Here is a 57,671-nt window from a genome sequence, read left to right on the forward strand (position 1 = left end):
TGGCGCGCAGCGGCGAGGCGGTGATCTGGGCGCGCTCGCCCTCGTCGGTCGTGTACTGGTCCCAGAACCACTGCATGCCGTCGCGGCGCAGGAAGTAGCCGGTGGCGAACTGGTGGTACGACGGTGTGTCGAAGCTCGCGTCGGTCACCGGGTAGAACAGGACCTGCTGGAGCAGCGGGAGGCCGCCACGCTGCTTGGCCATCAGAGTGAGCGCGGCCGTCATGTTGCCGCCCACCGAGTCCCCGGCCACCGCCAGGCGGGTGCCGTCGAGGCCCTTGGTGGCGCCCTCGTCGACGACCCAGCGGGCGACGGTGTAGTTCTGCTCGACGGCGACCGGGTAACGGGCCTCGGGCGACAGGTCGTACTCGGGGGAAGACCACCGCCGCACCGGCGCCCACGGCGAGTTCGCGCACCAGGCGGTCGTGGGTGTGGGCGTTGCCGAACACCCAGCCGGCGCCGTGGATGTAGAGGATCACCGGCAGGGTGCCGTCGGCCCCTGCGGGCCTGACGATGCGGGCGCGGACGCTGCCGGTGGGGCCGCCCTGGACGGTGATCCACTCCTCGTCGACCGCAGGCTTGGCGATCTCGCCGGACTGCACGTCGTCGACCGCCTTGCGGCCCTCCGCGGGCGGCAGGTCGAAGAGGTAGGGCGGGTTGGCGGTCGCCTCGGCGAACGCGGCGGCCGCGGGTTCCAGTACGGGCTGCAGGGGCTCAACGGGCTGGGGGGCATCGGACATGTGCTTCTCCTGGCTTGCTTGTTTTTCCGGTACGCCGGTGAGCCACGTTAAGAACCCGAGGAAAGGACCGGTTGCCGAAGCGCGCACGGCCCCTGTCCCGACAGCGCACCGCTGCCGGAAGGGCCCGCACATCCGCTTCTCCGTGACCGGCATGCCCGCCTTCCGTAACCGGCAAGCACGCCCCACGGAACCGGCACGCACGCCCTGCGTAACCGGCGCGACCCGCTCCCCGCGACCGGTGCGCACCCCCGTGACCAGGCCGGATTCACATCCCGCCGAATTTATTGCACAGTAGTTGCAATAGCATGAGGGCAGCAGTAAGGCTGACAAGGGATGCGGGGAAGGGCGAGCATGGGCTCATCGATCGTGCTGGGCATCGAGTCGTCCTGCGACGAGACCGGCGCGGGACTCGTCCGCGACGGGCGGCTGCTGGGTCACGCGGTGGCGTCGAGCATGGACGAGCACGCCCGTTACGGCGGCGTGGTGCCGGAGATCGCCGCCCGCGCCCACCTCCACGCACTGCGGCCGGTGGTCCGGCGGGCACTGGAGGAGGCGGGGCTGCGGCTCGCCGACGTGGGCGCTGTCGCCGTCACCACCGGCCCCGGCCTGTCCGGCGCCCTCCAGGTGGGCCTCGCGGGAGCGAAGTCCCTGGCCTACGCGCTGGACGTACCGCTGTACGGCGTGCACCATCTCGCCGGGCACGTCGCCGCCGACACGCTGGAACACGGCCCGCTGCCCGACCCGTGCGTGGTACTGATCGTCTCCGGCGGGCACACCTCGCTCCTCCTCGTCCGCGACCTGGCCCGCGCCCCGATCACGCACCTCGGTGACACCCTGGACGACGCCGCGGGAGAGTGCTTCGACAAGGTGGCGCGGGTCTTCGGGCTGCCGTATCCCGGCGGTCCGGCCATCGACCGGGCAGCGCGCGTGGGGGATCCGCGCGCTGTCCCCCTCCCCCGCCCGCTGCCCGGCTCGTACGACTTCTCCTTCTCGGGGCTGAAGACGGCCGCCGCCCGCTGGGCCGAGGGGCACGCCACAGGCGAGTTGCCCGTGCACGACGGGGCCGCCTCGCTCCAGGAGGCGGTCGCCGACGTACTGACCCGCAAGGCGGTGGCGGCCTGCGCCGAGCACGATGCCGGCACACTGGTCGTGGTCGGCGGGGTGGCCGCGAACTCGCGGGTGCGGTCGCTGGCGGAGGAACGCTGCCGGGCCGCCGGTGTCACCCTGCGGGTGCCGCCGCTGAAGCTGTGCACCGACAACGGCGCCATGATCGCCGCCGTCGGCGACCTCCTCGTACGGGCCGGAGCCCGACCGGCGCCGCTGGACGTGTCGGTCGACCCGTCCGCGCCCCTGGCGTACGCCGCCCTGCACCCCACGCCGCCGACGGCTGCCAGATCGGTGTGCCGGCGCTGACCTCGAAGTCCTCCGCCGGTGCGGGCATGCGCCGCCCGGAGGCCGCCGTCGGCGCCGAGGGCTTCGGCTACGGGGCCCGCGCACGCGACCTCGTGGCCCGCTTCCCGAGGCCCGCTTCCTCCCGCCCCTTACGGCCGACGGCCGACCGAACCCGGCCGGAGCGTGCGGGGGGCTCCCGGCCGTGGGAGTGGCCCCGCGCCCGTACGCCGTCAGTCCCGCGCCACCACGCGCAGTGTCTGGACCGAGGGGTCGGCCGCATCCGGGATCAGGACGCCGTGCTCGACCCCGCTGCGCAGGTAGTCCAGCACCTCGTCGGTGATGACCTCGCCCGGAACGACGACGGGCACCCCCGGCGGGTACGGGCTGACCGTCTCCGCGGCGATGCGTCCCGCGGCGCGCTCGGCGGGTACGTGCTCCACCGCGGCGAAGAACGCCTCACGCGGCAGCATCGCCTGCTCCAGTTCCAGGGCCGAGGGGGCGGGCAGCCGGACCGGCGGCTGCTTCTCGATGGAGCCGGCGCCTCGGGTGAGCGCGCGCAGGGCGTCCAGCAGGACCTTCTCGGTCTCGTCGTCGTCGGCGTGCGTGACGGAGGCGCTGATCCGGCAACTGTCGGAGCCTCCGACGTCCACGTGGCAGTGCGTGCGCAGCCACTCGGCGGCCTGCATGCCGGTGATGCCGAGTTCCCGTACGTCGATGACGATCTTGAGCGGGTCGAGCTCGGCCGCGAAGCCCTCCTTCACGGCCTCCCTGCCCATCGGCCGCAGGCCGGGCAGGTCGCCGGCGGCCGACCGGACGCGTTCCGCGCGGTGCAGCGCGGCGTCCAGGAGGGTGTGCCCCTGTTCGACCATCTGACGGCGCCAGCCGTCGAGGGTGGCATAGACCAGGGACGAGGCGCTGGTGGTGCCCAGCAGGTCCTCGCGCTGCTTGAGCACCTCCGGCGACACCCGGTCGTACTGGAGGTGGAAGACGGAACTCTGCTCGATGGCGCCGCCCATCTTGTGGACGCTGGTGACCACCAGGTCTGCCTGGGCGTCCATCCCCCAGGCCGGCAGCTCCGGGTGGAACGGGAGGTGGGCGCCCCACGCCTCGTCCACGATCAACGGGACGTCGAACTCGTGGCACGCCCGGGCCACGCCCGCGATGTCCGCGCAGGCCCCCCACTCGGTCGGCGTGATCAGCAACATGCCCTTGGCGTCGGGGTGTTCCTGGAGGCGGCGGCGTACGTCGTCCGGCTCCGGCGGGTGCGCGAGGTGCCGTTCGGTGTCGAACTTCGGGTGCACCCAGATCGGCTCGACGCCGTTGACGACGACCGCCGCGATCACTGACTTGTGCGCGTTGCGGGACAGCAGCAGCTTCTCCCCGGGCCCGGCCACCGCGAGCATGGCGGTCTTGACCGACAGCGAGCTGCCGCAGGTGGAGAAGAAGGTCTGTTCGGCCCCGACCGCGTCGGCCATCAGGTCCTGCGCCTGGCTGAGCACCCCCTGGGACTGGCGGCGGTCGTCGAGGCCGTTGAGGGACAGGACGTCGGAGCGGAACACGTCGAGCCCGACGATCTCCGCCACCCGCGGGTCCGCGCCCCGGCCCTGCTTGTGCCCCGGTGGTCCGAAGACCACGTCTCCACGGCGCCGGAATTCCTCCAGCGCCTCCAGTACGGGCACCCGCGAGTGATCCATCGTTCCTCCATGCCGGTTCCGGTTCGCGTTCCCGCATCGCCGTGCGGCCGCCTCCGCGCCCACCACGTACGCGAACACCGCCCCCACCACGTACGGGAACACCGAGTCCACCGCCGTGCGGGAACACCGATCGTGTTGCACCTGTGCCTGGATCGAAACCCGTGGGTGTCGCCGCGCCGGACGGTGGCACCCGGCCTCCGGCGTCCGGCCCAGGGCGCCGGGCAGTGGCACACGTGGTACCCGAAGGCGCCGTCGGGGGGTGCGCCCCGGACCGACGACGACCGTGGACCCCGCACGAAGGAGGCCAGGTGGACGGCACGTCCGACGACGCCGGCGTCGACGCCCGTGACGGGCTCGGCGCCGTGCACGACAAACTGCGCGCGGCGGTCGCCGAGCGGGCGGGGTCCCTGTGGGAGACCGCTCTCGCGCTGCACGCCGATCCGGAGGGCGCGTTCGCCGAGCACCGGGCCGCGGCCCTGCTCACGGGCCGGCTGGAGGAGGCCGGTTTCGCGGTGGAGCGCGGGGTGGCGGGGATGCCCACCGCGTTCACGGCCCGCTCGGGTCAGGGCCGCCCCGTCGTGGCGCTGCCGCTGGAGTACGACGCCCTGCCCGGCCTCGGTCACGCCTGCGGGCACAACCTCATCGCCGCCGCCGGCCTGGGCGCTGCGCTCGCGGTCGACGCCGTGCTCGGCGGCTCGGCCGGCAGCGTGCTGGCGGTCGGCACCCCGGCCGAGGAGGGCGGCGGAGGGAAGGCCGCGGAGGTGGAGGCCGGGGTGTTCGACGGTGTCGACGCCGCGCTGATGTTCCACCCCGGTGTGTACAGCTGGTCGCGGGCGCCGCTGACCGCACAGGTGCAGTACCGGGTCGCGTTCCACGGGCGCGCCGCGCACCCCACCGGCAACCCGACCGAGGGCGTCGACGCGCTCGCGGCGCTGATCGAGCTGTTCAACGTCCTGGCCCAACTGGGCCGGCGCCTGCCCGCGGCCTCGCACGTCCAGGGCATCATCACCGACGGGGGTACGGCCACCAACATCGTGCCGGAGTACGCGCAGGGGCTGTTCGGTCTGCGGGCGGCCACGACCGGGGCGCTGGAGGAACTGACCGGCCGGTTGCGCACCTGCGCCGAGGGCGTGGCGCTGGCCACGGGCACCAGGGCCGAGACCGAGCGCGCCACACCCCGCTACGAGCACTTCCGCGACAGCGGCGTGCTGTCCGACCGGTTCACCGGGCACCTGGCACGGGCCGGGATCACGCTGACCCCGCCCGTGCCGGGTGTCCAGCTGGGCTCGTCGGACATCGGCAACGTGAGCACACGTGTGCCGGCCATCCATCCGTTCGTAGCGATCATGGACGACGGGTCCGACCACACCCCCGAGTTCGCCGCGGCCGCCGCCTCGCCGCGCGCCCGTGACGTGCTCGTCGCCGTGACCGGCGCGCTGGCGTGCACGGCCGCGGACGTGCTGCTCAGCGCGGACCTGCGCGAGCGGGCGTGGGCGCGGCACAGGAACGGGGAAGGCTGACGCGGCACAGGAACGGGGAAGGCTGACGCGGCGCAGGCCCCGAAAGGCTCGCGGAACCGGCGGTCCGTAGTGCGGCGCTCAGGAATCGCCGCGGCGTCGCGGTGGGGTGAAGGCGTACAGGCCGAGGATGTCCGGCCGGGGAGCCACCCCGGGCCCGCCGGCACGCACCCACGCGACGATGTCCTCCGTCGCGTCGGCGTCGTTGACGAGCCCGAGCCAGAGGGGTCGTCCGCCGGCGGCCCGGCCCGCGGCGGACGGCTGGACGACCATGACGTTGGCCTGGTCGCACACGTCGAGGCATGCGGAGATCCGCACCGGCACCCGTGACCGCAGCCGCGCGGTCTGGGCCGCGTGGTCGACTCCGGGAATCCTGGGGCTGCCGCAGCAGCAGTCCCGGCACACGACGACACGGCACGGCGCCGTACCGCCTCCCGTCCCGGCCGTGTCCGATGTGTCCGCCGTCGGCTGTCCCGGCACGTCGCGCCACTCCCCTCCCGGGGAGATCCGCCCCGGTGCTCCGTGAGGGGGCGACCGCGTGAGTCTCCTGGCTCCCGGATCGCCGCTCCTCCCGCCTTCCCACCCCGTGCGGGGGCGGTGGCGCGCCGGAACTCGCTCACCGGTCACAGTGGCGGGACCGCGCCGGATTCGCACCGGCTTCCTCGGACCGCCGTCGCCCAATGTCGCCGGTCATCATCGCACCCCCTCCCCGATTCCGCCTGACTGCGTGTCATCCCCGCCAACCAGCGTAAATGACAAGTCACTTGACTTGACATGACACACGTTGTTGAATCATTGCATCGACAAGTCGGCTCGGAAGGCGGAACAGGCGATGGGGGACGACAGCACAGTCGGCATCATCCTGGCCGGCGGGCGGGGTGAACGGGCGAAGCCCATCACCCTGCAGTCCGCCGACTACATCCGCAGCAAGGCGCTCATCCCGTTCGCCGGCAGGCCGCTCATCGAGTGGATCGTCGAGGCCTGCCGCGACCAGGGCATACGCCGTTTCTACGTAGTGGCGCAAGGCGTGGAGAACCGCAGCCAGATCAAGCTGGTGCTGGGCCACGGCGAGCGGTACGGAGTCGAGATCGACTACTCGCGGGCCCGCTTCGACCCGTACAACGTGGGATCGGGCGCGGCCACCCTGCACAACCTGGAGCAGTGGAACCTGACGGGGACCGCGCTCGTCCTCCCCGTCGACTCGCTGTTCGAGTTCTCGCTGGAGAAGCTGCTCGCCGCCCAGCGGGACACCGACGCGGTGGTCACCGTGGCCGCCGTGCCCCGCACCCCCGAGGAGATCGCCGGCAAGTACGGCGTCATGCGCACCACCGCGCAGCGCCTGGTCTGCGGATTCCTGGAGAAGCCCCGACTGCCCGTCATCGAGCGGGAGTTCCCCGAGATCACCCAGCCGCAGGGGCCGCGCACGCTGGCCACCAACGCCGGGATGTACCTCATCGACTGCGCCCGCCTCAGACTGGCCGCGCGCACCCCCGAGCTCATCCGCCTCGCCCAGCAGCGCCTCGACTGGGGCAACGACCTGCTCCCCCGCCTCGTCGGCCTCGGTCACCCGGTGGCCGTCGAACCCATCGCGCGCCTGGGCGACCTCGGCAACATCCACGACTACCTGGGCACGCTCAGCGACGCGCTCAGCGGCCTGTACCCGCAGATGGACCGCGCCCTGGGCGCCCCGCTCAGCACCGACCCGCGTTACTGGGTCCACGAGTCCAGCCTGCGCTCCAAGGACCACATCACCGGCACCACACTCGCCCAGAAGATCGCCGAGGGCAGCGTCGTCATCGGACCGGGGGTGCGCATCGGCCGGCACGTCGAGATCGGCGCGGGTGTGCGGCTGCGCGCCACCGACGTCGGGGACGGCGTCGACCTGCACGAGGGCGTCCACGTCGAGGGCAGTGTGCTCGGCGACTCCGCCGTCATCGGTGCCTACGCGCACATCAGCGACTCCTACGTGGGCCCGATGGTGCAGGTGCACTCCGACGCCCGCGCCCCGGTGCGGCTCGAAGCCCTGTCCGCCGTGGGCGACGGCGCCCGGTTGTGGTCGGGAACCCGGCTCTCGGGCGTCAGCGTCTACCCGCGACTGCGTGTGCCGGCCGTCTCCGGAGTGCCCAGCGGAACCCAGCTCACCAGCTCGGACGACATCCTGCAGTGGGTGTGATCCACACCCGCCGCACCTCTTCGAGAGAGGCTCACGTGAACACTGCCATCGCCGTGATCGGCGGCACCGGCCGGGTCGGACGGATCGTCACCCGCAAGCTTCTCGACCGTGGTGAGACCGTCCGCGTCATCGGCCGCAGTCAGCAGCGCGCCCGCCGCCATCTGCCGCCGCGTGCCCAGTTCTTCCTCGGTGACGTCCGCGATCCCGAGTCCCTGCTCACCCCGCTGAACGGCTGCTCCGCCGTCGTCTACACCGTGGAGCCCGGCACCGACACAGCGGGGCCCGACAGCCCGCAGAGCACACTGCACGCCGGTGTGCTCCACACGCTGGACGCGCTCTCGCTCCAGGACGGTTTCGGGCGTGCCCAGTTCGTGCTCGTCAGCCAGCGGCACGTGACCCGGCCCGAGCACCCGATGAACGCCTACGGACGGATGCTCGACTGGCGGCTGGCCGGGGAGAACGCGGTCCGCGCCTCCGGGCTGGACTACACGATCGTCCGCCCCGGCTGGCTGACCGACCGGGCCGAACTCGCCGACGACGGCCGCGTCCACCTGGAACAGGGCGACCGCAGGGACGGCTACGTAGCCCTCCAGGACGTGGCCGAGGCCTGTGTGCAGGCCCTGTACTGCCCGTCCGCGAAGGGACTCACCTTCGAGATGCGCAACGGCGCGGGCAGCCCTCCCGGTGACTGGGAGGAACTGTTCGGCGGGCTCAGCGCGGACGAGTCCGTCCCGCTGCACGCCCCGGCCTGAACACCTCGGCCCCTCCTCACCACGGCACGTGCACGCCCCCCTTGACGCGAAACCGGAGACCACCATGACCGAGGCGCCGCAGATCTCGGCGGGACGCCCCCAGCCTCTGGGTTCCACCGTCGTCGACGGCGGAGTCAACTTCTCCGTCTTCTCGGAGCACGCCACCCGTGTCGACCTGCTGCTCTTCGACAAGTGCGACGACCCGCAGCCCTCGCGGACCATCCACCTCCACCCCGACAAGCACCGCAGTTTCCACTTCTGGCACTGCCATGTCGCCGGCATCGGTGCCGGACAGGTCTACGCCTACCGGATGGACGGGCCGCGCGACCCCAAGCGGTCGGGCACCCGCTTCGACCACCGCAAGGTGCTGCTCGACCCGTACGCCCGCGCCAACATCAACTCGCGCTGGAACCGCACGCTCGCGATCGGCCTGCAGGACAACGTCGAGACGTGCATGCGCAGCCTCGTCGTGGACCTGGACGACTACGACTGGGAGGGCGACCAGCCGCTGCGCACGCCGATGGAGGACACGGTCATCTACGAGATGCACGTGCGGGGCCTGACCGCGTCGCCCACGTCGCGGGCGGCGAGCCCGGGGACGTTCTCCGCGGTCGCCGAGAAGATCCCGCACCTCAAGCGGCTCGGCGTCACCGCCGTCGAGCTGCTGCCCGTCTTCGACTTCGACGAGACGCACGTCCTGCGCAACGGACCGGACGGCATCCCGCTGCACAACTACTGGGGCTACGACCCGTACGGCTTCTTCGCGCCGCACACCGGCTACTGCACCTCGCCCCATCTGAACACGCACATAGCGGAGTTCAGGGACATGGTGAAGGAGCTGCACCGGGCCGGCATCGAGGTGATCCTCGACGTCGTCTTCAACCACACCAGCGAGGGCAACGAGTTCGGCCCGACCATCAGCTTCCGCGGCCAGGCCAACGAGGCGTACTACCACCTGTGGCCGCAGGACCGCAGCCACTACATGGACTTCACCGGCTGCGGCAACGCGGTCAACGCCAACCACCCCTTCGTCGCGAAGTTCATCATCGAGTCCCTGGAGTACTGGGTCACCGAGCACCACGTCGACGGCTTCCGCTTCGACCTGGCCTCCGAGCTGTCGCGCGGCGACCAGGGCTACGAGATGCCGGTGCCGCCGGTCCTGTGGGCGATCGAGCTGTCCAAGGTGCTCGCCGAGACCAAGATCATCGCGGAGCCGTGGGACGGCGGCGGCCTCTACCAGGTCGGCCGCTTCCCCGGGAAGCGCTGGGCCCAGTGGAACGGCCCGTTCCGCGACGACGTACGGCGCTTCGTGCGCGGTGACGCCGGCGTGGTCGGCGACCTCGCCAAACGGCTGGGCGGCTCCGAGGACCTGTTCGGGCCGCAGAAGGAACTGCCCACCAACAGCATCAACTTCGTCACCTGCCACGACGGCTTCACCCTCAACGACCTGGTGAGCTACGACCACAAGCACAACTACGCCAACGGGGAGGCCGACACCGACGGGTCGAGCGAGAACTACAGCTGGAACTGCGGCGCCGAGGGCCCCTGCGACGACCCGGAGGTGGAGCGCCTGCGCGTACGGCAGATCAAGAACCTGCTGTCCGTCCTGATGCTGAGCAGGGGCGTGCCGATGCTGCTGGCGGGCGACGAGTTCCGCAACAGCCAGAGCGGCAACAACAACGCGTACTGCCAGGACAACCCGACGTCCTGGCTGGACTGGGACCAGGCCGAGAAGGAGGAGGAGACCTTCGAGTTCGTCCGGCGCCTGATCGCACTGCGCCGGCGCTACCGCACCTTCCGCGCACCCCATTTCTACACCGGGCACCTCAACCCACGGCAGCTGCCGGACATCACCTGGCACGGCACGCGTCTGGAGCAGCCCGGCTGGGAGGACACCAACGCCCGCGTCCTGGCCTGCACGCTCGGCGGGTTCGACGGCGATCCCGACCTGCATCTGATCCTCAACATGTACCACTTGGGCCTCGACTTCGAGCTGCCGCACATCCGCGGCCACCGCTGGCACCGCGTCCTGGACACCGCCCAGGCGGGCCCGCGAGACCTCCTTCCGGCCGGCCACGAGGAGCCGTACGACGACCACACCTTCCACGCCCACGGCCGCAGCGTCGTGCTGCTCGCGGCCCTGTCTGACGCGAAGGACAACCCCCGATGAGTGGATCCGCAGCACGTCGCCGCACGTTCTCCGACACGCTCGCCGGTTACGTCACCTACTTCAGCCCCACCGGACGCCGCTTCGGTCTGCGCACCTCCGACGACCGTGAGTTCACGGTCCACCTGCCCCGGAACGTCTCCTCCCGCATCGTCCGCAACCTCGGCGACGCCTACCGCGACACCACCGGCGCCACCTTGGACATGCTCGCCGAGGGCCGCTACCTCTTCGCGTACGGCATCTGCTACGAGTGGGAGGACGGCGAGCGGTTCGAGGCGAAGGAGATCACCTTCCCCGAGGAGCACCGCGGCGCCTACGTCTTCGAGCACCCGGCCTGGTGGGTCCAGCAGGCAGCCGCCGTCGCCGACTTCTACCTGCGCGGGCACTTCCCCGACGGCAAGTACGACTGGCGCAACTTCCGCACCAACCTGACCCTGCACGGTACCCACCTGCCGGACTTCGACGGCGCGGACGTGCGCCAGGAGACCGACACCATCTCGCGGCTCGTGTACGGCCTGTCCACCGCCTACCTGCTGACCGGCGAGGACCGCTTCCTGGACGCGGCCCAGTCGGGCACGGAGTACCTGCGCGAGCACATGCGGGTCGCCGACGACCAGGACGGGTTCGCCTACTGGTACCACGGCATCGACGTCACCGCCACCGGCCAGCGCAAGGTGTACGCCTCGGAGTTCGGCGACGACGTCGACGCGATCCCGATGTACGAGCAGATCTACGCGCTCGCCGGCCCCACCCAGACGTACCGGATCACCGGTGATCCCCGGATCCTGGAGGACATCGACCGCACGGTCGCCCTGTTCGAGCAGTTCTTCAGGGACCGCGAGCACGGCGGGTTCTTCTCCCACATCGACCCGATCACCCTCGACCCGCACGCCGACTCGCTCGGCCCCAACCGGTCGCGCAAGAACTGGAACTCGATCGGCGACCACGCGCCGGCGTACCTGATCAACGCGTATCTGGCCACCGGGCGCGAGGACTTCGCGGCGCTCCTGGAGGAGACCGCGGACACCATCGTCGAGCGCTTTCCCGACGAGCCGGACAGCCCGTTCGTGCAGGAGCGCTTCCACGCCGACTGGTCGCCCGACCGCACCTGGGGCTGGCAGCAGGACCGGGCCGTCGTCGGCCACAACCTGAAGATCGCCTGGAACCTGACCCGCATCAAGTCCCTCGTCGACAAGGGCGGTTACGGCACGCTCGCCGAACGCATCGGTGAGATCATGCCCGCCGTCGGCAGCGACCAGCTGCGCGGGGGCTGGTACGACGTGGTGGAGCGCAGGGCCGACCCGGACAGCGGCATGCACCGCATGGTGTGGCACGACCGCAAGGCCTGGTGGCAGCAGGAGCAGGCGATCCTCGCCTATCTGATCCTCGCGGGCACCACGAACGACCCGGAGCACCTGCGCCTCGCCCGGGAGGCGGCCTCCTTCCACAACGCCTTCTTCCTCGACTACGACGACGGCGGCGTGTACTTCAACGTGCAGGCCAACGGCATCCCGTACCTGCTGGGCACCGAACGGCTCAAGGGCAGCCACTCCATGGCCGGCTACCACTCCCTGGAGCTGTGCTACCTGGCCGCCGCCTACACCGGCCTGCTCATCAGCAACGACACCCTCGCCCTGCACTTCCGGCCGCGCCCGAACGACCTGCCCGACCGTGTCCTGCGCGTCGCGCCCGACCTGCTGCCCGCCGGTTCGGTGGAGCTGACCGGGGTGTGGGTGGACGGCGCCCCGTACCACAACTTCGACGCCAAGGAGCTGACGGTCCGGCTGCCCGAGGGCGGCGAACCGATTCGGGTGCGCGTCGAGTTGGAGGCCGCGCAGATGCGGCTGCGGATGCGCACCGAGTTCGACGGCGACACCGCGCACGTGCGCTGCGCCGGCGTCATCGACACCTCGGAGCTGGAGAAGTTCCGGCGGATCCTGGCCGAGGTGATGGCTGCCGAGCCGCTGCGCGTGGAGTTCCACCTGTGCGAGGTCACCGCGATGAGCCGGCCCGCCATCAACGAACTCCTCTTCCAGCGCACCAAGGCCGGGCTCGACGTCGACTTCGTCATCGTCGGCTGCGCCCTGCCCGACGTCGCGGACGCCCTGCTCGCCACCGACGCCTTCCTCCTGGAAGGCGGGGACGCGTGCGCCCATGACTGAATCCCTCTTCCCGCCGAACGTTCCGCACCGCCTTGGGAGCACTGTGTCCTCTCCGACTCCCCTCTTCCCGCCCCTGCCCCTCTCCTTCCAGGCCTACTGCGGCGACCTGTTCCGCGCACTGGCACGCTCCGACCAGCGGCGCTGGGGCGAGGTCTATCTGCGCGGCCTGCTGTCCGTACCGGGCCGCAAGACACCGACCCGGATCTCCGAGCACGTCCTCGGACGGCCCGCGGTGCAGCAGCTCCAGCAGTTCGTGCACCAGAGCCCGTGGGAGTGCGGGCCGGTGCGGCGGCAGACGGCGCTGCGCTTCGCCGAGGCCTTCGCCGTCGAGGCCTGGTCGGTGGACGAGGCCGTCTTCGTCAAGAACGGCGACCGGTCGGTGGGCGTGGCCCGTCAGTACGCCCCGTCCCAGGAGCGCACCGTCAACTGCCAGCTCGCCTGCGCGGTCTCCCTGGTGGGCGCCGGCGGCGGCCTGCCGGTGAACTGGAGGCTGCTGCTCCCGCCCCACTGGGACCGTGACGAGCAGCTGCGGCAGGCCGCGCACCTGCCCGCGGACGAGCAGTCGCGGCCCCGCTGGCGCTACGTCCTGGAGGCCGTCGACGAGATGACGGAGGAGTGGCTGCTCGACCCGCGTCCCGTGCTCGCGGACTGGCGCAACGAGTCCGAGACCGATCCGCTGCTGTGCGGTCTGGAGGCGCGGGGTCTCGGCTACCTCGTCCAGGTCTCCCCGCGCACCGCCGTCACCATGCCCCGGCCGCACTCGGCGCTACCGGCGGTGCGCGGCACGGTCGCCGACCTCGCCGCGCACGTGGCCCGGCGCACCGAGCGCACGCCGGTCAGCTGGCACGACCGGGTGACCGAGCGCAGGCACCGGTCGCAGTTCCTGTCGACGCCCGCGCTGCTGTGCGCGCAGCCGACGGCGGGCCGGGCCGCGCCCGCGCACCGGCCCACCCCGCGGCACCTGGTCGCGGACTGGCCGTTCGGGCGGCCCGAGCCGCGCGCGTACTGGCTGACGAACCTGCCGGCCCGGCGGCTCGCCGAGGCGTTACCCCTGGCCCACCTGCGGTCGCTGGCCGGTGCGGGCCTGCACCGGCTGCACGGGGACTTCGGGCTCGGTGACTTCGAGGGCCGCTCCTTCCGCGGCTGGCACCACCACGTCACCCTCGCCTCTGCCGCGCTCGGCTACGCGGCGCTGCGGGCAGCGGCGCCCCGGCCAGAACGGGTGCTCAGCGGCTCCGCCGTCTGACCCGTCGTGCGGTGCCTGTCCGGTGGCGGTCCCTCCGCCACCGGACAGGCGCACTCGTGCGCCCGCGTCGGCCGCGCCGTCACCGCGTGCGCTCCGCCTCCTCCGACTTGGCCCCCGTCCGGGTCCGCGTCCTGGCCCTGCTCTTCGTCCAGCCGACCTTCGTCCAGTCGATGTCGCCGAGCCCGGGTATCCCGTAGTTGGCGAGCCCTTCGCGGACCGCCATGACCTGGGGGCGCTGGTACAGCTCGATGTCGTGCCCAAGGCGCCAGATCTCGGTGTCCGCCCGGTTGTAGAGGGCGGTGGCGCGTCGGGTGTCGAGGGTGCCCGCGGCCTGGCGCAGCAGCTTGTCGACGGTGGCGTCGCCGACCCTGCCGTAGTTGAGGAACGACTGGGTGCCGCGCGGCCGTTGGTAGATCGACAGGACGTCGCTGGGGTAGGTGAGGTCGGTGAAGCGGAAGATGGCCAGGTCGAAGTCGCCGTGGTTGAGGTACTTCGCGGTGTAGTCGTTCGTGGGCACCTTCACGATGTCGACCTCGATGCCGGCCCGGCCGAGCATGGACTGCACGAGCTGCGACAGGTCGAGGCCGAGGCGGTTGGTCGCCGTGCTGACGACGAACCGGAGCCGCAGTTTCCGGCCGTCCTTGGTGCGCGTCGTCCCGTCCCCCTGCCGCTTCCAGCCGGCCTTGTCCAGGAGGCGGCAGGCCTCGGTGAGGTCGTACGTGCCCCAGGGGGCGGAGTGGTCGGCGTAGCCGGGCTGGTTGGTCATGAAGATGTGGTTGCCGAGCAGCGGCACGCCGACGGGCAGCCCCTTGGCGGCGACGTCCGCCAGCGCCTCCCGGTCGACGGCGCGCTGGACGGCGTGCCGCACGTCGATGTCCGCCAGCGGTCCCCCGGCGCCGTTGAGCGCGACGTGCACCTCGTCCCAGGCGGAGCCGGTCCGTATCTCGCTGTCCTCGGCGTCCCTCAGCTGCGCGTAGTCCTCGGTGTTGCCCGCGTTGACGGCGTCGATCTCGCCGTTGCGGTAGGCCTGCAGCGCGGCGGGGGGCAGCAGGGTGCGCAGCACGATCTTGTCGAGGCGGGGCCGGGCTCCCCACCAGCGGGGGTCGCGGACGACGGTGGCGGTCTCGGTGGTGGCGTCGAGCGAGCCGACCTCGAACGGGCCTGCTGTTACGGGGATCTGGTTGATCCAGCCCGTGTTGAACTGGGCGGGGGTGGAGATCGCGGAGGCCGGGTACAGCGGCGTGAACAGCCGCTGCCAGTCGGTGTACGGGGCGCGGAAGACGACCTTCACCTCGTGGGCGCCGGTCCCCTCGCCCACCGAGGCGATCTGGTCGTAGCCCGTGGGGTCGGCGACGTGGTAGCGGTCGTCGCCCCGGCCGATGGCCCGCCACTGGGCGGCGAAGTCCGCCGCGCCGACGGGCCGTCCGTCGGACCAGCGGGCCCTGGGGTTGAGCCGGTAGACCACGGTCTGCGGTGCGGTGCCGGTGACCTTCGCCGACAGGAGGTAGTCGGTGTCGGGGTGCGGGACGCCGCGGGCGTCGCGCCGGAAGAGGCGGGGTTCCACCAGCTGCGCGAGCTGGTCGACGCCGTCGGTGGCGCCGTCGACCTGGTGGAAGTTGAGCTGGGTGGGCCAGGCCGAGATGCCGAGGGTGAGCGTCCCGCCGTCGCGGAGCCGGCCGGCGGAGGCGGCGCCGATGCCCTGGGACCCGTACTGGGCCGCCGCGGTGGACCGTTGCGCGTCCGGTGGGGCGCCGGAACCGCTGCATCCGACGAGCACCGTCGTCATCAGCAATCCGATGGCGGCTCCGACACGACGTAATCGGCTCACAGGTCCTCCTGGTCAATGCAAAAGATCACCAAAAGATGCGAACTGACCTACGAATTCGGTCGGTTGAACTTACCATTGACCGGATCGCGCTCATGCGGTCCGCCTGTTGCTTGACACCGAGGAGGGCCATGGCCGGCCGTGCGCTCGCGCGCCTCGCGCGCAGCGGCGCCCTCCTTCTCGTCTCGGTCCTCGTCTCCTACGTGATCGCCTCCGTCGCGCTCAGTCCGCGCGCCCACTTCGAGGAGCGCGCCCCCCGCCCGCCCGCCGCGGCGGTCGACCACGAACTGGCCGCGCTCGGCCTGGACGACCGCTCTCCGGTCCTCGCCCGGTTCGGCCACTGGTCCTGGCGTGCGCTCCACGGCGACCTGGGGCGCACGATCGACGGGGAGCCGGTGAACGCGGAGTTCGCCCGGCGTGTCGGTGTCTCGGTGCGGTTGCTGCTGGTGGGAACGGTGGTGGGGACGGGGCTCGGGGTGCTCGCGGGCGTGTGGGCGGCGCTCGGCGCGGGCCGCCTGCCTGACCATGTGACGACGGTCCTCTCCTTCCTAATCCTGTCCGTCCCCACGTTCGTGCTGGCGCTGCTGCTCAAGGACGGCGCGCTCTCCTTCAACCACAGCGTCGGTCACACGGTGATCCGTTACACCGGCGAGTCGACGCCGGGGCGCCGGGGCGCCTGGCCGTCCCTGCTGGCCGACCGGGCCTCCCATCTGGTGCTGCCGGCCGCCACGGTGGCGCTGGGGGCGATCGCCTCCTACAGCCGCTACCAGCGTGCCGCGACCCTCGACGTGCTCGCGGCCGACCATCTGCGCACCGCGCAGGCCAAGGGCCTCACGCCCGGCCGTGCGCTGCTCCGCCACGGGCTGCGCGTGTCGCTCGTCCCGATGGCGACGTTCTTCTCCTTCGGCTTCCTGGCCCTGTTCACCGGTTCGGTCTTCGCCGAGCAGATCTTCGGCTGGCCCGGTGTGGGCTGCTGGTTCCTGGACGCGGCGCGGGAGGGCGACGTCAACTCCGTCGTCGCGGTCTGCCTGTTCGCGGCCGTGGCGGTGCTGCTCGCGGGGCTGCTCGCCGACGTGCTGCTGGTGGTGCTGGATCCCCGGGTGCGCCGGTGAGACAGGCCCTGCCGCGTGCGCCGGGCGCGCTCCTGGGCCTCGTACTGATCGTCCTGCTGTGCCTGTACGCGGGCGTCGGCCCGTACATGTCCCCGTGGTCGCCCACCGACGTGGACTACGGCTCGCTCAGCGCGCCGCCGGGAGCGGGGCACTGGTTCGGCACCAACCGGATCGGCCAGGACGTGTTCGCGCAGACCGCGCGCGGACTGCAGAAGTCGCTGCTGATCGGCCTGTTCGTGGCGCTGGCGGGCACGGCGTTCGCCGCGCTGGTCGGGACCTGCGCGGGCTACTTCGGCGGCTGGACCGACCGGGCCCTGACGTTCCTGGTGGACGTGTTCCTCGTGGTCCCGGGGTTCCTCGTGCTCGTCGTGGTGGCACCCGCGCTGCGCGGGGCGGGCTGGGCGGCGTACGCGGGCGCCCTCGCCGCGCTCGGCTGGATGCTCACGGCACGGGCGGTCCGCGCGACGGCGCTCTCCCTGCGCGAGCGCCCGTACGTGACGGCGGCCCGGCACATGGGCGTGCCGCCCCTGCGCATCGTCCGCCGCCACATCCTGCCCCACATGACCTCCTTCCTGATCACCCACGCGACGCTCGCCACGGCCGGCGCGGTGATCAGTGAGGCGGGCCTGTCGTACTTCGGCTTCGGTGTGCAGCCGCCCGACGTGTCCCTGGGCACGCTGATCGCGGACAGCACGGAGGCGGCGCTGACCTATCCGTGGATGTTCTTCTTCCCCACCGGCATGCTGCTCTGCTTCGTCCTCGCGGTGAACCTGGTCGGCGAGGCGCTGCGCCGCGCGCTCGACTTCTCGGCCGCCCGGACGGAGGTCCCCGCATGAGCACGGTCCTCGAACTACGGGACCTGCGCGTGGAGTTCGGCGACGGTGTCACCCCCGTGCGCGGGGTCGACCTCTCCCTGCGCCGCGGTGAGGTGCTCGGTCTCGTCGGGGAGTCGGGCGCGGGCAAGACCCTCACCGCGCTCGCGGCGCTCGGGCTGCTGCCGCGCGGGGCGCGGGCGCGCGGCTCGGTACGGCTGCTCGGCACCGAGCTGGTCGGCCTGCGCGTGCGCGACCTCGCGCGGTTGCGCGGCAGCCGCATCGCCATGGTCTTCCAGGACCCGCTGGCCGCGTTCACGCCGGTGCACCGGATCGGAGACCAGATCGGCGAGGTGCTGCGCATCCACGAACGGCCGCGCCCCGCACGGCGGTCGGCGCGGCAGCGTGCGGTGGAACTCCTCACCGAGCTGCGCGTCCCCGACCCGGAGCGGGTCGCCCGCGCCTACCCGCACGAACTCTCCGGTGGTCTGCGCCAGCGCGCCATGATCGCGATGGCGGTCGCGGGCCGGCCCGATGTCATCGTCGCCGACGAACCCACCAGCTCCCTCGACGTCAGCGTGCAGGCGGAGATCCTCGCCGCCCTGGAGGAGGCGCGGGCGGCGACCGGCGCGGCGCTGCTGCTCGTCAGCCACGACCTCGGCGTGGTCGCGGGCGCGGCGGACCGGGTGGCGGTGATGTACGCGGGCCGGGTCGTGGAGACGGCTCCGACGGACCTCCTGTTCGCGGGCCCCCGGATGCCGTACACGATGGGCCTGCTCGCCGCGGCGCCCCGGCTGGACGCGGCCCACGCGCTGATCCAGATCCCGGGGGCGCCACCGGCCCCCGGGGAACGGCCCGAGGGCTGCGCCTTCGCACCGCGCTGCCCGGTAGCCGGGCCCGAGTGCGAGCGCACCGCCCCCGTGCTGAGGGCGCACCCCGTTGCGGCACGAGAGGGTACGCGGGCCTCCACCGCGCGCCCGCAGCCGCCGGCACCCACCGGGCCGCCGACCGCCTCCGGGCCCCCGGCGGCGGGCGGTCACCAGGTGGCCTGCCTGCGCCCCGAGGTCACGGCCACCCGCACGGCGGCGGACCTGTATCCCGCCTCGCCGCGGCCCGAGCCCCGCTCCAGCCCCCACTCCCCCGTCCCGGCCCTGCGGGTCACGGCCCTCCAGGCGGCCTACGGCGACCACCGCGCCGTCCTGCACGCCGACCTCGAAATCCGGCGCGGCGAGACCGTCGCGCTGGTCGGCGAGTCCGGCGCGGGCAAGTCGACGACGCTGTCCAGGATCATCGCGCTCACCGCGCCGGCCGGCGGCCGCGTCGAGGTCCTGGGACAGGACACGGCCCTCCTCACGCGGTCCGCGCAGCGGAGTCTGCGCGGGCGCGTCCAGATCGTGCTCCAGGACCCCTCGGCGAGCCTGGACCCCCGGATGACGGTCGCGCGGATCGTCGCGGAGCCGATGGAGGCCCGGCGCACACCGCCGGAGCACATCACCGCCCGCGTCCGTGAACTGCTGGCCCAGGTGGAGCTGGACCCGCGGGCGGCCGGGCGGCGCCCGCACCAGCTCTCCGGCGGCCAGCGCCAGCGCGTCGCCCTGGCGCGCGCCCTCGCGGTCCGCCCCGAGCTGCTCCTGCTCGACGAGCCCGTCTCGGCGCTCGACGTGTCCGTACAGGCCGGGATCATCGCGCTGCTGCGCCGCCTGACGTCCGCTCCGGGGAGCCCGGCCTGCCTGCTGGTCTCGCACGACCTGGCGGTCGTCCGGCAGCTCGCGGACCGGGTCGTGGTGATGCACGGCGGACGCACCGTGGAATCCGGCACCGTCGACGCGGTGCTCGGCCGGCCCCGGCATCCGTACACGCGCGCGCTGCTGTCCGCCGTACCGGTCCCCCGTCCGGACGCGCGGCGGCCCCGGCCCGTTCCGCCGCCGGTCGCCCCGGAGGACGTCGACACGTCCGCGGGCTGCGCCTTCCGCGGGCGCTGCCCCGTCTACCGCCGCCTTGCGGCGGAGCACCGCCTGCTGTGCGAGCGCGACCTTCCCGCGCCCGCCGCGCCGGCCGGCGCGGCCTGCCACTTCCCCCACCCGGACGAGGGGGCGCCCCTTCGTGGCCGTCCGGCCTCGAAGGGGCGCCCCCCTGCCGCGCAGTGACCTTCCCGGGCGCTCAGCGTGCCGCCACGGCCTCCGCGTAGACCTCCAGGGTCCGCTCGGCGGCCCGGTCCCACGAGAAGTGCGTCACGGCCCGCTCCCGGCCCGCGGCGCCGAGCCGCCGCGCACGTGCCGGGTCACCGATCAGCTCACTGACGGCTCGGCCGAGCTGCTCGGCGTACTCGCCGGGGTCGGCCGGCTCGCCCGAGGCGTCGGGCCGTGGCTCGAACCCGACCAGCGTGCCGGTCTCCCCGTCGGCGACGACCTCGGGGATGCCCCCGACGGCGGCGGCCACGACGGCCGTGCCGCACGCCATCGCCTCCAGGTTCACGATGCCCATCGGCTCGTACACCGAAGGGCACACGAACACGGTGGCGTGGGTGAGCAGTTGACGTACGGACGTGGTGTCCAGCATCCCGTCGATGCGGAACACGCCGTCGCGCACGGTGCGCAGCTCCTCGACGAAGGCGGCCGTCTCGGCGGCGATCCGCGGGGTGTCCGGCTGCCCGCAGCACAGCACGAGCTGCGCCTCGGGCGGCAGGCCGAACGCCGCCCGCAGCAGGTGCGTCAGCCCCTTCTGGCGGGTGACGCGGCCGACGAACAGCACGTAGGGCCGGTCCGGGTCGATGCCGTGGCGGCGCAGGGCGTCGGTCCGGGGATCGGGCCGGTACGCGTCCGCGTCGATGCCGTTGTGGATCACCCGCACCTTTTCCGGCGCGACCTGCGGGTAGACGCGCAGGACGTCCTCGCGCATCGCCGCGGAGACGGCGACGACCCGGTCCGCCGCGCAGACGGCCGCGCGTTCCATCCAGCTCGACAGCGCGTAACCCCCTCCCAGTTGCTCGGCCTTCCACGGCCGCAGCGGCTCCAGGCTGTGCATCGTCATGACGTGGGCCGCCCCGTGCAGGGTGCGGGCGAGGTGGCCGGCCATGTTGGCGTACCAGGTGTGGCTGTGCACGACGTCCGCGCCCGCGCAGTCGCGTGCCATGGCCAGGTCCGCGCCGAGGAACCCCAGCGCGGCGTCGGCCGCGGCGAGTTCGGCGTCGGCGCGGTAGGCCGTGACGTCGTCCTCCTGCCTGGGGCCGCCCAGGCAGCGCACTCGTACGTCCGTGAGCCGCCGCAGGCTGCGCGACAGCTCGGCCACGTGGACTCCCGCGCCGCCGTAGACCTCGGGCGGGTACTCGCGGGTGAGCAGGTCCACTCGGGGAGGTGTCCCGCGGTCAGCAGCAGGCTCCACCGATCGCCTCCTCCTTGCTGACCGGTACGGGCCGGCCGGGTCCGGACGATTCGACACGCCAGCCGAGGACCACGCCTCCCCCGACACACAGCACCAGGAGGAGTACCAGCAGGCTGTTCCTCATCTTCGAGCCCCCCAATCGTCACGCTCTCATGCGAGTTGACAAGATGAGTCAATCCTCAGTCACTTTTAGAGTCAAGTAATAGTCCGGCAAAGCCCGCTGGCCGATACGGGTATCTACCGACTCGCGCCAAATAAGCGAGACTTGGCACAGACCCCTAGGCTTCGCAGAGTCACGCTGGTAACTTTGAGTTGTCACACAACTAGTCATGAACTCCGGAAGGAGTCCCCATGGATCACGCCAAGGTGGAAGAGGCAGAGGGCCTTGGGGGCCGCATAAGGACCCTTCGGATACGGCGGGGACTGAAGCAGCAGGACCTCTCCTCGGCGGAGGCCTCCACGAGTTACATCTCCCTGATCGAGTCGGGCAAGCGCGTCCCGTCCTCGTCGGTGCTGGCCACCATCGCGGAGAAGCTCGGCACCTCCCCCGACTACCTGATGACCGGCATCGACGACCGCCGCGCCGAGGAGAACCGGCTGAAGCTGGCCTTCGCCGAGATGGCGCTGCGCAACGGGGACAACGGCGAGGCACTGCAGTCCTTCGGCGAACTCCTCTCCAACCGTTCGGCACTGGACGCGGCGATGATCCGGCGCGCACTCATCGGGCAGGCCACCGCGCTGGAGAAGACCGGCCGCCTCGAAGCGGCCATCTCCGTCCTCGACGGCCTGCACCGCGATGCGACCCTCGCCGTCGGCTCCGACGAATGGTGCCGCATCGCGGTCGCCCTGTGCCGCTGCTACCGCGACGCCGGCGACGTCGCGCTCAGCATCGACATCGGCGAACGCGCGGTGGCGCAGCTGGACGGGCTCGGCCTGGAGACGACGATGGACCACATCCAGCTGGGGGTCACCCTCATGGGCTCCTACCACATGCGCGGCGACCTGACCCGCGCCCAGCTCCTCGGGGAGCGCCTGCTGCCCGCGGCCGAGACCCAGGGCTCCCACGGGGCCCGCGGCGCCGTCTACTGGAACGCGGGGCTCGTCGCCGGCTCCCAGGGGCGGTTGAGCGAGGCGATCGCCCTGACCGAACGGGCGCTCGCGATGATGGCCGAGGGCGACAACGCGCGCCATTCGGCCATGCTCAGGATGAACTACGGCTCGATGCTCCTGCAAATGGACCCGCCCCGCCCCGAGCGCGCCCTGGAACTGCTGGAGTCCGCCCAGGGGACGCTGGCCGAGGTCGGCAGCGCCAGCGAGCTGTCCCGGTGCGAGCTGAACCTGGCCAACGCGGAGAAGCACCTCGGCCGCTGGGACGCCGCCGCCGCCCACGCGGAGCGGGCGCTGGGGCTGCTCGGCGCCGACTCCCGGGTGCTGTCGGCGCTGGCACGGACCTACCTCGCCGAGATCTGCCTGCTGCGCAACGCCGCGGAGGAGGCCGTGCAGCACCTCCACTCGGCGGCACGGCAACTGCGCCAGCTGCCGCCCTCGCCGGACTCCGCGCACACCTGGCGCCGCATCGGCGACCTCTGGCGCCGCCACGGCAACCCCGACGAGGCGCTCAACGCCTACGACGTGGCGCTCAGCGCCGCCGGCCTGGCCCGCACCCGCGCTCCGGAGGCCGCCCTCAACGACCGGCGCTGACCACCACCTCCACCACCCGGTCCCGCAGCCGCCCCATCGCCGCCACCGTCCCCGCCTCCACGTTCACGCGGACGACGGGGCCGGTCCCGGGGGCGCGCACGTTGAACCAGGCCCCGTCGGCCAGTTCGCCGGTGACCCCGTCGAGGTGGTCGAGGGCCGTTCCCTCGGCGGCGAAGTGGCGCACCACGCGCTGGAGGGCGGCCGGCGGGTCCGGCACGCGGACGTCGATCGTGCCGGAGGAGGCGTACCGGTCGTGCCGGGCGGCCAGCTCCGACAGCTCACGGCCGCAGTCGCCGAGTTCGGCCAGCAGGTGCAGCGCGGCCAGCATGCCCGTGTCGGCGTACCAGAAGTCGCGGAAGTAGTAGTGGCCGCAGTGCGCGCCGCCGAACGCCGCGTCCTGCTCGGCCATCAGCGCCTTGATGGCCGCCGGGCCGGTCCGGGACCGCACGGGGATGCCGCCCGCCTCCTTGATCGCGTCGATGGCCGAGGTGGCCGTGAGCAGGTCGTGGACCACGGCGGCGCCCGGCCTGCGGGCCAGCTCGCGCCCGGCGACCAGCGCGATCACCGTGGCGGGCGGGACGACGGCGCCGCGCTCGTCGACGGCGAGCACGCGGCCGCCGTCGCCGTCGAAGGCCAGGCCGACGTCGGCCGCGGACTCCCGTACCGCCTCCCGCAGCCCGCTCACGTCGGCCAGGTCCGGCGCCCCGCTGGGAAACGTCCCCGTCAACTCGCAGCGCACGGCGACCAGTTCGATCGACGGGTGGGCCAGGACGAGCGGGGCCGTCAGGCCCGCCATGCCGTTGCCCGCGTCCACGACGACCTTCAGGGGACGGATGCCCGAGAGGTCCACCAGCGTGCGCAGGTGCGCGGCGTAGTCGTGCAGGACGCGGGTGGGCAGGACCGAGCCGGGACGGTCGGTCAGCGGCGGGCGGGGGGCGCGCAGACGGCGGCGGAGCAGTTCCATGCCGGTGCCCTCGGCGACGTCGACGGCGCCCGCGCGGCACAGCCGGATCCCGTTGTACGCGGCCGGCGCCCGGCCCGCCGTGATCATGGCGCCGGGGACGTCCAGGCGGCCCGAGACGTAGGACAGGTAGTCGGTGGAGCCCAGGCCCGCGTCGAGGACGTCGGCGCCCTGGTCGAGGACGCCCTGGGCAAAGGCGTCGGCGAGACAGGGCGAGGACTGGCGCACGTCGTGGGCGACCGCGATCGCGCCCGCGCCGGTCAGCTCGGTGAACGCGGCCCCGGCGCGGTAGGCGAGGCCGGGGTCCACCTCGGCCCGGAACAGGCCCCTGATGTCGTGCGGGGTCACGATCCGGTCGTACAGGTCGTCCTCGGGTTCAGTGGTCATCGAGGTCGTCCTCCTCCAGGTCGGGAGCCGGGTCCCCGGCCGGCTCCAGCCACACCACCGCGAGCGGGGGCAGGGTGAGGGCGGCACTGTGCGCGCGCCCGTGCCAGGGGACCGGCTCGGACCGGACCGCCTTCTCGTTGCGTACGTCACCGCCGCCGTATTCCGCCGCGTCGGTGTTCAGCACCTCACGCCAGGCGGCGGCGTCCGGCAGGCCCACGCGGTAGCCGGTACGGACGACCGGCGAGAAGTTGGCGACCACGACGAGGGGGCGCCCGGCCGCGTCGTGCCGTACGAAGGACAGGACGTTCGCCTCGGCGTGCGAGGCGTCGATCCAGGAGAAGCCGGCCGGGTCCGCGTCCAGCTCCCACAGGGCCGCGGTGGCGCGGTAGCGGATGTTGAGGTCGCGGACCAGGGCGCGGACGCCGCGGTGGTCGGCGTTGCCCGGCCACGCCTCGTCGAGCACCCACCACTGCGGCCCCGCGTCGGGGTCGAACTCCTCCGGCTGGCCGAACTCCTGTCCCATGAACAGCAGTTGCTTGCCCGGATGGGACCACATGAAGGCGAACAGCGCCCGCAAGGTCGCGCGGCGCTGCCACCAGTCACCCGGCATCTTCGCCACCAGCGCGCCCTTGCCGTGCACGACCTCGTCGTGGGAGAGCGGCAGCAGGTAGCGCTCGTCGTAGGCGTAGACCATGGCGAAGGTCATCTCGTCCTGGTGCCAGGCACGGTGGACCGGGTCGCGGGCGAGGTGGCCCAGCGTGTCGTGCATCCAGCCCAGGTTCCACTTGAGGTCGAAGCCGAGGCCGCCGAAGCCGTCGTCGCCGACCTCGTAGGTGGGCCGCGTCACGCCGGGCCAGGCCGTGGACTCCTCGGCGATGGTCAGGGCACCGGGCGCGGCGCGGCGGACCGTGTCGGTCAGCTCCTGGAGGAAGGCGACCGCGTCGAGGTTCTGGTGGCCGCCGTGCTCGTTGGGGCTCCAGGCGCCGTCCGGACGGGAGTAGTCGAGGTAGAGCAGGGAGGCGACGGCGTCCACGCGCAGCGCGTCCGCGTGGAACTCCGTGCACCAGTAGACGGCGCAGGCGACGAGGAAGTTGCGGACCTCGCGGCGCCCGTGGTCGAACTCCAGGGTGCCCCAGTCGGGGTGGTGCGCGCGGCGGGGGTCGGAGGGCTCGTAGAGCGGCTCTCCGTCGAAACGGGCCAGCGCGAAGCCGTCCTCGGGGAAGTGCGCGGGAACCCAGTCCAGGATGACGCCGATGCCCGCCGCGTGCAGCGAGTCGATCAGGTGCTTCAGGTCGTCGGGGTCTCCCAGGCGGGAGGTGGGCGCGTAGAAGCCGGTGACCTGGTAACCCCAGGAGCCGCCGAAGGGGTGCTCCATGACGGGCATGAACTCCACGTGGGTGAAGCCGAGTTCGCTGACGTACGCCGGCAGTTCGGCGGCGAGGTCGCGGTAGGTGAGTCCGGGCCGCCAGGACGGCAGGTGCACCTCGTACACCGACAGGGGGCGGCTGTGGCAGTCGGCGCCGCCGCGGCTCGCCATCCAGGCGGCGTCTTCCCACGCATAGGCCGAGGTGTGCACGACGGAGGCGGTGGCGGGCGGGACCTCGGTGGCGCGGGCCAGCGGGTCGGCCTTCTGCAGCAGGCGGCCGTCGCGGGTGTGGATCTCGTACTTGTAGCGGGTGCCCGCGCCGGCGCCCGGCACGAACAGCTCCCACACACCGCTGGAACCGAGCGAGCGCATCGGGTGGGCGGTGCCCCAGCCGTTGAAGTCGCCGATGACGCGCACGCCCTGGGCGTTCGGCGCCCAGACGGCGAAGGACGTTCCCGTCACGCCGTCGAGGGTGCGGACGTGGGAGCCGAGGACCCGCCACAGGAGTTCGTGGCGGCCCTCGGAGACGAGGTGCAGGTCGATGTCGCCGAGCGTGGGCGGGAAGCGGTACCCGTCGTGGTGGAGCCGCTCGACGCCGTCGTCGTAGGTGACCAGGAAGCGGTGGTCCGTGCCCGCGCCGGGGAGTGTGCCGGTGAACAACCCGTCCCGCTCGTGCGTCAGCGTGGCCCGCTCGCCCGTGGGGCGCACCGCGACGACGCTGCGGGCCAGGGGCTTCAGGGCGCGTACGACGGTGTGCCCGTCGCCGGTGGGGTGGGCGCCGAGGAAGCTGTGGGGGTCGTGGTGGGCGCCGCCGAGGATGCGGTCCAGGTCGACATCCGGGTGGGGGGTGGTCACGGGCAACGTCGCGGTCCTCTCGGGCTCGGTCCCGCCCCTCACCGTGGGGGGCGGTCCGCCGTGGGCGAAATGCGGTGGGTCGGTGGTCGCCGGCGCGGCTGCCCGCGTCCTCGCGGGCGCGGGGGCCGGACCGGCCTTCAGGTGCGGGCCAGCCGGTGCACCGCCTCCAGCGGGATCGGCAGCCAGTCCGGGCGGTGGCGGGACTCGTAGACGGCCTCGTAGACCGCCTTGTCCGCCTCGAAGGCCCGCAGGGGAAGGGGGTGGCAGTGCGGGTCCGTGCCGCCGGCGTCCGCGTAGCCGGCGAGGAACGCGCGCCGGTTGCGGATCGCCCACGCGTGCGCGCGGCGGGTGCGGCGCAGGCGGGCGCCCGGGGTGTCGTCCAGGTCGCGGGCGCGCAGGGAGCGCAGGCCCGCGCGGGCGGCGTAGTCGAAGGAGCGGAGCATGCCCGCCACGTCCTTGAGCACGGGTTGCGCCCCGGCGCGTTCCGCGGCCGGCCGGGCCGGTTCGCCCTCGAAGTCGATCAGCTGCCAGCCGGCCGGGGTGGGCAGCGCCTGCCCCAGGTGCAGGTCGCCGTGGACCCGCTGGGCGAGCACCGCGCAGCCGCGCGCGCCCGCCCGTGCGTAGGCGTCGTAGAGCCGGGCGATCCCGGCGCGGTGCCGGGCCAGCGCCGGTACCTCCCGCAGCGCGCGGTCCAGGCGTTCGGTCATCCCGGCCGCCTGCCGTGCGATGTCGTCCGGGGTGAGGCGCACGCGCGGGAACACGTCGGCCAGCGTCGTGTGCACCTCGGCTACGGCCGCGCCCAGTGCACGGGCGTGTGCGGTGAAGCCGCCGGTCGCCGGGACGGTGGAGCAGGTGCCGTCCACGCAGTCGGCGACCTGCCGCACGGCGATCTGCCAGCCGTCGCCGTCGGCCGGCAGCAGGTCCTCCATGAGGCCGAGGACCAGGCCGGTGCCGCCGGTGAGCAGGGTGCCGTGCAGCCGGGGGGTGCGCGGGCAGCGCGCCTGGGTGAGCGCGTGCAGCGTCTCGACCTCCAGGTGCGGGCCGGGCTCGGGGCGCCGGTAGATCTTCAGCAGCAGCCGGTCGCCGTAGACGACGGCGCTGTTGCTCTGTTCGGCGGTCAGCGGCCGGGGCACGAGGCCCACCGGCAGCGGCATCCGGGTGGTGCGCTGCATGCGCAGCCCGCCGTCCGTGCCGCGGGCGAGGTGGCGCAGGAGTACGCCCATGAGGGCGGCGTCCTGCGTGGCCTCGTACAGGGTCCAGCCGCGCCAGTCCCCTTCGGTCACCTGTCCGATGGCAGCGCCCGCGAGCCGCGGGGGCAGTTCGGGGCGCAGGCCGAGCAGGCACTGGTACAGCTGCCCGTCTCCGGTACGCAGCACCGTGTGCAGCAGGGCGGGCGCCTGCTCCCGTACGACGTCGGCCACGACCGGGGTGAGCCCGTCGGCGGAGCCGGCCCCGGCCGCGTACCAGCGGCGGGTCCGCAGCCAGGGGTCGAGCAGCGGCAGCAGCGGGGCGACGGGCTGCCGCTGCCCGACGAGGGGGGCGAGGGTCATGCCGACTCCCCGGCGGGGACCAGGAGGTGGGCCGGGGAGCGGCCCGGTTCCAGGTGGAAGTACGTCTCCCGGCGCCAGGCGTGGATCTCGCCGGTGAGTTCGTCACGCATCTTCAGGGAGCCGTCGTCGGGCAGGCCGAGCGCGGTCAGGTCGAAGGTGACGGTGCCCTCGGCCGGCAGGTGCGGGTCGAGGTTGACGACGGCGAGGACGGTGTCGAGCGAGCCGTCGGGCAGTCTCACCTGCTTGGAGTAGGCGATGACCTGCGGGTGCGGCACGCTGTGGAAGCGGAGGTTGCGCAGCTCCTGGAGGGCCGGGTGGGCGCGGCGCAGCTCGTTGAGGCGGGTGATCAGGGGGGCGATGGAGCGGCCTTCGGCGTCGGCGGCGGCCCAGTCGCGCGGGCGCAGCTCGTACTTCTCGGAGTTCTTGTAGTCCTCGGTGCCCGGCTGGAGGACCTCGTTCTCACACAGTTCGTACCCGGCGTACACGCCCCACGTCGGGGCGAGGGTCGCGGCCAGCACGGCGCGCGTCTCGAAGGCGGGGCGGTCGCCGCCCTGGAGGTAGGCGTGCAGGATGTCCGGGGTGTTGACGAAGAGGTTGGGGCGCAGGAAGTCGGCGCTGTCGTGCGCGAGTTCATGCGCGTACTCGGTCAGCTCCTCCTTCTCGTTCTTCCAGGTGAAGTACGTGTACGACTGCTGGAAGCCGGCCTGCGCGAGGGCGTGGACCATGGCGCGCCGGGTGAAGGCCTCGGCGAGGAAGACCACGTCGGGGTCGCGGCCGTTGATCTCCGCGATCACCCGCTTCCAGAAGCCGACGGGTTTGGTGTGCGGGTTGTCGACGCGGAAGATCCGTACGCCCTGGTCCGTCCAGAAGCGCAGCAGCCGCACGCTCTCGGCGACGAGCCCTTCGAAGTCCCGGTCGAAGGCGAGGGGGTGGATGTCCTCGTACTTCTTGGGCGGGTTCTCGGCGGGGGCGACCGAGCCGTCGAGCCGCTGGGTGAACCACTCGGGGTGCTCGGTGAGCCACGGGTGGTCGGGCGAGCACTGGAGGGCGAAGTCGAGCGCGACCTCCAGGCCCAGCTCGCCGGCCCTGGTGACGAACCGGCGGAAGTCGTCGAGGGTGCCCAGGTCCGGGTGGACGGCGTCGTGGCCGCCCTCGGCCGAGCCGATGGCCCACGGCGAGCCCACGTCGTGCTCGCCGGCGACGAGGGCGTTGTCCCGGCCCTTGCGGTGGGTGCGCCCGATGGGGTGGATCGGCGGCAGGTACACCACGTCGAAGCCCATCGCGGCGATCGCGGGCAGCCGCAGCGCCGCCGTCGCGAACGTGCCGCTGACCGGCGGGCCGCCGTCGGTCAGCCGGGCGCCCTCCGAGCGCGGGAACATCTCGTACCAGGCGCCGACGAGGGCCCTGCGCCGCTCCACGAGCAGCGGCAACGGCCAGGTGGGGGTGACCAGTTCGCGCAGCGGGTGCCGCCGCAGCGCGGCGGCCGCCTCCGGGGCTGCGCTCGCGGCGAGCCGCCGGGAGACGGGGCTCGTGCCGTCGCCCAGGGCACGGGCCACCGCCCTGACCGCCTCGCGGCGGCCGGTGTCCGGGATCCCGTGGGCGGCCCGCTCGTACAGCAGCGCGCCCTCGGCGAGCATCAGCTCGACGTCGACGCCGGCCGGGATCTTCACCTCGGCGTCGCGGCGCCAGGTGGCGACGGGGTCGGCCCACGCCTCGACGCCGTAGGTCCATCTGCCGGGCTCCGGGACCACGACGGTGGCCTCCCACCGGTCGGCGTCCGGGTCGACGGGGGTCATCGGGATCCAGCCCGCGGCCAGCCCCCGCGCGTCCCGCAGCACGACGTTGGCGCCGATCTCGCCCGGGCCCTCGCGGAACACGGTGGCGCTGACGGTGAGGGTCTCCCCCGCGACCGCCTTCACGGGCACGGCGCCGCCGCGCACCTGGGGACGGACGTCGCGCACGGGGATGCGGTCGCTGACGGGGACGCGGGCGCCGGGGTCCATGACGGCGGTCATCGCGCACCTCCCAGGGCCGTGGCCCGGCCCGCGCCCCGCGCCCGCGCGGCCCGGTCCCCCTCGCGGGCGGCGATCAGGTCGATGATCGTCCGGGCGAAGAGGTGGCAGTGCGCCCCGGTGCGCCCGGTGACCAGGTCGTCGTCGACGACCACGTCCTCGTCGACGTACAGGCCGCCCATGTTCCGCAGGTCGCCGAGCAGGTTGTTGTGGACGACGGCGCGGCGCCCGCGCACGAGGTGCGGCACCGGGGCGGTCAGCCACATGCCGTGGCAGATGATGCCCTTGACGATGGCCGGGTCCTGGAAGGCGCGTCGCAAGAACCGAGCGGCGGGTGGGAGTTCGTCCGGGTCCTCGGTGTAGCGCAGGCGGTCGGAGACCATCCCGGAGGGGACGATCACCGCCGAGAACTCCTTGAGCGCGAACTCGTCGACGTCCTCGAAGGACTCGCGCACGACGAACGGCATCCGGTGCTCGTGCCCCTGGAAGGTGATCTCGTCCTGGCCCCACATCCGGGACAGGAAGTGCACCTCGGCGCCTTCCTCGGGGAAGCGGTGCTGATAGTAGAGGATCTCGGGTTCGTAGAAGTCGCTCTCCAGCAGGATCGCGATCTTGTGTCCGTTCAGTCGCACGGCTCACTCCTGCCTTCCGCGTCCGGTGACCAGGTCGACCAGGAACGGGCCGGGGGTGCCGAGCGCCTGCTCGACGGCCGCGGCGGCCTGGTCGGGTTTCCCGACCCGGACGCCCGGGACGCCCAGGGAGCGGGCGAGGCCCACGAAGTCGATGGCCGGCGTGGACAGGTCGAACATCTCCGGCTGTGCGTGCGCGGCGATGTCCACGCTCTTCCAGTACTCCTCGATGTTGAGTTCGAGGAGCCGGTAGCTGCTGTTGTTGCAGATGACGAACTTGGCCCCGATGCCGTAGCGGGCCGCCGTCCACAGGGCCTGGATCGTGTACAGGGAACCGCCGTCGCCGGTGAAACCGACCACCGTCCGCTCCGGGTGGGCGAGCTGGGCGGCGATGGCGCCGGGGATGCCCACCCCGAGGGAGCCGCCCCTGGTCTGGTGCCAGTGGCCGGGGCGGGTCGGCGGCAGGTGGCGGGTGAGGTCGGGGGACGCGGTGAGCGCCTCGTCGAAGACGACGGCGTCCTCGGGGAGCCTGCGTGCCAGTTCCTGGAGGAAGGCTTGCGTCGGCAGGGCGTCCGGGTCGAGCTCGGTGCCGTCCTGGCGGCGGGCGGCGGCCCGTTCGCGCGAGCGCGCCGCCGACCGCTGTGCGAACCACTCGTCCGCCCGCGCCCGGCTGCGCGGGCTCATCCGCCGCTCCAGCGCGTGGGTGAGCCCGTCGAGGGCGCGCCGCGGGTCGGCGGCGATGCCCAGGTCGACGGGGAAGTTCTTGGCGATGGCGTCGGTGTCCAGGTCGATGTGGACGACGGGGGCGCCGTCGGCGAAGACGCCGTCGAGGGCCGGGAAGACCTCGGGGAGCGCGTACGTGCCGACGAGGAGGACGGCGTCGGCCGCTGCGGTGACCTTCCGGCTGCTCTCGCCGAACATGTGGCCCAACTGTCCTGCGTAGGCGGGGTGTTCGACGGACAGGTTCACCTCGGCCCAGTCCGCTCCCCACACCTGGGCGCCCCACGTCCGCGCGAGCCGCCCCAGTTCCTCCTGCGCGCCCGCGAAGTGCACGCCGTCGCCCGCGATCACGATCGGCCGCTCGGCTCCCGCGAGGAGACCGGCCGCCCGGTCGAGCACCTCGGGGCCGGCGGTGGCCGTGACGTCGACGTAGGAGGTGGGCACGGCCGGCTCGGCGGTGTCCCGGTCCATGACGTCGGCGGGCAGGACGACGAGCACCGGGCCGTACGGCGGGGTCGCCGCCACCTTGAAGGCGCGGCGCAGCACCCGCAGCGCCGAGCCGGGGTCGACCACGCGCGTCGCCCACTTGGTGACGGGCTCGGCCATCGCGACCAGGTCGACCGCCATCTGGGCGTCCATGGCGTCGTAGCGCAGGCCCGCCTCGCCGGCGATGGCCACCAGCGGGGCGTGCCCGCGCCTTGCCTGGTAGAGCATGCCGACCGCGTTGCCGACTCCGACACCGGTGTGCAACTGCATCACGGCCGGGGTGCGCGTGGCCCGCGCGTAGCCGTCGGCGAGGCCGACGACACTGGATTCCTGGAGCGCGAGGACGTACTCGATGTCCGGGAAGTTGCGCAATTCGTCGAGGAAGCCCTGCTCGACCGTGCCGGGGTTGCCGAACATGTACCGCACCCCGTCGGCTCGCAGCTGTTCGAGGATCGCGACCCGCGCGGGCCTGCTGACCATGACGTGGACCTTTCTGCGAAGGTTTACATGGCTGCCGTGCGGGTGGGTCAGTCGTCGGCCCGGAAGCCCCACTGGCGCAGGCCGTCCTCCAGGACCTCGACGAGCTTCTGGCCCGTCAGGTAGGAGTCGGGGGTCGAGCGGCCGGTGATGAAGGGGTAGTCGACGATGACCGACGTCTCCTTGCCGAAGTTGCCGTGGAAGGCGCCGCCGGGAGCGGTCGCGTCGCGCAGGATGTACTCCAGCGGGTACGGCGGCGGGCCGATCACGAAGTCGGTGCCCATGAAGCCGGTGCCGTCCTTGTAGTCGTACTCGATGCAGTGCCCGGTGACGTGCTTGCCCCGGATGATCGAGACGCGGTCCTCCTGGTCGCGGGCGAAGGCCAGCGGCGCGACGCCGTAGCACTCGGCGGCGATCGGCCGGTTTAGGGCGTGGAACGCGAGGATCAGGTCGTGCACCCGCCAGTTGTTGGCGAGGTCGACGATGGGCCCGGAGCCGCCGACGATGAGCAGGGCGTCGTAGCGGTCGGCGATCTGGTCGCGGATCTGCTCCAGGCGGGTGTTGTACGCCTCCCAGTCACGCAGGAAGTACGGCTTGGAGCGGTAGGGGCGGTCGGGCAGCCAGGACGACAGGTCGAGCGGGCCGTCCAGCCGCGGCGAGCTGTCGACGGCCCGGACCTTGGCGGCCATCTCGGGGGTGGTGACGGAGCGGCCGAGCGGCGGGTCCACGTAGTCGGGGTCCATGCTCGGCGGCAGGGCGACCGGGCGCTTGCCGGTGGGCGTGGCGAACGCGACCTGGTAGCCGGCCTTGTCGAAGGTCTCCAGCGGGCCGATCAACTCCTCGCCCCAGTAACCGTATTCGGACAGGACGACGAGGATGCGCTTGCTCATGGGGTGTCCTCTCGTGCGACGCGGGTCGGATGGGACCGGTCGAACTCATGTCTACGTTTCGCGGGCCGGGCCCGGCGGCTCCGGCCGTCCCGATCGCGCCACATCCCCAAGTGGGCGCGCGTACTACGCCATTTCGCCCCGCGACGTCGGCAAGCCCGCGGTCCGACCTCACGCAATGCCCCGGCCGGCCCCCCGGTGCCGGGCCCGGGTCCGCGCCGCCGTGGCCCAATCGACCGGGACACATCCGGAAGACACCGGACACTCCTTCAGCGAGAGGGACTTGGCATGACGACCGCACAGAGCCCGCGGACGGAGCCCGGCCAGGACGTCGCCGCGTTCGTCCAGCACTGGTACGACATCCTGAGCAGCCACGAGCCCGTCGAGGACCTGCTGGCGTACGTGATCGACGACGGCCTGGAGATGGCGTTCCCCGAGCGCACCCTGCGCGGCCACGCCGACTTCCGCGACTGGTACGCGGCGGTGGGCGCGAGCTTCGGCCCGCAGAGCCACATCGTGGAGAAGCTGCGCACGCACGAGCACGACGGTCTCGTCGACGTCCAGGTGACCGTCGTGTGGACCGCGAAGAACCTCTCCGACGGCAGCGTGTCGGCCCTGCGCATCGACCAGGACTGGCAGCTGGTGCGCGATGGTGCGGACGGGGCGTTGCGCATCCGCACCTACCACGTCGGCGCCCTGAACCCGGCCTGAGCCGGCGATGCGAGAGGTTCCCATGTCGTACGACTACGTCGTCGTCGGCGCCGGCAGCGCGGGCTGCGCCGTGGCGAGCCGGCTCAGCGAGGACCCGGACGTCAGCGTGCTGCTCCTGGAAGCCGGCGGCTGGGACGAGCGGCCGGAGATCCACCGCACCGACGCCGCCTCCCTCCTCGCCCTGCTGACCAGCGAGTGGAGCCCCACGATCGACTGGGGGTACGCGACCGAGCCGGAGGCCGGCCTCGGCGGTCGCCGCGTCCCGGTGGCCCGCGGCAAGGTGGCGGGCGGCTGCAGTTCCGTGAACGCCCTGATGTGGGTGCGCGGCAGCCGCCACGACTACGACGGCTGGGCGGCGGCGGGCAACCCCGGCTGGTCGTACGCGGACGTGCTGCCCGCCTTCCGCCGCGCCGAGGACTACGACCGCGGCGGCGACGCGCTGCGCGGCAAGGGCGGCGCCGTGCGGGTGCGCGACCACACCGATCCGACGCCGGTCGCGAAGGCGTTCGTCGCGGCCGCCCGCCACCTCGGATTCGACGCGCCCGGCGACGACTACAACGGCGAACGGCAGGACGGCTACGGCTTCCTGTACCAGACGACCCGTACCGACGACGGCGCCCGTGCCTCGACGGCGACCGCCTATCTGCGTCCCGCGCTCGACCGACCGAACCTGACCGTGGCCACCGGCGCGCACGCCACCCGGCTGCTGCTCGACGGCACCCGCGTCACCGGCGTCGCCTACGTCCAGGACGGGCAGGGCCGGCAGGCGTGGGCGGACGGGGAGGTCGTGGTCAGCGCGGGCGCCTTCGAGACGCCGAAGCTGCTGATGCTCTCCGGGATCGGCCCGGCCGCGCACCTGCGCGCGCACGGCATCACCGTCGTGCAGCACCTGCCCGGCGTCGGCGGCAACCTGCAGGACCACCTGTTCGTGCCGGTGTGCTACCGGTCCCGCGAGGAGCACCCCGAGGGGGCGCTGCTGTCCGAGGCGGGCCTGTTCACGCACGCCCGGGGCGGCGGCGAGGACCGGTCGCCCGATCTGCAGTTCACGTTCGGGCCGGTCAAGTTCCTCGCCCCCGACGCGCCCGCCGAACAGCACGCGGGGCCCGGCTTCACGTTCGCGCCGATCGCGCTGCTGCCCGTAAGCCGCGGCCGCGTCCGGCTGCGCTCCACCGACCCGGCGGCCCCCGCCGTCGTGCAGGCCGGCTACCTGACGGCAGGAGCCGACGTGGACGTCCTGGTCCACGGGGTGCTGCTGGCCCGGGAGCTGGCGCACACCGCGGCCTTCGACCGGCTGCGCGGCGAGGAACTGGGGCCCGGCGCGGGCGTGCGTGACCCCGGCGAGCTGCGTGCCTACGTCGCCGCGCGCGCGACCACCCTGTGGCACCCGGCCGGCACCTGCCGCATGGGCACGGGAGGGGACGCGGTCACCGACCACGAGCTGCGCGTGCACGGCGTCGCCGGGCTCCGCGTCGCCGACGCCTCCGTGATGCCGACGATCGTCGCGGGCAACACCAACGCGCCCAGCGTGATGATCGGCGAGCGCGCGGCCGATCTGATCAAGGACTCCCACCACCGACGGACCGAGGAGACCCACCATGCCCACCTCTGAGAACACCGCCGAGAACTCCGCGAGCGTCGCGCTGTACCGGCGCTTCCTCGACGCCTTCAACGCGGCGGACTACGACGCCGTGGCCCAGGTCGTCGGCGCGGACTTCACCGACCACCACCCCGGCTTCGAGATCAAGGGCCTGGACGACTACCTGGCCGCGCTGCGCGCCGCCCACGCGACGTACGGCCTCAAGGGGGAGCTCCAGGAGGCGCTGCCCGTCGGCGGCCCGGAGGGCGACGACAAGGTCGTCACGCGGGTGAAGCTGACCGGGACGCACGGCGGCACGGTCTTCGGCTTCCCGGCGACCGGCCGCGCGGTGGAGTGGACCACCACGGAGATCTGGCGGGTCGAGGACGGCCGGTTCGTGGAGCGCTGGGCCCAGGACGACCTGCTCGGCCTGCGTGAGCAGGTCTCCACGGACGCGGCGAACCTGGCGACCGTGCAGGCGGTCAGCGACGCCGTGAACGAGCGCCGCTACGACGACCTCGACGCGCTGTTCGGCCCGACGTTCCGGGACAACAACCCGGCCTGGGACGTGTCGAGCCTGGACGAGCTGAAGGTCATCATCAAGGCCGCGCACGACGCCCTCGACTTCACCGTGCGCCTCGACGCCCTGTACCCGGCCTCCCCGGACAAGGTGATCATGCACATCACCTTCCACGGCAAGCACGTCGCCCCGTTCTTCGGCCAGGAGCCCGACGGACGCGAGGTCTCTTGGACCAGCCTGGAGGTGTACCGCCTGGAGGACGCCAAGGTCGTCGAGCGCTGGGTGCAGGCCGACACCGCGGGCCTGATGCGCCAGCTGGACGTGCCGCTTCCGTGACACCCGCAACCCAGCCGATCCCGTACGCCGAGGAGGCCGCGATGAACACCCGAGAGATCGTCGACACCTACTACCGGCTCGCCAACCTGGGCGACTGGGACCCCTGGTGCGACCTGTTCGCCGTCGACCAGACGATGGACGAGCAGCTCGCCGGACACGTCGAGGGACGCGAGACGCTGCGGGACATGATGAAGGGGTTCCCGCAGATGTACGCGTCCTTCTCCAACGTCCCCGTGCACATCGTCGTCGACGGCGAGCAGGCCGCCGTCGTCTCGCACATCTCCGCCCGCACCCCGCGGGGCGAGTCCGTCGAGGCCGACGTGTGCAACTACTTCAGGATCGCCGGCGGCGAGATCGTCTACATGACGAACGTGCACGACACGGTGCCCTTCGCCGCCGTCACCGGTGGGGCGTGAGGCCCGTGTCCGCACCCGCGAACGCCCGCTGGTCGCACGTCGGCCTCAACTGCCGTGACCAGAGGGCCACGGAGGAGTTCTACCGGCGCTGGTTCGGCTTCGAGCGGGCCCGCGTCGTGGAGGCCGACGGGAGCCGGGTCGTCTTCCTCAAGGCCGGCCCCGTCTACCTCGAACTCTTCCCCACCGAGTCCGAGGCCGCCTTCCCCACCGCGAAGGACGGCCCGGACAACCCCGGTGCCGCCCGCCACCTGGCCTTCCAGGTCGACGACGTGGACGCGTTCATGGAGGCGGCCGGCGGGGAGCTGGAGGTGCTGCTCGGGCCGCTGGCCTTCGACGCGTTCATCCCCGGCTGGAAGACGGTCTGGGTGGCCGACCCCGACGGGGTCGTCATCGAGGTGAGCCAGGGCTACACCGACCAGACCCCCGCAGAACTGCGGTCCTACGCGTGAGCACGTGATCCGCGTACGCCCGCACCGGGCGCGGCCGGTCGACCTCGGCCGGCCGTGCCTTCCATCATGTTCCGACGCGCACGAGGAAACACCGGGAAAATGGAGACCATGAGCCCTGTCAGCGAACAGACGATCCTCATCACCGGCGCGACCGACGGACTCGGCCGCGCCCTGGCCCTCGAACTCGCCGATCAGGGCGCCACGCTGATCCTGCACGGCCGCAGCGCCCGCAAGGGGCAGGAGCTGCTGGAGGAGCTGCGGGAGCGGACCGGCGCCGACCGGTTCCACTACGAGCTGGCCGACTTCTCCTCCCTGGAGGAGATCCGCAAGCTCGCCGACCGCGTCCTGGCCACCTGCGACCGGCTCGACGTGCTCGTCAACAACGCCGGGATCGGCGTCGAGCTGGCCCGCCAGGAGAGCCAGGACGGTCACGAACTCACCTTCCAGGTCGACTACCTGGCCGGCTACATGCTCAGCTGCACCCTGGCCCCGCTGCTGGTGCGCTCGGCCCCGGCCCGGATCGTCAACGTCACCTCGGCCGGGCAGGCCCCGCTCGACTTCGACGACGTCATGCTGGAGCGCGGCTGGGACGGCGGGCAGGCCTACTGCCAGGCGAAGCTGGCCCAGATCAGCCTCACCAAGGACCTGGCCGAGCAGCTGGCCGGCACGGGGGTCACGGTCAACGCCCTGCACCCGGCCTCGTACATGCCGACGAAGATCGTGGTGAACCTCTTCACCCCGCAGAGCACCCTGGAGGAGGGCATGCGCAACACCGCCCGCCTCGTCACCGACCCGGCGCTCGCGCAGGTGAGCGGCGAGTACTTCAACCGGGCCACCCCGGCGCGGGCCGGTGCCCAGGCGTACGACCCGGCGGCGCGGGCGCGGCTGCGGGAACTGAGCGAGTCGCTGACCGGCGTCGTCCTGCCGCCGCTCGGCTGACACACGGGACAGCGCGCGACCCCCGCCCCTCGGCCGAGGGGCGGGGGTCGCGGTGTCTCACCGGCAGGCCGTGACGGACAGCGCGTGGTGGAAGACGTCGCGCGGGTCCCACTGCTTCTTCACCGCCTGCAGGCGCGGGTAGTTGCCCTTCCAGTACAGCGTCTGCCAGGGCACCCCCGAGGTGTTCCACCGCGGGTCGGTCAGGTCGGGGTCGGGGTAGTTGATGTACGACCCGTCGGCGTCGCCGTCCGGCAGCGGCACGCCCCCGGTGGCGGCGTAGAAGTCCCGGTACAGGGCGCGCAGCCAGGCCACGTGGCGGTCGTCCTCGGCCGGGTCGGTCCAGTACGTGAGGAAGTTGGCCTTCAGCATGGAGTCGCGCTGGGCCAGGGCGGTGGCGTCGGGGGCGACCGTGGTGACCTGGGCCCCGTAGGAGAAGAGGATCGCGCCGCCGTGTCCCGTGTACGTCCGGTCGCTGAGATTGCGGTACAGGACCGCGAGCTGCGCGTCGGACCAGCCCTTGCGCAGGTAGGCCCCCTTGAACTTGCCGCGGTTGTACAGCCCGGTGTCGTAGTGGTCCTTGAGGGACTCCTTGAGCCACGGCGTGCTGTGCGCCGTCGTGGTGTGCGGGGCGCCGACCCCCTCGGCGATCGCCGCGATGTAACTGTCGAGCAGCTGCCGGGAGTCCGGCAGGGAACCGTCGAGCTGGGCGGTGAGGGAGACGGCGCCCTGGACGTAGTTGTAGAGCAGGAGTGCGCTGTTGAGGGTGTCGTAGTCGGTGCCCGGTGTGTTGTGGGCGGCGTGCCAGGCGTTGTGGTTGCGGACGATGCGGGTGAAGTCCGCCTCGGTCAGATCCGTCCACTTCCAGCTGGTGGAGGTCTTGAGCAGGCTGTGCGGCGGCTTGGGCAGCAGGCCCGCCGGGTCGGTGCCGGTGGCGTCCGGGGAGCGGAACCAGAAGGTGGTCACGATCCCGAACTGGCCGCCGCCACCGCCGGTGTGGGCCCACCACAGCTCACGGTGCGGGTCGTCGGCCTCGCGGGTGGCGACCACGGAGCGGGCGGTGCCGGTGGAGTCGACGTACACCACCTCCACGGCGTAGAGGTGGTCGACGACCGCGCCGTACTTGCGGTTGAGCGGGCCGTAGCCGCCGCCGGTGACATGGCCTCCGACACCCACGGTGGGGCAGTCACCGGCCGGTATGGTCACGCCCCACTCCAGGTAGAGGGTGCGGTAGACCTGGCCGAGGGTGGCGCCGCCCTGGACGGAGAAGGCCCGCCGGGACGCGTCGTAGCCGATGGCGTTCATCTCGGACAGGTCGATGAGGACGCGTACGCCCGGGTCGTCGAGGAGGCCGTCGAGGCAGTGCCCGCCACTGCGCACCGCGATCCGGGCCCCGGCCGTGACCGCCTCCTGCACGGCGGCGACGACCTGGCCGGTGGAGTGCGCGAGCCGTATCGTGTCCGGCTCGGCGGTGAACCGGGCGTTGTAGCCACGCTGGGTGAGGTCCAGGTAGCGCGGGTCCGACGCGGTCACGGTCACCGTGTCGACGAGGGCGCGGCCGGCCTCGTCACCGGCCGCCCGGGGCGCCGCCTCCTCGGCCTGCGCGGCCTGCGCGCCCGGGGTGCCGAGGGCGACGGCACCGCCCACACCGCCGGCGGTGCCGAGGAATCCACGGCGGGTCAGTCGAGCCATTTCCGCTCCTTCGGGGAAGCTCTTGGGTGAGCTGTGTGTGGTGTATTGCGTGAGGTGGTGAACCGCGTGAGGTCGATCGCGTCACGTGGAGCGCGTCAGACGCATCGCGTCAGGCGAATCGCGTCAGGCGAGCAGCGTGCGGCGCCTCGCGGCCGGCCGGCCGGGCCGAAAAGGGCTGCCGCCCCTGGAGCGGACTCCGGGAACGGCAGCGGGGCGGGTGCGGACGTCAGCCGGTGGCGCGCGCCGGGTTCTCCGCCGCGACGGCCGCCCGGGTGCCGCCCGCCACGGGGGCCGGCGACGACGTCTTCCGCGCCACGAGCAGCCCGGCGGCCACGGCCGCCACCAGGCCGATCAGCGGCACCACGGCGAGCACCCCGATCGCGGTGGACAGGCTCATCGCGCCGACCATGCCGCCGACCGCGGCGGAGCCGAGCGAACCGCCGGTGATGAACACGAGCTGGAACACACCCGCGGCCACCCCGTGCACGGAGCTGTCGACCAGGTGCGGCACCGCGGCCATCAGGGCGACCTGACCGGCGCTGAACCCCGACACACAGGCGGCCACCGCGATGACCAGGGCGACGGGCTGGCGCCCCGCGAGCGCGGCGAGCAGCAGTCCCGCGGCGCTGAGCACGGTGAGGGCGGTGACCAGGCGCAGCGGGCCCACCTTGTGGGCGAGTCCACCGGCCGTGCGGGACAGGACCGCGCTGACCACACCGGTCGGCAGCAGGATCAGACCGATCTGGGTGACGCTCAGGTCGTGGTCCATGAGGATCAGCCGGGGCGCCGCGAACTGGATGATGAGGTAGCCGGCGAAGAGCGTGAAACCGGCCGCCGCGGCGAGCACGAAGCGGGCGTTGCTGACGACCAGGCGCGGCAGGAACCCGTCGGGCACCCGGCGCACGTGCCACACGGTGGCCGCTGCCAGCGCGATCGCGAGCACCGCGAGCACCAGGACGAGGGTCTCCTTCAGGTGGGTGGTGCGGGCCTGGAGGAGGACCGCCAGGGCCGCGGCGAGGGCGAGGCAGAGCACGGCGCCGCGCGCGTCCAGGCGTTCGGGGCGGGGCTGGGTGGCGGGTGCGATGCGCAGCACCCGGATCGCGGCGATCGCCGAGAGACCGGGCAGCGCGAGCGCCGCCTGCCAGCCGATCAGGTCGGTCAGGGCGCCCCCGAGCAGGGCGCCGCCGCCGGAGACGATCCCGACGACCGCGCCCATGGTGCCGATGGTGCGGCCGCGTTCGCCGGGTTCGGTGAAGAGCCGGTTGGCGACGCCGAAGGAGAGCACGGCGGCGACGCCACCGCCGATGCCCTGGAGCATCCGGCCCGCGATGACGGCCGGGAACCAGGGGACGGCGACGACGAGGACGGTGCCGGCGAGCAGCAGCACCATGCCGGTGACGATGGGCATGCGCAGACCGCGGATGTCGGCGAGACGGCCGGCGAGGGCGGAGGCGACGGAGAGGGTCAGCGTGTAGCCCGCCAGCACCCAGGCCGTCGCCCCTGAGGCCACCGAGAGGCTGTCGCCGAGCGCGGGCAGTGCGATGGGCGTCGCGGACATTCCGAGCGCGCTGGGCGCCAGGAACGCGCCCAGCACGAGCCCGGCGGAGAGGGCGCCGGGGCGGGTTTGGTCGGACATTTCCACCTCAATCGACATTGACGTACACGGTCTTGTACTGCAGGTACTCCTCGATGCCCTCGGGGCCCAGCTCGCGGCCGTAGCCGGAGGACTTGTAGCCGCCGAAGGACGTGGAGTTCTCGAACGCCGCCCAGGTGTTGACCCAGACGATCCCCGCCTGCAGCCGGGCGGCCACGGTGTGCGCGCGGCGCACGTCGCGGGTGTGCAGACCCGCGGCGAGTCCGTACGGCGTGCCGTTGGCGATCTCGACGGCCTCCTCGTCGGTGTCGAACGGCAGCACCGTCACGACCGGGCCGAAGATCTCCTCCTGCGCGATGCGCATCTGCGGGTGCGCGCCGGTGAAGAGCGTGGGCTGGTGGAAGTAGCCGGGCCCGTCGTGTCCGCGTTCGCCGCCGAAGGCGACGGTGGCGCCCTCCCGGCGGCCGATGCCGACGTACTCGACGACCTTGTCGAGTTGCTGCCGGTGCGCCAGCGGACCGAGCACCGTGTTCTCGTCCAGCGGGTCACCGACCGGTATCGCGCCCAGTACGCCGGTCAGCGCGTCCACCACCTGGTCGTGCACGGAACGGTGCACCAGCAGCCGGGACCCGCTCATGCAGAACTGGCCGGTGTTGAAGAACCCGGCCTGGAAGGCGGCCTGCACGGCCGCTTCGATGTCCGCGTCGGCGAAGACGATGTTGGCGCCCTTGCCGCCGAGTTCGACGGTGACCTTCTTCAGCGTGCCGGCCGCGGCGGCGATCAGGCGCTTGCCGGTGGCCGTGGAGCCGGTGAAGGAGATCTTGTCGACGCCGGGGTGCTCGACGAGCGCGGCGCCGACACTGGCGCCGCCGCCGGTGACCACGTTGTGCACGCCCTCGGGCAGTCCGGCCTCGGCCATGACGCGGGCGAGCGCCAGGGCGGTCAGCGGCGTCTGCTCGGCGGGCTTGTGGACGATGGTGTTGCCCGCGGCGAGCGCCGGGGCGATCTTGTTGACCGTGAGGTTCAGCGGGAAGTTGAACGGCGTGATGGCGCCGACCACGCCGAGGGGCTCGCGCCGCGTGTACTGCAGGGAGCGGGCGCCCGCCGGGCGGGCGGCGCCCTCCAGTTGCTCGACCATGCCGGCGTAGTAGCGGAAGATCTCGGCTGCGGCCCGGACGTCGAATCCCCGCGTGAACGTGATCGGCTTGCCGACGTCCAGGGTCTCCAGCCGGGCCAGCTCCTCCCCCGCGGCCTCGATGCCGTCGGCCACGCGCAGCATCAGCCGGCCGCGTTCCTTGGCGGGCATCCCGGGCCAGGGGCCCACGTCGAAGGCGCGCCGCGCCGCCTGCACCGCGCGGTCGAGGTCGCTGGTCCCGGCCCAGGCCACCTCGCATATGGGTTCCTCGGTGGCCGGGTTGATGTCCTGGACGGTTTCTCCGGAGTCAGCCGGCTGGAACTTGCCGTCGATGAACAGGGAGCCGTCGCCGACGGCCTGGGGCAGGGGGATCGTCATCGGACCACTCCTTCGCGAACGGATGCTCGGTCTGTCGCACGCCGCGCGCCGCGGCTGGGCACCCGAGAAAGTTAGGTCCGGGTGGGAGGCGGGGGCCGGGCAGCGGAGCGAGGTCGGCACACTGCGTCAAGTCACGCCGGGGACCTGGCCACTTGACGGTGTCCCGGGTGCCGCGCGCCCCCGTCGGGCTCAGCGTCTGACGAAGATCAGGGGGACGTGCCGGCCGCCGGTCAGCAGCCAGTGCTCCAGGCCGTTGACGGCGACGAGCACGAACGCCACGGCGCCGAGCGTGACCAGGCCCGGCACCAGCGGCGCGGCGAGCGCGAGACCCAGCAGCGCGAGCCCGCCGGCGAAGCGGGTCACGGAGGCGGCACCGAACATCCGGCGGCGCGTGTAGCAGAACGTCAGCGTGAACAGGGCGGCGCCGACGGGCAGCAGTCCCGCGGCCATCCGGTACGGCGTCGCGGTGGGCGCCGCGACGATCCGCTCGGCGCCCACCGCGACCAGCAACAGCCCGGACACCAGGGCGAGATGGCCGTAGCTGAGCACGTCGCGCACGACGACGGCGGGCGTCGGATGGGAGCGCAGGGCGTGGGCGACGGCGGACGCGGCGAGGTGGAAGTACAGCCACCACAGGCCGCAGCCGGTGAGGAACGCGAGGGCGACGGCCGCCAGCTCCGTCGGCCCGAGGTGGCGCCCGCCCACCCAGGCGCCGACGGAGACGACGTTCTCGCCGAGGGCGATGATGATGAACAGGCCGAACCGCTCCGGCAGGTGGTTGACGCCGAACGCCAGCTGTCGCAGGTGGCCGCTCAGGACGAGCGGCGCGAGGATCTCGGCGACCACGGCGATCGCCCACCCCGCGGTGCGCATCTGGTCCGGCAGGGCGGTCACCCCGAACAGGGCCAGCGCGAAGGCGAGGCCCGCCCGGTAGGGGTGGATGGTGTAGACGGCGCACTCCCGCCGTATCGCCTCGCCTATGAGCAGCCGCAGGGCGAGATAACTGCCCGCGTACAGCAGCGCCTCCGACCTGGTCTCCAACGCGTGCTGCGCGGACATGCACATCCCGTAGGTGGCGAGCCCCGCCAGCAGCAGGAAGACGCGCTGCATGTTGGTCTCGTGCACGGCGTTCATCGCCATCACGACATCCACCCACGCCCACCACAGCGGCACCAGGACGAGCAGGCAACTGCCCAGCTGCGACCAGCCCGGGTGCAGCGCGAGCACGTGGGCGACCTGGCTGACTCCGAAGGCGAGCACCAGGTCGTAGAAGAGTTCCGTCCATGTGGCCCGGTCGCGTACGTCCACGCGCGTCCGGGCAGTGACTTCGGCCACCGCTGCACCAGCTTCCTCTCGGGGTACGGACCTGCGACAGGAATCGCGGATTGCAGCACTGACTGTGTACAGCGGACACGCGTACGGCGGAGCGGCGGGCGGCGCGCACCGGGCATGTCGGCAAGTCGGCGGACGGTCTGTCCCAACTCGCCGCGCCCCGCGATCCAGGACGGGCATGAAGGCCCTTTCAGGTACGGCGGCTCCACCACGCGCACGGCGGCGAGCGTGCGTAGGAGACCGGCGAGCCGGGCCTGGATCAGGGCGATGCGCCGGGTGCCGGCCACCAGCAGCGCAGGAGCTGGAAGCGTAGGTGCGCGGGCAGGTGGCCCGAGGCGGCCGGGCCGGGTCGTGCCGGGTGGGGCGGTCGCCGACGCTCGGGTGGTCGTCGGTGACCTGGTGCCGAGCGGCAGCCCGGCCGGCAACGGCGTGCACGTGGCGGCGGCTGCGCGACGGCGAGGTGATGGACGGCTCCGTCACCGACCTCGGCATTCAGTGTCAGGGGGCACCAGAGCGGCACCTTCGTGCCGGGAACCGCGCCGGTTCCCCGGCCGGCCGGCCGGCGCCGCAGCCGGGAACGGCCGTGAGCGATCCGGCTCCCAGCGGCTCCGGCGGGCTCGCCGCCGGCGTTTCCCGCACTCCGCCCCGTCCCGCTGCCGGGGCCGCTACCGGGGCATCCGTACGGAGAACTCGTTGCCGTCGGGGTCGAGCATCAGCGCCCGGCCGGCGTCGCCCTCGCCGGTGCCGGTGCGCGTCGCGCCGAGCGAGACCAGGCGGTCCGCCTCCGCCCGCCAGTCGGCGTCGGCGGGGAGCGCCAGCTCGAAGGCCGGCCTGTTCGGCCCGGTCTTCGGGGCCACCGGCGGACCACCCCACGTGATCTTCGTACCTCCGTGGGGCGATTGGATCGCGGTCTCCTGGTCCTGGTCCCAGACCAGCGGCCACCGCAGCGCCTCGCTCCAGAAGTAGCCGACCTCCTGCGTACCGTCGCAGGCCAGCGCTCCGATGAAGCCGGTGCCGGCGAGGAACGCGTTGCCCGCCTCGATGACACAGAACTCGTTGCCGTCCGGATCGGCGAGCACCACATGCCCCTCTTCGGGGAGTTGGCCGACGTCGATGTGTCTCCCGCCGAGCTCCAGCGCCCTGGCCACCGTGCGCCGCTGACCCTCCGGGGATACGCTCGTCAGGTCGAAGTGCGCCCGGTTCTGGCCGGTCTTCGGCTCCTGGCCCGGCAGGAATCGGATGCGGAACCCGGTATCCGCAGGGGGCAGGAGCACTATGCCGTCGTCCGGGCCGTCGGCCGGCTCCCAGCCCAGGAGCCCGGACCAGAAGCGCGCCAGGTCCGCGGGCCGGGTCGTGTGGAAGCAGATGGCGAACAGTTGGCTGGTCATGTCCCGTGCATCTCCGCTCCGCCGACGGCGGTACGGCGCCACGCCCTCCCGCGAGCGCAGCCTAGGCGGGCCGCCGCGGCACGCGCATCCGAGTTTCCGTCGCCCGCCCGCTTGCCCTGGTCAATGGGTCACGATGCTCAGGGTCACCCGCGAGGGTGACCACCGCTGCAAGCTCCCACCGCGCCAGGGCGCCCTGCCGCGCGCCCCTGCGCGGCCGGCAGCCTTCATCAACCTGCGGGTCCTCGACCCGGAGCACGGGCACTGGCGGCGCGGTGTGAGGTCCGTCGCCATCACAACCGGCTGCACCCCGCTGCAGGTGGCGGGCGGCCACGCACCCTCCGGCGCGCCGCGACGGACCCTCGTGGCGGAGGCCCTGGCCTCGGGATCCATCACCAAGAGGCCCCCAGCACCGTCCTCGCCGGCGCAGCCGATCTCACGACGAAGCCGCACCGAGAGCTCCGGCGCGTCTTCGTCGTCTCACGATCCGCCCGACGCCATGGTGGGGGTTTCCCGAGTCGGCATGGTCAGAAGCCGGCCGGGCCCGCGGCAGCTGTCGCCGGGGCCTTCGGCCCCCGTGCCGTACTCACGTCAGCACACACCGGCTCCGCCGGGAGACCGACGAGATAGCGGGAGCGTTCGGCAACGGTGAAGCCACGCCCGAGGGCACCGCAGATTCTTCGGACAGCCTCGTCCGGACCGGGAAGTGCTGCATCCCATATGTGTATTTCGCTCGAGCCACCCGTGCCGTCGAGAGCGCCCTCGCCGACAGGTGCCGCGCTCACCAGCGTGTCGCCGTCCGGGCTGAACACCACCTCCGACGGCGTTCCCACCTCGCTGGAGAAATAGGCGCGTTGCTGATGAGTGGTCACGTCCCACAGGCGGATCCCGCTGCCTGCCGTCTGCGGGAGAGAGCCGTCGTCCGGGTTGGCCATGGAACCGACACTCGCGAGTGTGTCTCCGTCCGGACTGAACACCACTGCCCACATCAGTCCGTCGTCGCGGGAGAGGTCGGCTTGTTGCCGGCCTGTCCCCACGTCCCAGAGCTGGACCTTCCCCCCGGTGGCGTCCGTGGTCGCGCCGGCGAGCAGCTTGCTGTCCGGACTGAAGGCCACCGACCGTACCTCCCCGTCCACGGTGATGGCGGAGCCTCGCTGTCTGCCCGAGGCCACGTCCCACAACCGCAGAGTGCCGGTGCCGACGCTGACCAGCGTCCTGCCGTCGGGGCTGAACGCCACCGACTCGACTTCCGTCCACGGCGGTTCTCCGTGGACGAGTGGGGCGCCTCGCGGCCTGGCCTCCGCCACGTCCCAAAGCCGTACCCTGCCGTCCTCGCCGCCATAGGCCAGCGTCCTGCCGTCCGGGCTGAACGCGAACGCGCACAAGTAGTCCTGGCCATCGGCCGGGAGCCCGGCCCGGATCCGTCCTGAGGCCACGTCCCACAGGCGTGCCGTGCCGTTCTGGTCACCTCCCGCGAGCACCTTGCCGTCCGGGCTGAACGCCCCGGCGCACAGAGGAGAGCCACCGAGGTCACGGAGAACGCCCTTGCGCTCGATGTGTGCGGCCATGTCCAACTGCAGCAGATCGCCGTAGCCGCCGGCGCTCAGCAGCGTTCGCCCGTCCCCGCCGAACGTCATCGCGACGACATGACCGTGAACGGGTCGAGTCCGACCCGTCGACTCACCACTGTCCGTGTCCCACGTCCGTACCGAGTCTCCGCCACCGCTGGCGAGTGTTCTCCCGTCAGGACTGAACGCGACCGACCACACCTCGCCACCGTGTACGAGCGCGGCGTTCGGCTGTCGGCCGGAAGCCGTGTCCCAGAGGCGGATCCTGCCGTCCTCACCGCCGCTGGCAAGTGTTCTCCCATCGGGACTGAACGCGACCGACCACACCTCGCCACCATGAACCAGGGGGTCGCTCCGCTGCCGGCCGGAGGCTGGGTCCCAGAGGCGGATCCTGCCGTCCTCACCGCCGCCGGCGAGTGTCTTCCCGTCCGGGCTGAACGCGATCGCCCCCACCTGGCTACCGGGGTCGGTGATGGCGCTGCCGCGCTGCCGACCGGTGGTGACGTCCCACAGCCGTATCTCACCGTTGTCGGGGTCGCTCGTGCTCGTGGCCGCGAGTGTTCTGCCGTCCGGGCTGAACGCCACGGACCGCACCTCGCCGGCGTGGGTGGCGTCGGAGCCGCTCCAGTGCTTACCTGAACGTACGTCCCAGAACCACACCTTCCCGTCGTGTCCTCCGCCGGCAAGCGTCCTGCCGTCAGGGCTGAACGCCACTGACCAGACCCATCCGTCGTGTACGTCGAGTTCACCTCGCGACCGGTTTCCCGGCAGGTCCCACAACCGAAGTGTGCCGTCGTCACCGCCGCTCGCGAGCGTCCTGCCGTCCGGGCTGAAAGCCAAGGACCGCACCTTGCTGCCATGATGAGTGACGAGGACTCTTTCCTGTCGTCCCGAAGAGACGTCCCACAGGCGGATCAGGCCGTCCTTTCCGCCACCGGCGAGGGTCCTGCCGTCCGCGCTGAACGCCACCGACTGGATGTCGCCGTCCTGTGCGCCAAGAAGGTGGGCAAGCCCCAGGTCGGCCGCACGGAGGAGGCCCGCGCGCGCTTCTCGGGTGGCCGAGGTCTGATACGCCTGGACCGCCATCAGCGATGCCAGGTCAGGATCGCTGTCCAGAAGGGCCTGGGACTGTGCGGCAAGCTGCCGGGACTGTGCCTGGTGCTGCGCGTCGAGAGCTTCTTGGCGCAGCCGGAAGGCAGCGCCGGTGACGACCAGGGCGAGGGCCAGGAGAGACGCCAGGAGAGCATTGAGGCGTCGCGTGCGGCGGAGGCCTGCTTGCTGGCGGCGCTCGCTGGCGGTGAGGAAAGCCGCGATCTCGGCAGGAAGGGCACGTTGGCGGGCCCACTCCAGTCCCTCCGCGAGGGCGGTGCCGACAAGCAGGTCGGCGGGAAGGCCGGTACTGGCGTAGCGGCTGTACAGGTCGGTGACCTGGTGCAGCCATGTCTGGAAACGGTGGTCCCTCGCGATCCACAGGCGCAGGTCGCTCCAGTCACGTATCAGCGCGTCATGGATGAGCTCGGTGACCGGCTCACCCGGCCGGCCGTCGGACTGTGATGTCCTGCTGGTGATGATGACCCGGTCGCGGCTCAACGCCGCGATGACCTCTTCGAAGACGGCATCCGGGGCGGAACGCGCGTCCTTGACGTCACGCGCGAGAACCCGCAGCCGGGCAAGGGGCACCTGCTGGCGGGTGGCCGGTGTGCCGTGGGCGTCGTCGGAGGGGCGGACCAGCGCGGTCAGGATGCGTTGCGCGGTGGGACGGTGACCGGCGGGCAGCGCGTTCAGGGAGTTGTTGCACCAGGTGGTCAGGCTGCCGGTGACCTCTCCGATGCGCTGGTAGGAGTCGTGGGTGATGCGACCCTCAGCACGGCGTTCCCACAGCTGGGACAGGGCGAGTTGGAGAGGTGGCAGAAGCGTTGCCGGCGTACGGCCCAGGGAATCGGCGGCTCGTAGGTCTTCGACGATCCGGTCCGCCAGACCTTCCTCGAAGCGCGCACCGGCGTCCCGCGCGGGCTGCACGATGATCTCGCGCAGTTCGGGGAGCGTGAGCTCGGCGAACACGTCCAGCGCGCCGGGCCTGGCGGCGTTCAGCAAATCAGGGCACAGGTCGGCCAGGCGCGGGTAGAAGTCGTTGCGCATGATCAGGATCACGCTGAGTCCCACGTGGGCGTCGATCGCCGCGACGAGATCCTGAACCGCTGCCGAGGGCGCTGGGGAACACCGACTGTCGTCCCACGGCTGGGTGAGGAGCTCCTCGAACTGGTCGATGACCAGAAGCAGCCGGTCCGCTGGTTGTTCCGCGAGGTGACGCTCCACCGCCCGGCCGATGCCCTGTTCCGCCGCCTCGGACAGCCCCGAACGCTCCAACTCGTCGAGGAGGTTCTGCCCGGGCCGCGTCAGGAGATGCGCCCAGCGATCGCTGCCCGGCAGCGCGCCGTCGGACAGCGCGGAAATCACCCCGGCCCGCACGACGGAGGACTTTCCCGCGCCGGAGGGCCCCAGCAGCAGTACGAGCCGGTGCCTGCGCAGGCACTCCAGCACACGGTGCACCACGGCCTGCCGACCATGGAACCATCTGGCGTCCTTCTCGGTGAACGGCGCGAGTCCCCGGTAGGGGCGCACCTTCCGCTCCACCAGTCCAGGCACCACCGTCCGCAGCGTCTCCACCGGCGTCGCGTAGGCGATCCCGAGTCCTCTGTGCAGCGGGTCCGGCTTCACCACCGCCGAGACCATGCCGATGACGAGGCCGGTCACCTCGTCGAACACCGGTCCGCCGCTGAAGCCCCTCGTCAGGTCGTTCGCGTCCGTCAGTTGCAGGAGTGGGCCCGTCACGTCACCGGGCAGCAGATCACCTGCCGCGCCGTAACCGAAGTGGCCGCCGCCGGGTGCTTGACCTGGAAATCCGAAGGAGGAGACCCGGTGCCCCGAACTTCCGGCGGTCGACCCCAGCGGCACCGCCCGGGCCCCGGCAGGCACCCCTGCCAGACGCACGGCGGCGACATCTTCCGCGTCCGGCTCACGCCACGCCCCGGCCAGGACGGTTCCCTCGACCGACGGCCCGGCGGCAAGGTGCCGGAAACGCAGCCGCAGTCGGCCTCCCGGGCCACTACCGGCCGCACGCACCACGTGAGCGCAGGTGATGACCACGTCCCCGCTCCCCAGGAAACCCGCGCCTGCCACACTGCCGTCCGGAGTGAGGATCTGCACCACAGCGGTGGAAACCCAGGAGGTCCGAGTCGCTGCCGGGTCGTCCGTGCCATTTCCTTCCAGACACTCTGCCGGCCCGGAGTCGGGATCTCCCTCTCGCGCTGACACCCTTCAGCTCACACTTCGTCGCCTGCGTCCGCGGCCTTGCGCCAGAGCATCTTGATCTTCAGGTGAGCGGCTGCTTCCCCTTTGTTGACGATCACGCCGACTTGGCCTGACAGATTCAGACCGAACTCGATCTCGACTTCCTCCGGACCCACTTCACGCAGTTGGTCCACCACCGTACGTGTCATCTCCCGAACCGGCTCCAGGGCGTTCTGCAGCGTCTGCGGCATTCTCCGGACCGCGTCCCCCACCCTCCCGGCCTTCACCGGCCCTTCGCCGACGGGGAGTTCGGCTTCCGTCGCCACCTCGAACGCGATCTCTCCGCCGCCCGGCAACACCATCGTGCTGATAGATTCCATCAACTCTCCTTCAGTGACACGCTGTTGGTCATCGCTCACACTGTTGTAGCCTCTTGAACGCCCCGGTGACAGCGAAGTGTGGGATTCAGTTCCCCGAGCCTGCCTGGCTGTCAGCCACAGCCACGCCCCTGAGGTGCGGGCCCTCCGCAGCACCCGGCGAGGACGACAGGCAGGGGCGCGTTCCTACGCAGTGACCAACTTTGTCCGTAGCCCGAGGAAGCGGCCACTTCTATGCGCGGTACGCGGTCGGTACAGCTCTCGCCCCACGACGTCACGACGGGGCGCGGACCGAAGACGAGGTACCGCCCGACCAGCACGACGGGATGGGCCGCCTTGGCCGTCATCCTGCTGCTCACAGGCTGCACGAACTCACGAGAGCAACCGGATCCCTCCCCTCCGTCCGCACAGCACTCCACGCCGGACCGTCGGTCGAACCCACCGGCTGAGGTCCGGTCCTGCAAGGTGAACGCCTTCTTCAGCGTGCCGGCCGGCGACCCGGTACCGAGAACCGTACGTCTGCCGGACCCACTCACACTGCCGTCCGGAGCAGTCGTCGCCGGAGTACGCCTGGGCCGTGGTGAAGCCGCCCACTACATCCTGGGACCTGAGGGAACCTGCAACGCCTACCTCGGCGCCGACGGCGCCGCCCGTATCGGACTCGGGCCCGCTGACGGAAGTGCAGGGATCTGGGAAGTCTTCTCCCCCGGCGGAGCCGCCCTGTGGGCGAAGTACGGCTGCGCGTACATCCCTGAGGTGGCACGTCTCGTTCCGGGAGAGGACTGTTCGAAACCTCAGGGCACCGAGGTCCGGCCCGTACCGACGGGCGTCCGCGGCCTCTACGCGTCGCTCGCCTGGGCCCAGCCTCCCGACTCCGGGGAACTGTGGGGTCGAGGGAATGCGGAGAACGACAGCGAGGCGACGGCACGCTATGGCACCGTGGCCCTGTTCATGGCCCATGTATCGACCTACTCAGGGCATCGGTATTCGGAGGGACTGTCGATCTCCTGCAGTCTGCCGGACCGACAGGACGACATCTGCGCCGCAAGCCTGGGCATGTTCCTCACACAGATGGAGGGAGCTGCCTCCATGGGGGCAAGTGATCGCAGACGCCTGGTTCGGGTCATCCACATGTTCGTCGAACAACATCGGTCCTGAGGCGCGCTCACCAACTGGTCATGAAGGGTCAGCAAGAGTCCTGCCACGGCCATCCGCAGACGGGCACACCGTGGAACGGTGCAGCACCGCGCTTCGCATGTACCGAACGCTCAGCCGCCCTCTCGCACGCGACGGACCACGGGAGGCGGAGCGCACCGGCGAGTCGCCGACCCGTCGCCGACGCATCATCCGTTTCCGCAGGTCAGCGCACCCGTGCACGTGGCTTCAGCGGCACCGCCGGCACCTCGGGAGCCGGCAGCGGAGCACCGTCGTACCCCTTGACCTCCCCGAAGCGTGTCCCTTCCGTCCAGTCCCGGCGGGCCTGCACGATCTCCTCCTGCGACCGTCCGATCCAGTTCCAGAACATGATCAGTTCCTCCTCGAACGGCTCGCCGCCCAAGAGCATGACGGAGGCGTCCGAGTCGGCGCGCAGGGGGAGTCCGGGGCGGCCGCAGCCGAGATAGAGCATCGAGCCGGGCAGGACGGGCACGCCGTCCACGTGGACCTCGCCGGACATGGACAGTACGGCGTACTCGAAGTCCGGTTCCAGGGGGAGGCGTACGTCCGTGTCCCGGGTGAGGGACACGTCGGCGCCGACGATCGGGGTGTACGCCGTGCCGGGCGAGGTCGTGCCGTCGAGGGTGCCGAGGATCAGGGTGGCCTCCAGGCCGGGGGCCGTGACGGTCGGCAGGCCGGCGTGGTGTTCGAAGCGGGGGTCCGTGTCGCGGTGGGCCTCCGGGAGGGCGACCCACAGTTGGGCGCCGTGCAGGAAGCGGGCGTGCGGCCGGGGGCTCTCCTCGGAGTGGCTGACGGCCCGGCCCGAGGTCATGAGGCCCAGTTCGCGGGGGCGGATCAGCTGACGGCTGCCGGTCGAGTCGCGGTGCAGTACCTCGCCCTGGTGCAGCCAGCTCACCGTCTGCAGGCCCATGTGCGGGTGCGGTGGCACCTGCATGCCGGGTTCCTCGGCGATGTCGTCGGGGCCGTAGTGGTCGACGAAGCACCAGGCGCCGACCATGCGGCGGCCCAGGTTGGGCAGCAGGCGGCGGACCTCGGTGGACTCGCCGAGTGCGGCCCGGCGAGGGCTGAGGAGTTCCCGTACGGGCTCCGCCACCACGAATGCCCGGCCGCCGCACACCGCGGGGACCGCCTGGCGATCCAGGTTGCTCATGCCGCCCGACCTAGTGCGGGCGGGCGGTTCCGTCAGCGCGTCCGGCGCGCTCCGACCGTGGTGGCGCGACCGGCCTCGGAAAGTAATGGAATTTTCAACCAGTGTGCCGGGTTGACGGCGTCGAAGGAGGTCACGAGTGAACACCACGTATTACGGCCACGGGGCCCCGGCGGAGCGCTGGGACCGCGCGCGGATGTTCTTCGACGCCAGGGACTACGCCGGTGCCGCGCGCGTCCTGACCGGGCTCGTCGAGGAGGCGCCCGAGCAGACCGGGCCGCGCCTGATGCTGGCGCGCGCCTACTACCACTCGGCCCAACTGCGCCGAGCCGAGGACGAGTTGCGCATCGTCGTCGAGCAGGACCCGGTGGAGCACTACGCCCGCCTGATGCTCGGCCGTACCCTCCAGCGTCAGGGACGGGACGCGGAGGCAGCCACCCAGCTGCGGATCGCCTCGGCCCTCGCGGGCGAGTTCCACGAGTCGGACGAGTCGGACGAGTCGCAGGAGTTCCAGGGGCCGGAGCGCTGACACCCCTGCGGGGTCCGCATCCGCCTCGGGCGCTACAGCGGGGTCGCCGCCTGGAGGACCAGGAAGAGAGTGACGGCGGAGTTCGCCGAGGACATCGCCGACACCACCGCGCCGACGGCGGCCCCCCACGCCGCGGCGCCGGCCGCCGTGAACACCGACGGCCAGTCCCGTACGGCGGGCGCGGGCGCCAGCAGCGCCGCCACCCGGCGCGGGACCGGCCCGGTGGTGGCCAGGGCGGCGAGCGTGGGCGCGGGTGCGGCGGCCGACAGCAGCGCCGCCCGGCCGATGGCCCGTGCCACCGTGCGCCGGTCGCCGACCGCGCGGGCCGCCTCCTCGTCGGCCCAGCGCTCGGCGGTGTAGGCGACCGCGGAGCGCAGCGGGCGCAGGAACGGGTTGGCGCGTGCCGCCAGGTGGACGGCGAGCAGATGGCGGTGGTGCCGGGCCGCCAGGTGGGCGCGCTCGTGCGCGAAGAGGGCGCGCCGTTCGGCCGGCGCGAGCCCGTCGAGCAGGGCCGTGGTGACGACGATCCGTCCGGGGGCGCCGGGCAGCGCGTACGCGTACGGCGTGTCGTCGGGGAGCACGGCGACCGTGGAGCCGCGCAGGCCGGCCAGGGCCCGCCGTGCGCGCCGGGTGACCCGTCGGTGGCGCCCGAGGGTGCGGGCGCAGGCCGCCGTCACCGCTCCCAGCGCGGGGATCGCCGCGCGGCCCGCGAACCCGTCGTGCGGGACCGCGGCTCTGACCTCGGGGTCGGACCAGCCGTCCGGGAGCGGGTTGCCGGGAAGTTGCGCGGTGCCGACGACCATGAGGAGCACGAGGCAGAGCGTGCTGCACGCCGCCATCACGACGGCGACGGCGGTCAGGAGCCGGGTGGCGGTGCGCGGGTGCAGGTGCAGTTCGGCCAGCCGGGCGACCGGCCAGGCGGTCAGCGGCAGTACGAGCGGCAGGAAGACGAAGACCCCCATGAGGTGTCAGTCCTTTCTGCCGCTTCCGCCCTCTCCGCCCTCTCCCCTGTCTCCGTCCTCTCCCCTGTCTCCGCCCGCGTCGCTCTTTCCGTCCCCCTCGTCCTCGTCCGCCGTCTCCAGCAGCGCGCGCAGGACCTGCTCGTCGCCGGGCGGCAGTGCGGTGACGAAGCTGGCGAGGACGGCCTCGCGGTCCCGTTCGCCGTCCAGGAGCCGGCGCATCCTGAGGGCCGCGAGCCGGGCCACGTCCGCCGTCGGCGTCCAGACGAACGAGCGGCCACGGCGCTCCCGGGCGACCACGTCCTTGGCGAGCAGCCGGGTCAGGATGGTGACGACGGTGGTGTAGGCGAGGTCGCCGCCGAGGCGCTCCTGCACCCAGGCCGCGGTCACCGGGCCGTCCGCCTCGCGCAGCGCGCCGAGGACCTGGCCCTCCAGTTCCCCCTGTCCGCGCCGGGTTCGCCGGTCTTGCGGCGCCATGTCCGTCTCCCTCCGGCGTCGGCGTGTCGGACCACGCTACTTCACTCCGTGGCATGCTGGCGCGATGGCTTCTCCGAGTGCGCGCACCCCCCTCGCGGAGCGGATCGAGGAACTTCTGTCGGCAGGCGGCCCGTTGCCCGTCGTCGCGGCCGGTGATCCGGTGCTGCGGCGCGCCGCCGAACCGTTCGACGGCCAGCTGGACCCCGCGCTGCTGGCCCGGTTCGTGGCGGCCCTGCGCGTGACCATGCGGGCGGCGCCGGGTGTGGGCCTGGCCGCGCCGCAGGTGGGTGTGGGTCTGCGGATCGCGGTCGTGGAGGACCCGGCGCCGGTGCCGGAGGAGGTGCGGCTGGCGCGCGGCCGGGTGCCGCTGCCGTACCGGGTGCTGGTCAATCCGTCGTACGAAGCGGTCGGCACGGAGCGGGCCGCGTTCTTCGAGGGGTGCCTGAGCGTGCCGGGCTGGCAGGCTGTGGTGGCCCGGCACGCCACCGTGCGGCTGCGTGCGCGGGACGAGGAGGGGCGCGCGGTGGACGAGGTGCTCACCGGCTGGCCCGCTCGTATCGTGCAGCACGAGACCGATCACCTGGACGGCGCCCTGTACCTCGACCGCGCCGAGCTGCGTTCGCTGGCCTCCAACGAGGCGATGGCGGCGCGCTGGGCGCAGCCGACGCCCCAGGAGGCCGCACGCGCCCTCGGTTTCGCGTTGCCGCGTCAGTGAGCCGGCGGGTCACCTGCTTCCCTGGTCTGGTCAGTGACCCCCGCCGCACCCGGCGTCGGTGGCCGTGCACCGGGCGTCGGTGGCCGTGCAGGATCGGTGGCCGTGCAGGATCGGTGAGCATGCAGGATCGGTGACCGCGCAGGATCGGTGACCGCGCAGGATCGGTGACGCCGGCGGCCGAGACCGCTTCAGCCCCGGTACGCCTCCAGCAGGCGCAGCCACACCTCGCTGATCGTCGGGTACGACGGGACCGCGTGCCACAGCCGGTCGACGGGGACGCGGCCGGCGACGGCGACGGTCGCCGAGTGGAGCAGTTCGCCGACGCCGGGGCCGACGAAGGTGACGCCGCGCAGGATCCGTTCGTCGAGGTCGACCACCATGCGGGCGCGGCCCCGGTACCCCTCGCCGTACAGCCCGGCACCGGCGACCGACGACATGTCGACGTCGACGGCGCGGACCCGGTGCCCGGCCTGTTCGGCCTCCGCGAGGGAGAGCCCGACGGCGGCGGCCTCGGGGTCGGTGAAGACGACCTGGGGGACGGCGTCGTGGTCGGCGGTTGCGGCGTGCGGGCCCCACGGCTCGGGTGCGCCGGCGGCGGTGCCCGCGGCCCGGGCGCCGATCGTGTCGCCCGCGATCCGGGCCTGGTACTTGCCCTGGTGGGTGAGGAGGGCGCGGTGGTTGGCGTCGCCGCACGCGTACAGCCAGTCGGTGCCCTCGACCCGCAGGGTGTCGTCGACCGTGAGCCAGGAGCCCGGCTCAAGACCGACGGTCTCCAGGCCGATGTCGTCGGTGCGCGGGACGCGCCCGGTGGCGAACAGGATCTCGTCGGCCTCGATGTGCTCGCCGGTGCCGGTGACGGCGACGACCGTGCCGTCCTTACGGGTCACGGACCGCACGGAGGTACCGGTGCGCACGTCGGCGCCCGCCTCGGTGAGCGCGTCGGCGACGAGTTCACCGGCGAAGGGTTCCATGCGGGGCAGCAGCCCGTCGCCGCGCACCAGCACGGTGACCTGGGAGCCGAGGGCCTGGAAGGCGGTGGCCATCTCGGTGGCGACGACACCGCCGCCGACCACGATCAGCCGCCCCGGCACCTTCTCGGCGCTGGTCGCCTCACGGCTGGTCCACGGCCTGACCTCGTCGAGACCGGGCAGGTCGGGCAGTCGGGCGCCGGTCCCGGTGCACACGGCGACGGCGTGCCGGGCGGTCAGCGTCGTGCGCGCGCCGTCCGGACCGGTGACCGTCACGGTGCGCGGGCCCGCGAGGCGGCCGTGGCCGCGATGGAGGTCCGCTCCGATGCCCTCCAGCCATCCGACCTGGCCGTCGTCGTGCCAGTGCGAGGTGTACTCGTCCCGGCGGGCGAGGACCGCGCCGGCGTCCAGCGGTCCCTGGACGGCCTGGCTCAGCCCGGGCAGGCGGCGGGCGTCGGCGCGGGCGATGACCGGGCGCAGCAGGGCCTTGCTCGGCATGCAGGCCCAGTACGAGCACTCGCCGCCGACGAGTTCGCTCTCCACGATGGCGGTGGTCAGGCCTGCCGCGCGGGTGCGGTCGGCGACGTTCTCGCCGACCGGCCCGGCGCCGAGCACGACGACGTCGTACGTGATGGTTTCCGTTTCCGTCATGGGCCCAGTGTGGTGGGTGGTGTGCCCGCAGGCCACACGGGTACGCGCGCGGAACAGTGCGTTGCGCGCGCGGAATAGCCCGTAGGGTCGGCCGTGTTGTGCGGACGGCTCAACCCGACACCAGGAAGAGGGATCACGCCATGAGCAGCACCGTGGAGCTCACCAAGGACAACTTCGACCAGACGGTCACGGAGAACGAGTTCGTTCTCATCGACTTCTGGGCGTCCTGGTGCGGGCCGTGCCGTTCGTTCGCGCCCGTCTACGAGAAGGCGGCCACCGACAACCCGGACCTGGTGTTCGGCAAGGTGGACACGGAGGCGCAGCCGGAGCTGGCGGCGGCCTTCGGGATCCA

The 57,671-nt window shown here is 72.5% G+C and carries 43 protein-coding genes, 2 pseudogenes and 1 riboswitch (2 of these 46 only partly in view); of the genes and pseudogenes, 21 read left to right on the forward strand and 24 right to left on the reverse strand.

Going from position 1 to position 57,671, the window contains the following annotated elements:
* Positions 1–737 (reverse strand): annotated as a pseudogene (locus tag AB0G56_RS01935) (alpha/beta hydrolase); it reaches 245 nt to the left of the window's first position.
* 351 nt (positions 738–1,088) lie between these two features.
* On the opposite strand from AB0G56_RS01935, the gene tsaD reads away from it, so the two are divergent.
* Positions 1,089–2,150, forward strand: coding sequence for a tRNA (adenosine(37)-N6)-threonylcarbamoyltransferase complex transferase subunit TsaD (tsaD, locus tag AB0G56_RS01940; protein ID WP_360962057.1), 1,062 nt, complete (start codon positions 1,089–1,091; stop codon positions 2,148–2,150).
* A gap of 209 nt (positions 2,151–2,359) precedes the next feature.
* Here tsaD and AB0G56_RS01945 read toward each other — a convergent pair whose 3' ends face one another.
* Entirely contained in the window at positions 2,360–3,823 is a 1,464-nt protein-coding gene (locus tag AB0G56_RS01945) for an ornithine decarboxylase (RefSeq protein ID WP_360962060.1), read from the reverse strand.
* Between the two features lie 362 nt (positions 3,824–4,185).
* Here AB0G56_RS01945 and AB0G56_RS01950 point away from each other — a divergent pair, with 362 nt between their 5' ends.
* Positions 4,186–5,343, forward strand: coding sequence for an amidohydrolase (locus AB0G56_RS01950; RefSeq protein WP_360962253.1), 1,158 nt, complete (start codon positions 4,186–4,188; stop codon positions 5,341–5,343).
* Between the two features lie 78 nt (positions 5,344–5,421).
* Here AB0G56_RS01950 and AB0G56_RS01955 read toward each other — a convergent pair whose 3' ends face one another.
* Positions 5,422–5,820, reverse strand: coding sequence for a (2Fe-2S) ferredoxin domain-containing protein (locus AB0G56_RS01955; RefSeq protein ID WP_360962062.1), 399 nt, complete (start codon positions 5,818–5,820; stop codon positions 5,422–5,424).
* Between the two features lie 60 nt (positions 5,821–5,880).
* Positions 5,881–6,004, reverse strand: a riboswitch (cobalamin riboswitch).
* Positions 6,005–6,172: 168 nt separating this feature from the next.
* Here AB0G56_RS01955 and AB0G56_RS01960 point away from each other — a divergent pair.
* The 5 genes from AB0G56_RS01960 to AB0G56_RS01980 all read left to right on the forward strand — a co-directional run bounded on the left by AB0G56_RS01960 (position 6,173) and on the right by AB0G56_RS01980 (position 13,840).
* Positions 6,173–7,513: an NDP-sugar synthase gene (locus tag AB0G56_RS01960; RefSeq protein WP_360962064.1), complete on the forward strand. Its 1,341-nt coding sequence runs from the start codon at positions 6,173–6,175 to the stop codon at positions 7,511–7,513.
* Between the two features lie 35 nt (positions 7,514–7,548).
* Entirely contained in the window at positions 7,549–8,265 is a 717-nt protein-coding gene (locus tag AB0G56_RS01965; RefSeq protein ID WP_360962067.1) for an SDR family oxidoreductase, read from the forward strand.
* A gap of 64 nt (positions 8,266–8,329) precedes the next feature.
* Positions 8,330–10,435: a glycogen debranching protein GlgX gene (gene glgX / locus AB0G56_RS01970; RefSeq protein ID WP_360962070.1), complete on the forward strand. Its 2,106-nt coding sequence runs from the start codon at positions 8,330–8,332 to the stop codon at positions 10,433–10,435.
* Positions 10,432–12,594: an AGE family epimerase/isomerase gene (locus AB0G56_RS01975; protein WP_360962074.1), complete on the forward strand. Its 2,163-nt coding sequence runs from the start codon at positions 10,432–10,434 to the stop codon at positions 12,592–12,594. Before glgX ends, AB0G56_RS01975 begins: the two co-directional genes overlap by 4 nt.
* A 43-nt stretch (positions 12,595–12,637) precedes the next feature.
* The gene (locus AB0G56_RS01980) at positions 12,638–13,840 is read left to right on the forward strand and encodes a transposase (protein ID WP_360962077.1); all 1,203 of its coding nucleotides are present in this window, start codon (positions 12,638–12,640) and stop codon (positions 13,838–13,840) included.
* 79 nt (positions 13,841–13,919) lie between these two features.
* Here AB0G56_RS01980 and AB0G56_RS01985 read toward each other — a convergent pair whose 3' ends face one another.
* Positions 13,920–15,626, reverse strand: coding sequence for an ABC transporter family substrate-binding protein (locus AB0G56_RS01985; RefSeq protein ID WP_360962080.1), 1,707 nt, complete (start codon positions 15,624–15,626; stop codon positions 13,920–13,922).
* Between the two features lie 170 nt (positions 15,627–15,796).
* Here AB0G56_RS01985 and AB0G56_RS01990 point away from each other — a divergent pair, with 170 nt between their 5' ends.
* Genes AB0G56_RS01990 through AB0G56_RS02000 form a run of 3 tightly spaced genes read left to right on the forward strand, consistent with a single transcriptional unit; the run spans position 15,797 to position 19,736 of the window.
* Complete coding sequence (locus AB0G56_RS01990) at positions 15,797–16,777, forward strand: ABC transporter permease (RefSeq protein ID WP_360962083.1); 981 nt, start codon at positions 15,797–15,799, stop codon at positions 16,775–16,777.
* The gene (locus AB0G56_RS01995) at positions 16,774–17,613 is read left to right on the forward strand and encodes an ABC transporter permease (RefSeq protein ID WP_360962086.1); all 840 of its coding nucleotides are present in this window, start codon (positions 16,774–16,776) and stop codon (positions 17,611–17,613) included. Before AB0G56_RS01990 ends, AB0G56_RS01995 begins: the two co-directional genes overlap by 4 nt.
* Positions 17,610–19,736, forward strand: a complete 2,127-nt coding sequence (locus AB0G56_RS02000; RefSeq protein ID WP_360962089.1) for an ABC transporter ATP-binding protein — start codon at positions 17,610–17,612, stop codon at positions 19,734–19,736. The genes AB0G56_RS01995 and AB0G56_RS02000 overlap by 4 nt, the downstream gene beginning before the upstream one ends.
* Before the next feature lie 13 nt (positions 19,737–19,749).
* On the opposite strand, the gene glgA is transcribed toward AB0G56_RS02000, so the two are convergent.
* Positions 19,750–20,934, reverse strand: a complete 1,185-nt coding sequence (gene glgA, locus AB0G56_RS02005) for a glycogen synthase (RefSeq protein WP_360962256.1) — start codon at positions 20,932–20,934, stop codon at positions 19,750–19,752.
* Positions 20,935–21,321: 387 nt separating this feature from the next.
* Here glgA and AB0G56_RS02010 point away from each other — a divergent pair, with 387 nt between their 5' ends.
* The gene (locus AB0G56_RS02010; RefSeq protein WP_360962091.1) at positions 21,322–22,671 is read left to right on the forward strand and encodes a helix-turn-helix transcriptional regulator; all 1,350 of its coding nucleotides are present in this window, start codon (positions 21,322–21,324) and stop codon (positions 22,669–22,671) included.
* Here the strand turns inward: AB0G56_RS02010 and manB are convergent.
* From manB to AB0G56_RS02045, 7 genes are all read right to left on the reverse strand, one after another.
* Positions 22,655–24,019, reverse strand: coding sequence for a phosphomannomutase/phosphoglucomutase (gene manB / locus AB0G56_RS02015; RefSeq protein ID WP_360962094.1), 1,365 nt, complete (start codon positions 24,017–24,019; stop codon positions 22,655–22,657). The genes AB0G56_RS02010 and manB overlap by 17 nt on opposite strands.
* On the reverse strand, positions 24,009–26,240 hold the full coding sequence (gene glgB, locus AB0G56_RS02020; RefSeq protein WP_360962097.1) for a 1,4-alpha-glucan branching protein GlgB: 2,232 nt from the start codon (positions 26,238–26,240) through the stop codon (positions 24,009–24,011). Before glgB ends, manB begins: the two co-directional genes overlap by 11 nt.
* Positions 26,241–26,377: 137 nt before the next feature.
* Positions 26,378–27,790: a hypothetical protein gene (locus AB0G56_RS02025; protein ID WP_360962100.1), complete on the reverse strand. Its 1,413-nt coding sequence runs from the start codon at positions 27,788–27,790 to the stop codon at positions 26,378–26,380.
* Positions 27,787–29,805 carry an alpha-1,4-glucan--maltose-1-phosphate maltosyltransferase gene (locus AB0G56_RS02030; protein ID WP_360962103.1) on the reverse strand — a complete coding sequence of 673 codons (2,019 nt, stop codon included), beginning with the start codon at positions 29,803–29,805 and terminating at the stop codon, positions 27,787–27,789. Before AB0G56_RS02030 ends, AB0G56_RS02025 begins: the two co-directional genes overlap by 4 nt.
* The gene (locus AB0G56_RS02035; RefSeq protein WP_360962106.1) at positions 29,802–30,434 is read right to left on the reverse strand and encodes a DJ-1/PfpI family protein; all 633 of its coding nucleotides are present in this window, start codon (positions 30,432–30,434) and stop codon (positions 29,802–29,804) included. Before AB0G56_RS02035 ends, AB0G56_RS02030 begins: the two co-directional genes overlap by 4 nt.
* Before the next feature lie 3 nt (positions 30,435–30,437).
* Positions 30,438–32,117: a thiamine pyrophosphate-binding protein gene (locus tag AB0G56_RS02040; RefSeq protein ID WP_360962108.1), complete on the reverse strand. Its 1,680-nt coding sequence runs from the start codon at positions 32,115–32,117 to the stop codon at positions 30,438–30,440.
* A 47-nt stretch (positions 32,118–32,164) separates the two neighbouring features.
* A complete protein-coding gene (locus AB0G56_RS02045; RefSeq protein ID WP_360962111.1) occupies positions 32,165–33,004 on the reverse strand; it encodes a type 1 glutamine amidotransferase domain-containing protein in 840 nt (279 codons plus the stop codon).
* A 285-nt stretch (positions 33,005–33,289) separates the two neighbouring features.
* Between AB0G56_RS02045 and AB0G56_RS02050 the strand changes: the two genes are divergently transcribed.
* From AB0G56_RS02050 to AB0G56_RS02075, 6 genes are all read left to right on the forward strand, one after another.
* Positions 33,290–33,712 (forward strand): nuclear transport factor 2 family protein, encoded by a 423-nt coding sequence (locus AB0G56_RS02050; protein WP_360962113.1) that lies wholly within the window; start codon positions 33,290–33,292, stop codon positions 33,710–33,712.
* Positions 33,713–33,719: 7 nt separating this feature from the next.
* Positions 33,720–35,321 carry a GMC family oxidoreductase N-terminal domain-containing protein gene (locus AB0G56_RS02055; RefSeq protein WP_360962116.1) on the forward strand — a complete coding sequence of 534 codons (1,602 nt, stop codon included), beginning with the start codon at positions 33,720–33,722 and terminating at the stop codon, positions 35,319–35,321.
* Positions 35,308–36,144 carry an ester cyclase gene (locus AB0G56_RS02060; RefSeq protein WP_360962119.1) on the forward strand — a complete coding sequence of 279 codons (837 nt, stop codon included), beginning with the start codon at positions 35,308–35,310 and terminating at the stop codon, positions 36,142–36,144. The genes AB0G56_RS02055 and AB0G56_RS02060 overlap by 14 nt, the downstream gene beginning before the upstream one ends.
* Positions 36,145–36,185: 41 nt before the next feature.
* Positions 36,186–36,560: a nuclear transport factor 2 family protein gene (locus AB0G56_RS02065; protein WP_360962122.1), complete on the forward strand. Its 375-nt coding sequence runs from the start codon at positions 36,186–36,188 to the stop codon at positions 36,558–36,560.
* A 5-nt stretch (positions 36,561–36,565) separates the two neighbouring features.
* On the forward strand, positions 36,566–37,009 hold the full coding sequence (locus tag AB0G56_RS02070) for a VOC family protein (RefSeq protein WP_360962125.1): 444 nt from the start codon (positions 36,566–36,568) through the stop codon (positions 37,007–37,009).
* Between the two features lie 108 nt (positions 37,010–37,117).
* Entirely contained in the window at positions 37,118–37,948 is an 831-nt protein-coding gene (locus tag AB0G56_RS02075; protein ID WP_360962128.1) for an SDR family NAD(P)-dependent oxidoreductase, read from the forward strand.
* Positions 37,949–38,005: 57 nt separating this feature from the next.
* Here the strand turns inward: AB0G56_RS02075 and AB0G56_RS02080 are convergent, their stop codons facing one another.
* The 8 genes and pseudogenes from AB0G56_RS02080 to AB0G56_RS02115 all read right to left on the reverse strand — a co-directional run bounded on the left by AB0G56_RS02080 (position 38,006) and on the right by AB0G56_RS02115 (position 50,700).
* The gene (locus tag AB0G56_RS02080; protein WP_360962131.1) at positions 38,006–39,637 is read right to left on the reverse strand and encodes an FAD-binding protein; all 1,632 of its coding nucleotides are present in this window, start codon (positions 39,635–39,637) and stop codon (positions 38,006–38,008) included.
* A gap of 226 nt (positions 39,638–39,863) precedes the next feature.
* Positions 39,864–41,273: an MFS transporter gene (locus tag AB0G56_RS02085; protein ID WP_360962133.1), complete on the reverse strand. Its 1,410-nt coding sequence runs from the start codon at positions 41,271–41,273 to the stop codon at positions 39,864–39,866.
* Positions 41,274–41,280: 7 nt separating this feature from the next.
* A complete protein-coding gene (locus AB0G56_RS02090; protein WP_360962136.1) occupies positions 41,281–42,744 on the reverse strand; it encodes an aldehyde dehydrogenase family protein in 1,464 nt (487 codons plus the stop codon).
* A gap of 189 nt (positions 42,745–42,933) precedes the next feature.
* Positions 42,934–44,079: a low temperature requirement protein A gene (locus tag AB0G56_RS02095; RefSeq protein WP_360962139.1), complete on the reverse strand. Its 1,146-nt coding sequence runs from the start codon at positions 44,077–44,079 to the stop codon at positions 42,934–42,936.
* Between the two features lie 191 nt (positions 44,080–44,270).
* Positions 44,271–44,466, reverse strand: a pseudogene (locus tag AB0G56_RS02100) (LysR family transcriptional regulator); the annotation flags it as partial.
* A 275-nt stretch (positions 44,467–44,741) separates the two neighbouring features.
* Entirely contained in the window at positions 44,742–45,464 is a 723-nt protein-coding gene (locus AB0G56_RS02105; protein WP_360962142.1) for a VOC family protein, read from the reverse strand.
* Positions 45,465–45,988: 524 nt separating this feature from the next.
* The gene (locus tag AB0G56_RS02110) at positions 45,989–50,344 is read right to left on the reverse strand and encodes a trypsin-like peptidase domain-containing protein (RefSeq protein WP_360962145.1); all 4,356 of its coding nucleotides are present in this window, start codon (positions 50,342–50,344) and stop codon (positions 45,989–45,991) included.
* An 8-nt stretch (positions 50,345–50,352) separates the two neighbouring features.
* On the reverse strand, positions 50,353–50,700 hold the full coding sequence (locus tag AB0G56_RS02115; RefSeq protein ID WP_360962148.1) for a CU044_2847 family protein: 348 nt from the start codon (positions 50,698–50,700) through the stop codon (positions 50,353–50,355).
* A 462-nt stretch (positions 50,701–51,162) separates the two neighbouring features.
* Between AB0G56_RS02115 and AB0G56_RS02120 the strand changes: the two genes are divergently transcribed.
* Entirely contained in the window at positions 51,163–51,855 is a 693-nt protein-coding gene (locus tag AB0G56_RS02120; protein ID WP_360962151.1) for a hypothetical protein, read from the forward strand.
* 202 nt (positions 51,856–52,057) lie between these two features.
* On the opposite strand, the gene AB0G56_RS02125 is transcribed toward AB0G56_RS02120, so the two are convergent.
* Positions 52,058–53,023, reverse strand: a complete 966-nt coding sequence (locus tag AB0G56_RS02125) for a pirin family protein (RefSeq protein WP_360962154.1) — start codon at positions 53,021–53,023, stop codon at positions 52,058–52,060.
* Positions 53,024–53,159: 136 nt separating this feature from the next.
* Between AB0G56_RS02125 and AB0G56_RS02130 the strand changes: the two genes are divergently transcribed.
* A complete protein-coding gene (locus tag AB0G56_RS02130) occupies positions 53,160–53,549 on the forward strand; it encodes a tetratricopeptide repeat protein (RefSeq protein WP_360962156.1) in 390 nt (129 codons plus the stop codon).
* Between the two features lie 32 nt (positions 53,550–53,581).
* Here the strand turns inward: AB0G56_RS02130 and AB0G56_RS02135 are convergent, their stop codons facing one another.
* Both AB0G56_RS02135 and AB0G56_RS02140 read right to left on the reverse strand, forming a co-directional pair.
* Positions 53,582–54,511, reverse strand: a complete 930-nt coding sequence (locus AB0G56_RS02135; RefSeq protein ID WP_360962159.1) for a M56 family metallopeptidase — start codon at positions 54,509–54,511, stop codon at positions 53,582–53,584.
* Between the two features lie 6 nt (positions 54,512–54,517).
* A complete protein-coding gene (locus tag AB0G56_RS02140) occupies positions 54,518–54,985 on the reverse strand; it encodes a BlaI/MecI/CopY family transcriptional regulator (protein WP_360962162.1) in 468 nt (155 codons plus the stop codon).
* Between the two features lie 64 nt (positions 54,986–55,049).
* On the opposite strand from AB0G56_RS02140, the gene AB0G56_RS02145 reads away from it, so the two are divergent.
* Entirely contained in the window at positions 55,050–55,700 is a 651-nt protein-coding gene (locus tag AB0G56_RS02145) for a peptide deformylase (protein ID WP_360962165.1), read from the forward strand.
* 188 nt (positions 55,701–55,888) lie between these two features.
* Here the strand turns inward: AB0G56_RS02145 and AB0G56_RS02150 are convergent, their stop codons facing one another.
* Positions 55,889–57,319 carry an NAD(P)/FAD-dependent oxidoreductase gene (locus AB0G56_RS02150; protein WP_360962168.1) on the reverse strand — a complete coding sequence of 477 codons (1,431 nt, stop codon included), beginning with the start codon at positions 57,317–57,319 and terminating at the stop codon, positions 55,889–55,891.
* A 140-nt stretch (positions 57,320–57,459) separates the two neighbouring features.
* Between AB0G56_RS02150 and trxA the strand changes: the two genes are divergently transcribed.
* Positions 57,460–57,671: the 5' portion of a thioredoxin gene (trxA, locus tag AB0G56_RS02155; protein WP_360962171.1), read on the forward strand. Its footprint extends 166 nt past the window's final position; only the first 212 of its 378 coding nucleotides appear in the window; its start codon is at positions 57,460–57,462; the stop codon falls past the right edge of the window.

It is taken from the genome of Streptomyces sp. NPDC021356 (assembly GCF_040641015.1).
Classification (GTDB): Bacteria; Actinomycetota; Actinomycetes; order Streptomycetales; family Streptomycetaceae; genus Streptomyces.

Bases quoted from the DNA above. Each gene is read 5' to 3' on its own strand.
- tsaD (WP_360962057.1), top strand. From the start codon at position 1,089: ATGGGCTCATCGATCGTGCTGGGCATCGAGTCGTCCTGCGACGAGACC.
- AB0G56_RS01945 (WP_360962060.1), bottom strand. From the start codon at position 3,823: ATGGATCACTCGCGGGTGCCCGTACTGGAGGCGCTGGAGGAATTCCGG.
- AB0G56_RS01960 (WP_360962064.1), top strand. From the start codon at position 6,173: ATGGGGGACGACAGCACAGTCGGCATCATCCTGGCCGGCGGGCGGGGT.
- glgX (WP_360962070.1), top strand. From the start codon at position 8,330: ATGACCGAGGCGCCGCAGATCTCGGCGGGACGCCCCCAGCCTCTGGGT.
- AB0G56_RS01975 (WP_360962074.1), top strand. From the start codon at position 10,432: ATGAGTGGATCCGCAGCACGTCGCCGCACGTTCTCCGACACGCTCGCC.
- AB0G56_RS01985 (WP_360962080.1), bottom strand. From the start codon at position 15,626: ATGACGACGGTGCTCGTCGGATGCAGCGGTTCCGGCGCCCCACCGGAC.
- AB0G56_RS01990 (WP_360962083.1), top strand. From the start codon at position 15,797: ATGGCCGGCCGTGCGCTCGCGCGCCTCGCGCGCAGCGGCGCCCTCCTT.
- AB0G56_RS02000 (WP_360962089.1), top strand. From the start codon at position 17,610: ATGAGCACGGTCCTCGAACTACGGGACCTGCGCGTGGAGTTCGGCGAC.
- AB0G56_RS02010 (WP_360962091.1), top strand. From the start codon at position 21,322: ATGGATCACGCCAAGGTGGAAGAGGCAGAGGGCCTTGGGGGCCGCATA.
- manB (WP_360962094.1), bottom strand. From the start codon at position 24,019: ATGACCACTGAACCCGAGGACGACCTGTACGACCGGATCGTGACCCCG.
- AB0G56_RS02025 (WP_360962100.1), bottom strand. From the start codon at position 27,790: ATGACCCTCGCCCCCCTCGTCGGGCAGCGGCAGCCCGTCGCCCCGCTG.
- AB0G56_RS02030 (WP_360962103.1), bottom strand. From the start codon at position 29,805: ATGACCGCCGTCATGGACCCCGGCGCCCGCGTCCCCGTCAGCGACCGC.
- AB0G56_RS02040 (WP_360962108.1), bottom strand. From the start codon at position 32,117: ATGGTCAGCAGGCCCGCGCGGGTCGCGATCCTCGAACAGCTGCGAGCC.
- AB0G56_RS02045 (WP_360962111.1), bottom strand. From the start codon at position 33,004: ATGAGCAAGCGCATCCTCGTCGTCCTGTCCGAATACGGTTACTGGGGC.
- AB0G56_RS02050 (WP_360962113.1), top strand. From the start codon at position 33,290: ATGACGACCGCACAGAGCCCGCGGACGGAGCCCGGCCAGGACGTCGCC.
- AB0G56_RS02055 (WP_360962116.1), top strand. From the start codon at position 33,720: ATGCGAGAGGTTCCCATGTCGTACGACTACGTCGTCGTCGGCGCCGGC.
- AB0G56_RS02060 (WP_360962119.1), top strand. From the start codon at position 35,308: ATGCCCACCTCTGAGAACACCGCCGAGAACTCCGCGAGCGTCGCGCTG.
- AB0G56_RS02065 (WP_360962122.1), top strand. From the start codon at position 36,186: ATGAACACCCGAGAGATCGTCGACACCTACTACCGGCTCGCCAACCTG.
- AB0G56_RS02075 (WP_360962128.1), top strand. From the start codon at position 37,118: ATGAGCCCTGTCAGCGAACAGACGATCCTCATCACCGGCGCGACCGAC.
- AB0G56_RS02080 (WP_360962131.1), bottom strand. From the start codon at position 39,637: ATGGCTCGACTGACCCGCCGTGGATTCCTCGGCACCGCCGGCGGTGTG.
- AB0G56_RS02085 (WP_360962133.1), bottom strand. From the start codon at position 41,273: ATGTCCGACCAAACCCGCCCCGGCGCCCTCTCCGCCGGGCTCGTGCTG.
- AB0G56_RS02090 (WP_360962136.1), bottom strand. From the start codon at position 42,744: ATGACGATCCCCCTGCCCCAGGCCGTCGGCGACGGCTCCCTGTTCATC.
- AB0G56_RS02105 (WP_360962142.1), bottom strand. From the start codon at position 45,464: ATGACCAGCCAACTGTTCGCCATCTGCTTCCACACGACCCGGCCCGCG.
- AB0G56_RS02115 (WP_360962148.1), bottom strand. From the start codon at position 50,700: ATGGAATCTATCAGCACGATGGTGTTGCCGGGCGGCGGAGAGATCGCG.
- AB0G56_RS02125 (WP_360962154.1), bottom strand. From the start codon at position 53,023: ATGAGCAACCTGGATCGCCAGGCGGTCCCCGCGGTGTGCGGCGGCCGG.
- AB0G56_RS02135 (WP_360962159.1), bottom strand. From the start codon at position 54,511: ATGGGGGTCTTCGTCTTCCTGCCGCTCGTACTGCCGCTGACCGCCTGG.
- AB0G56_RS02140 (WP_360962162.1), bottom strand. From the start codon at position 54,985: ATGGCGCCGCAAGACCGGCGAACCCGGCGCGGACAGGGGGAACTGGAG.
- AB0G56_RS02145 (WP_360962165.1), top strand. From the start codon at position 55,050: ATGGCTTCTCCGAGTGCGCGCACCCCCCTCGCGGAGCGGATCGAGGAA.
- AB0G56_RS02150 (WP_360962168.1), bottom strand. From the start codon at position 57,319: ATGACGGAAACGGAAACCATCACGTACGACGTCGTCGTGCTCGGCGCC.